Here is a 57671-nt window from a genome sequence, read left to right as displayed (position 1 = left end):
AAATTGCTCCGTTGATTTTGATTGTTTTCATTGAGAATGCGTTCAAGCACAGCCAGTCTGGGCAATCTTCGGACATTGAGATTGATATTTCCGTGAAAATGGACAATTCCGTTCTGGAGTTTTATTGCAAGAACAACTTTGAGGCGGTGCCCAGCCTGGATACGGTCGCAAAGGGTATCGGGCTCCAAAATGTGCAAAAGCGTTTGCAGTTGCTCTATCCCAACAAACATAAGTTGGAAATAAAGGACGAGAATAAAAGTTATGATGTATACTTGAGGCTGGAACTCGAAAAAGTATAAAGTATAGGGTATGAGGTGCATTATTGTTGAAGACCAACCGCCGGCGCAGCGTATTCTTGAAAAGTTCATCAAGGACGTAAGTTCCCTTGAACTGGTGGGAGTATTTTCTGATGGACTGCAGGCCTTGGAGTTTCTAAAATCCGAACCAGTGGATTTGATGTTCTTGGACATCCATTTGCCCAAAATCAATGGGATTGACTTTTTAAAGAGCATCCAAGATCCACCCAACGTGATACTGACCACGGCTTTCTCGGAATATGCCTTGGAAGGATATGATTTGAACGTTGTGGATTATTTGTTGAAACCGTTTTCCTTTCAACGCTTTTTGCAGGCTGTGAACAAACTGGATAACAAAAAGGAACACCCTGACCTGAAAAATAACGGTATCCCCCCCAATCCGATCAACGAGATTTATGTGAAGTCGAGCCATGAGCACATCAAGGTTGCGGTGGACGACATTCTGACCATTTCGTCTGATTCCGATTATACGGAAATCCGTTTGGAACACCGAAAGATATTGTCCAACGAACCGCTGCGGCATTGGGTGACCGTTTTGGGGCCACCCCAGTTTTTTCAGGTGCACAAATCGCATATCATCAACACCAAAAAAATCGATAGGATATCGGGCAACTTGGTGTATTTGACCAATGGGGCGAAAATTCCCATTGGGCGTGCCTACAAGGATAACTTTCTGAACAGTATATTGTAATCAAGAACATCATTACTCTTGAAAATAAAAAGGCCCGGAAATTTCCGGGCCTTTCTTGTTGGATATTTTTTGAACCTTATCCGGTAAAATAAGATAAAATGGCAATCACTATTACGACCAAGAGCACGGAAAGCACCACATCCACAGTGCTGTAGCTTCCTTTGGTGGCGGCCCGGTCCTCTTCAGACAAGGTGCCAAAGGAAAGTCCCTTGATCAATGCGTAATTTGGAGGAGCCGTGGCCAAAGTGACGGCAATACACAGAGCTACCGAAAAAATGAACATGAAAATGGCCATATGGGCAAAATTCACGGTGGCAAATTGAAATAGGAATCCGGGTACTTCTTCACCCGAGGTGATTTGGGGCTGATAATAAATTTCCGAGCCCAAACGGAGTACCAAAAGCACCAGACCCGCCAAAAGTGTGGTGATGGCCGCTTTTGAATTGACCCGTTTCCAGATGATTCCCAATAGGAACACAGTGGTCACTGGGGGGGCAATATAGGATTGTACGTTCTGAAGGTATTGGTACATGACCCCACCCCCGATTTTGTCCATGATGGGAATCCAAACAATACCAAGCACCACAATGATTCCCGTGGCAATTTTACCAATGGTGAGCAATTCCCGTTCAGATTTTTCGGGACGAAGTTTTTTATAGATATCGATGGTGAAAATGGTGGAACAGGAGTTGAACACAGAGGCCAGGGAACTCATCAATGCGGCCATAAGTCCACCAGCCACCAAGCCTTTCAATCCAACGGGCAAAAGAGTCTTTACCAGCATGGGGAAGGCCCTGTCGGCACGTTCCACGTTGAATACTTCAGGGTTTTGAATGGTCAGGGCAAAGGCGATGATGCCGGGAATCAAGAAAATCAGGATGGGCATCAGTTTTAGATAAGCCCCAAAAATGGCTCCACGTCTACCTATTTTAATGTTGTTGGCAGCAAGGGTTCGCTGTACAATATATTGGTCGGTACACCAATACCAGATTCCCACAATGGTTCCCCCGATCAACAGACCGGTCCACGGAAAATCTGGATCGCTCATGGGACGCCACATGTTAAAGTGGTCCGGACTAACGGAGGTCACGGTTTCCCGTAGCTGTCCCCAGCCTCCAACTTCCTGAAGCCCCAAATAGGTGATGATCAAGGAACCTAAGATCAAGATAACGGTTTGTAGGGTTTCCGTGTAGATCACCGCTTTCATTCCACCCACCACGGTATAAATCCCAGTAAAGACAACAACTCCTATGGCCCCATACCAAAACGGAATCCCAAGCAGTTCGGAAACTACAATCCCCCCTGCATAAATGGTCACGGAAACCTTGGTGAGCACGTAGGCCACCAATGAAAATATGGATAGGAACCATCGTGACCGGCTATCAAAACGTTTTTCCAGGAACTCGGGCATGGTAAATGCCCCGCTTCGTATGTAGAACGGGAGGAACAACCATCCCAGCAGTAGAACGATCCAGGCATGAAGCTCATAATGGGCCATGGGTGTGCCCGATTCAAATCCGGTTCCTGCCAAGCCGACTACGTGTTCCGAGCCAATGTTCGATGCAAAAATTGAGGCGCCGATAACGAACCACCCCACATTTCTACCTGCCAAAAAATAGTCCTCGGTGTTTTTATTCTTCTGGGCCACTACCCAAACGGCCACTCCGATCAGGGCCAAGAAGTAAATGCCCAGAACGATCCAGTCCGGCTTTTCTAAAACTGATTCCATAATTAAATTGGTTTGTTTGCTTAGTTAGTTATATGTATTGATTGATTATGTTCTCAAACAATTCCTGTTTTCCACTACGCTTTTTGATCTCAGGGTTTTTGGAAGCGTGTGCATGTAGGTCTAACAAGGAAAGCGTACCGTCTTCAAAGGCTTTTCCGGTGCCGGAATCAAACGAGCTGTATCGGTCCCTCCTCATGCTAATATAATTGGAATTTTCCAATATAGTGTTGGCGGCCAATAAGGCCCTAGCAAAAGCGTCCATTCCGCCTATGTGGGCATGGAAGATGTCCTCCAAGTCGGTCGAGTTTCTCCGAATCTTGGCGTCAAAATTGATTCCACCACCCTGAAAGCCACCGGCTTGCAAGATGACCAGCATGGCTTGGGCCAGCTCATATGCATCTACGGGGAATTGGTCGGTATCCCATCCGTTTTGATAGTCGCCCCGGTTGGCATCGATGCTGCCCAGCATCCCATTGTCTGCTGCAACCTGGAGTTCATGTTCAAAAGTGTGCAGGGCCAAGGTGGCATGATTGACTTCGATATTGAGTTTGAAATCGTCCAAAAGATCATACTTGGTCAGAAAACCGATGACCGTGGCCGCATCAAAATCATACTGGTGTTTGGAAGGTTCCATGGGCTTTGGTTCAATAAAGAACGTTCCCTTGAACCCTTGTTTTCGGGCATAGTCCTTGGCCATGTGCAGGAACCGGGCCATGTGGTCCTGTTCGCGGCCCATATCGGTATTCAATAGGGACATATACCCTTCGCGACCTCCCCAGAACACATAGTTTTCTCCATTCAGTTTGATAGTGGCATCCAAGGCGTTTTTCACTTGTGCTCCGGCATGGGCCACAACATCAAAGTCGGGATTGGTGGCCGCTCCGTTCATGTATTTGGGATTGCTAAAGCAATTTGCGGTTCCCCACAATAGCTTTACCCCAGAAGCCTTCATTTTTTCTTGGGCGTAATCGGTAATGATTTCCAGTCGTTTTTCAGACTCGGCCAACGAATTCCCTTCGGCAATCAGGTCAAAATCGTGGAAACAATAGTAGGGAGCCCCAATTTTGGTGATGAATTCAAAAGCGGCATCCATTTTGTCCTTGGCCTGTTGAATGGGGTCCGTACTGGCCAACCAAGGAAATTCTTGGGTAGGCGCCCCGAAAGGATCGGCCCCTACACCGGTGAAGGTATGCCAATAGGCAATGGCAAACTTAAAATGTTCCTTCATGGTCTTGTTGCCCACCATCCTGTTCTCATCATAATATTTAAAGGCCATGGGATTATGGGATTCCTTTCCTTCAAACTGTATTTTTCCGATTCCTTTGAAAAATTCCTTATCTCCTTTTGTGATCATAGTTTTCTATTGTTCAATGTTCTAGGTATGTTTTTAGTTCTTTTTTCCAGTTGTGATAGGCTTCTTGATAGTTTTCAGTGTTAGCGTCGGGTTCATAGGTCAACTGAACGGCATCCGTGGCCGTAGCTTCGGCGATACTGTCAAAATCCCCGTGGGCATAGGCTGCTGCCCTGGCCGCCCCAACGGCCCCAGTGGTCTCTACAATATCTATGCGACTACTGGTCAGTGAGGCAATGGTCTTGGAAAATATGCTCGCCCTGAAGAGATTGTCATTACCTGCTTTGATCGAGGTGATGTCCACCCCATCGTTTTGTAGGATTTCCATGCCGTACACAAAGGAGAACGCAATGCCCTCCAAGGCGGCCCTAAACATATGGGGTGCTTTGTGTAGGTTAAACCGAAGGTTCAGGATTCGCGAACCTTTCCCAAAATTGTTCAGCATACGTTCGGTGCCGTTCCCAAAGGGAAGAATGCTCAACCCTTGGGCACCAATGGGGATGGATTCCGCCATTTGGTTCATTTGGTGATAGGAAAGACCTTGGGTGAGCTCGTTCCTGATCCAACTGTATTGGATTCCTGTACCGTTGATGCAAAGCAATTTTCCGATCCTTGGGTCTTTGGATGTGTGGTTAACGTGGGCGAAGCTATTGATCCGTGTGTGTTCTTGGGTGGTTTCTTTATCGGATAGGGCATAAACTACTCCTGAAGTACCTCCGGTGGCGGCTATCTGTCCGGGTTCCATGACATTCAAGGAGAGGGCGTTGTTGGGTTGGTCCCCTGATCGGTAAAGAATGGGGATGCCCTCGGGAAGTCCGGATTCCAAAGCACCTTGCTTGCTCACAAAACCCTGTTCCGAAAAAGTGGGACGTATTTCAGAAACCAAGGAAGGGTCAATACCAGCTTCCTCCAATAGCCATGTGGCCACTTCATTGGTTTTGAAATCCCATAAAATTCCTTCGGAAAGCCCAGATGGTGTGGTAACACAGGAGCCGGATAATTTTAGGGCAATATAATCACCGGGCAGCATGAACTTGTGGATGTTCCTAAAAATTTCAGGTTCGTGGTCCTTGACCCATTTTAGTTTGGAAAGCGTGAAATTTCCGGGGGAGTTGAGGAGATGCTCCACACACTTTTCTTTACCGGCCTTGTTGAACAGCTCTTCCCCGGTTTCCACGGCTCTACTATCGCACCAAATTATAGAGGGCCGGATAGGTTTATGGAACTTATCCACCACGACCAAACCGTGCATTTGGTACGATATGCCTATGCCTTTGATGTCTTCTTTGGAAATCCCATTTTTGGAAATCAACTCACGTACCGTAGTACAAAGGTGTTTCCACCAGAGTTCGGGGTCTTGCTCTCCCCAGCCTGGATTTGGGGCCATGATGGGCATTTCCTTTTCGGGCTGCTGTGCAACATCCACCACACTTCCATTCTCTGAATTTACCAAGGCTGCCTTAATGGATGAACTGCCAATATCAAAACCTAACCAATATTTAACCATGTTGTTGTCGAGCGCTTCAAATATTCAATTAAAATAGCATTAAAAATTAAATGTCATCCAAGAATCATGATCAAGAGCAATTTAGGATGGAACAGGAATAATTTTTTGCTAACGATTATTTAAACTAAAAAAGCGGATTGTTTTCCAAAAAAAGTGAGTAATTTGAAACTTTATTTTATTATTTGTAAACATTGTGTCAGCCCAAAACGCCCATAAAAGACGGTCTTCCCTAGTTTTCGTCCTGCACGCCTCCCTAGCGGCCTTTGGCACGTACTTTTGTATGTATGCTTTTCGGAAGCCCTTCACCGTGGCAACGTTCGACGGGCTGGCTTACTTTGGGGTGGATTACAAAATATTGTTGATCATTGCCCAGGTTCTGGGATATGCCCTTTCCAAATTTATTGGCATCAAGGTCATTTCCGAATTGAAACCCAACCGAAGGTTGTTGCTCTTGATTTCCCTGATCTTTTTAGCTGAAATGGCATTGATCGGCTTTGCAACCCTACCGGCTCCCTATAATATCGTTTTTATGTTTTTGAACGGCATTCCCCTAGGAATGGTTTGGGGCATTGTATTTTCTTATGTTGAGGGAAGAAGGTTCACCGATGTGTTGGGCGTGATCTTGTGTGCTAGCTTTATCGTTTCAAGCGGTGTGGTAAAATCCGTTGGGCTTTACGTGATGAATTATTGGGGGGTAAGTGAGCTTTGGATGCCTTCGGTGACCGGGGCGCTTTTTGTTCTTCCATTATTATTGTCCTCCTACTTTTTACAACGGGTGCCCCCGCCCACAGCCTCGGATATGGAGCAGCGTACCGAACGTGTTCCCATGACCAGTGAAGACCGTAAAGCCCTTGTGAAGAAATTCTTTTTTCCACTTTTGTTGGTGGTCATTTTTTATACCTTCTTGACCGCGTTTAGGGATTTCCGAGACAATTTTGCCAGGGAATTGTGGGACAGTATGGGGTATCAAGGAGATATTTCCGTCTTTTCCACATCGGAAATTATCATCGCCATTATTGTGCTCTTGATCATAGGCTCCATTTTTTATGTGAAGGATAACTTTAGGGCATTGTTGACGTATCATTTACTGTTGATATTGGGAACCGTGGTGCTGGGTATTTCCACCCTCATGTTCCAACTGGGTTTGATGAACCCCTTTGTTTGGATGGTCTGTACGGGTTTTGGGCTCTACATCTGTTATGTTCCGTTCAACTGCTTGTTCTTTGATCGTTTCATTGCGGCATTCAAGATAAAGGGCAACTCAGGGTTCTTGATTTATATAGCCGATGCTTTTGGATATGTGGGCAGTGTTTTGGTGCTCCTCTATAAAAACTTTGGTCAGGCCAACCTTTCATGGCTCAACTTCTTTGTATATGGCACATACGCCGTGGCCATTATCGGTATTTGTATATCAGTGGTGCTTTTTGTCCATTTTGGGGCAAGGCATAAATCAGAAAAATTGAACCAGAAATTGGATTATGGACAATAAATATGATGTAGTTGTTGTAGGAGGTGGTATTTTGGGTACGTTTCATGCCTATCATGCCATGGAATTGGGGATGAAGGTCTGTTTGGTTGAAAAGGACAATTATCCCAAGGGCGCCACCACCCAAAACTTTGGACAGGTAGTTCCATCCGGGATGAACACCAAATGGCAAAAGTACGGGCGGGAAAGCCTTCGGATCTATAAAGAGATCCAATCCCAGTTCGATATCAGCATTCGCCAAAATGGAACAGTGTACTTGGCATCCAATGAAGAAGAGGAGCAATTGTTGGTAGAGCTCCGGGCCATCAATAACAATAACGAGTATGGTTCCAAGATGCTCACCAAGAGTGAATGCTTGGAGCGGTATCCCGGCCTACGTAGGGATTATGTAAAGGCTGGACTTTTTTTTCCTGATGAGGTGACCGTTGAGCCTAGGACCATGATCCATAGGCTACAGGAATATCTAGTGGCCCAAAAAGGATTGGAGATCAAGACAGGATTTTTGGTTTCTTCCTGCGAGAGAACGGGGAGCGGGATAGAAGTACAGAGCTCGATGGGTGAAAGTATCTTTGGTAGAAAGGTGATCATTTGCAACGGCAGCGATTTTAAAAATCTTTACCCGGAACTGTTTGCCCAAAGTGACTTGGAAGTTTCCAAGCTTCAGATGATGCAGACCAAACCCCAGGAAAATTATACGTTGAAAGGGTCCATTTTAACCGGATGGTCCATCAGAAGATATGAGGCATTTTACGAATGCCCATCCTATCACGAAATTAAAGCCAAGGAACTACCGGATACCCCGCAGAAAAACTGGGGGGTGCACATTTTGTTCAAACAGGCCTTGGACGGTTCGGTGATCTTGGGAGATTCACATCAATACGCCGATGCGGCCAATATGGATGATTTAGGGTATGATCTTGACATGGATATTGATAACTTTATGGTGGAGGAAGCCAAAAAAATCATTCAATTGCCCAACTACGAAATTCAGCGTAGGTGGTACGGAATGTATTCCCAATGTAAGACCAGTGACATCTTCAAAAAGACCATTGACGAGGATATCCACATTGTTACCGGTATCGGAGGGAAGGGAATGACGGGGAGTGCCGGTTTTTCAAAAAAGAATATTGCCAAAATTTTAAATCGATAAAAATCGCTTATGAAAGATATGAAACTTGTTGTGTTTGATATGGCCGGAACTACGGTGAACGAGGACAATGTAGTCTACAAAACTGTACAAAAGGCGCTGAACAATGCCGGGGTGGATGTTACCTTGGACCAAGTGTTGGAACATGGGGCAGGGAAAGAGAAATATCAAGCCATTCTGGATATCGTTGAGCAAGTAAATGCAACCGTGGATGCCAAGGAAGTGCATAACCGTTTCAAGGAAATGCTCAAACAGGCTTATGCCGAGCTGGAGGTGACCACTTATGAAGGGGTGGAACAGCTTTTTGAAACCTTGCGGTCCCATGGGATCAAAGTGGTGTTGAACACCGGGTACGACTCCAATACCGCACAATCATTGTTGCAAAAATTGGGTTGGATGCCAGGAAATCAAATAGATGCACTGATCACGGCCGATGATGTGGAAGTGGGAAGGCCTTCTTCCGAAATGATCGATAAGGCCATGGCCCTATTCAATATTACCGATCCAGAGCAAGTGCTCAAAGCTGGTGATTCTGAAATAGATATTGAGGAAGGTAAAAATGCCAACTGCGGGATTACTGTTGGGGTCCTTACCGGGGCACAGACCCGGGAACAACTGGAGAAAGCCGAGCCAACCTACATCTTGGAGTCATTAAGTGATTTGAAAGAAATCCTGTTCAAGGATTAGATAAAGAAATAGACCACCAACATCTTTGAAGGAACTTTGCCCCTGTTGATGGGAACATGGGGAATCCTTCCATCGAAAAAGATGGAATCCCCTTCCTTCAAAAGTACTTCCTGGTCTCCAATGACGTAAGCACACTCACCGGTAAGAATGTATTTGAACTCAAAGGCATCGGTGATTACTTTTTCCCGTTCAGAGTTGGGTTGTACCTCTAGGAGCACACTTTCAAAACCAACGGAATTCAATTGTTTGCCAAAGATGTAATTGTAGGTAAATCCAATGGCTTCGTCCTCTTTTTCAATGATGGTCTGTTCTTCTTTCCGCGACACCAAAAAGTTGTGCCCGTTGACCTTGGGCATACCATCGAAGAAATCGATCATCTCGGTTTCCAAAGCCCCTACAATTTTTAAAAATACAGGCAAGGAAGGGATGGTCCTTCCATTTTCTATACGTGAAATCAACCCAGCGGTCACTCCCGCCTGGATCGCAACGTCACTAATGGTCTTTTTGTTGCCTCTCCGTATTTCCTTGATGCGTTTGCCAATGCCTATGAGATAATCATCCATCATAACTTAACCTTGTGTGTTTTAGTATTTATAATATTTTGGAAAAAGGAACAAATCAAACTATGTTTCTTAACCTATTGTTAAACAGTGATATATTAAGGTGTTCACACAGCGCAAGATACCACAAAAATTGAATATTTGTAAATAATGTTTAGCTAACATTATGCCGATTCTTTTAACCTTTCCATATCTTTTTTTTAATCTGTTCAACTGCGTGCCTTAACGCTGGTGTTGGATATTTGTTGATAAATAATTAACCAAATTTTACAAATATTCAACAAATGAAAAAAGCATTCGTAGCGTTTATACTTGCCTTTACCGTAAGTATTGTCGGCTATTCCCAAACCACATTTTCAGGTACGGTTGTGGATGAAAACAGTGTACCGTTGCCTGGGGCATCGGTTGTTGTGAAAGGTAGCACCGTAGGGGTGGCTGCAGATTTTGATGGAAACTTTGAAATTGGAATTCCCCAGGAAGGTGGAATTTTGGTAGTTTCCTATATAGGGTATATAGCCCAAGAATTTGATCCTTCGGGAAAAACAACGGCAACCATTATGCTGCAACCCGATTCGCAGCAATTGGACGAAGTAGTGGTTACGGCTTTGGGTATTAAAAGGGAGACCAAGAAATTGGCCTATGCCGTTCAAAAAGTTTCTGGTGAAGAGATTTCCGAGGCTAAGGAAACCAACGTGGTCAACTCGCTTGCCGGTAAAATGGCAGGGGTTCAGGTCACTGGAGGGAATTCTGGTGTGGGATCTTCCTCGCAGATCATCATCCGTGGCGAGAATTCATTGAATCCTAGTCCCAATGCCAACTCTCCTTTATTTGTGGTGGATGGTATTCCTATCAATAATAATGTGAGCAGCCGTAGTTCCGAAGGTAACATGGAAGTGGATTACGGTAATGGCGCCATGGACATCAACCCAGATGATGTGGAGACCATGACCGTATTGAAAGGTCCCAATGCAACTGCACTTTATGGTTCCAGGGGTGCCAATGGGGTTGTCCTCATTACCACAAAATCAGGAAGAGGTACAAGAGGTATCGGTGTTTCATATACCAATAACACCACTTTTGAGGACTTGTTGACCTTGCCTAAATATCAAAATAGATACGGACAGGGGTCTGGTGGACAATTTGCCTTTAATGATGGAGGTCAGAACCGTTCCTTGACCGGAGGGGTCAATGATCATGTGGATGAAAGCTGGGGTCCTGCCTTGGACGGACAACTGATTCCACAGCATGACAGCCCTACCAGTAGTGGATTGCGTGCCGGGGATGTGCATGTACGACCTAGAAACCCTGATGGTACTTTCGCGGATGAAATCATTGCGACTCCTTTTTCACCGCATTCAAGCAATATTGATGATTTCTTCAGGACTGGCTTTACCATGAGCAACAACATTGCATTGACCGGGGGTAATGAAGATGGAAATTTCAGGGTGTCTTTCACTGATTTGCAGAGCGAGAGCGTTATTCCAAACTCCAACTTTAAAAGACGTTCCTACCAAGTGAACGGAACCTATAACCTGACTGATTGGTTAAAGGTAACTGGGTCCATGAACTATATCAATTCCAATTCAAGGAACCGTCCCAACAACTCGTATGGAACAGAAAACGTAATGTACCTATGGATCTGGTTCGGTCGTCATATAGACATGAACGGGCTAAGGGATTATTGGCAGCCCGGTTTGGAAAATGTACAACAGTACAACTACAACTATAACTACCATGACAACCCGTTCTTTACGGTTTTTGAAAACACAAACGCCTTTAACAAGGACCGTGTGATCACCAACTTGCGGGCCGATTTGAAATTGACCAAGGATTTGAGCTTTATGTTGCGCTCCGGGTTTGATTATTCCAATGAACTGGACATGCGTAAAAGGGCTTTTTCAACCCAGCGATTCCCAAATGGTCAGTATCGTGAGGACTACATTTATGCCTACGAGCAGAACACGGATTTCCTATTGGCCTATAACAAGGAGTTGAACGAGGATTTTGACTTTGGGATCTCCATGGGGGCCAACCATCGTTCGGCAAAGAATAGATATCAGCGTATCAGTGCCAACTCATTGTCCATTCCCGGCATCTACAATTTTGGTAATGCCGCCGAGCCTTTGACGCAGAGTGATTACGACAGCAAGTTTACGGTGAACAGTCTCTATGCCTTTTCAAACGTTTCCTATAAGGACTATGCCTTCTTGGATGTGACGGCCCGTAACGACTGGTCGTCCACTTTGCCTGATGGAAACAATAGCTATTTCTACCCTTCGGTTGGATTGAGTTTCATCCTTTCCGATATGTTTGAAATGCCAAGGGCCATCAGTTTTGCCAAAATCCGAGGAGGATGGGCCAGCGTGGGTAACGATACCGATCCTTACAACTTGGCTGCTACCTATGGTTTTGGAAACACCTTTAATGGATTCTCCAGGGCGTATTCGCCTTCAGAATTGAAACTGGCAGACCTAAAACCGGAAAGGACCAACTCGTTTGAAGTGGGTGCCGATCTGCGATTTTTCCAAAGTCGTCTAGGTTTGGATGTTGCAGCTTATATGTCGGTTACGGATAACCAGATTCTTTCCCTTCCAGTTTCCAACACTTCAGGATATGGATCAAGGATAATCAACGCCGGTGAAGTGGAGAATAAAGGTATTGAGGTGACATTGAGTGCAACTCCTGTCAAGACCAATAGCTTTAGTTGGGATACCAACATCAACTTTACCGCCAACCGTGGAGAGGTTAAAGAACTTACTGATGGACTTACCAGCTATTTGGTAAAAGAGAACTATCTGCAAGTGGTGGCCGAAGTGGGTGAGCGAATGGGAGATCTCTACGGAACCGGATTTGAGCAGGTTACCGATAAGAGTAGTCCCTACTATGGACAGTGGATCATCGATGAGAGTTCTGGCTTGCCCATCCGAAGCAATGAACTACGCAATCTTGGAAACTACAATCCAGATTTTATGGTAGGTTTCCAAAACAGCTTCCAGTACAAAAACTTCAGGTTCGGATTCCTTTTCGATTGGAGACAAGGTGGTGTGTACCACTCAAGGACCGTTGCCATTGGAGGTACAACTGGGATGTTGGATTTTACAGTGCCAGGACGTGAGACTGGTATCGTTGCACAAGGGGTAATTGATAATGGTAATGGAAGCTATACGCCCAATACGCAAAGTGTGGCCGCATCCAACTACTATTCCCATGTGTATAACAGGGGCAATGAGCAAAGCTCAATGTTCGATGCTACCTATGTGAAACTTCGTGAAGTGAAGTTGGGATATACCTTCCCAAGTAAATTGTTGGAAAGAACCCCGATTAGGTCAGCTACCATTTCACTTGTTGGCCGAAACCTTGCTTTGTGGACAGAAAACGACCACGTAGATCCTGAGACCATTTCTTTCTCCGGAGGCAATATTGTGCCCGGTGTAGAAGATATGGCCCTACCCAGTACCAGAAGTTTTGGACTGAACCTTAATGTAGAATTTTAAATAGTCAAGACGAAAAAAAGATGAAGACATCAAACATCATAGCGTCAATATTTCTAGCGGGAACCCTAATGGTGTCCTGTACCGAAAACTTTGAAGAAATCAATATGAACCCCAATGCCCCGGAGCAGGTAAGTGCCAACTTGCTGGTATCCACCGTGACCTCGGAAATTACCAGAACACTTACACAAGAGGGCTACAGCGATGGAAACACCATTACCCAATTGATGGCCAAGAACAACTTTCCTGGGTTTAGCCAATTTGATTGGGGAGATCAAGGTATGTGGAATTTCTTCTACAATTACTTGCCGGAAATCAATGATATTTTGGAAATATCCAGGGCAGAAGGTACCCAAAATGCAACCTATGAAGGGATAGCCCTTACCATGAGGGCCCTTAGTTTTGCCAACCTGACCGACTTGTACGGACATGTTCCTTACTCTGAAGCGATGTCTGGTAAGTCAGATGGAATATTTACTCCGGTATATGATGATCAAGAAACCGTTTATAATGGGGTATTGCAAGATTTGGCCGATGCAGATGCAGCACTGGCAAAAGGAGAGGCAATTGCAGGTTCTTCAGGAGATGTGATCTTCAATGGGGATGCCACCAAATGGAGAAAGTTGGCAAACTCATTGAGACTTCGCTATTTAATGCGGATTTCAAAACGGAGGGACGTTTCCGCCGAAATGCAGTCCATTGTCAATGCAGGAAACTATATCGATTCCAATGCCGACAATGCCGTATTGGTGTACAGTGGAACCTCCAACACAGATTCTTGGCCGCAGAGTACTGGCCGTATTGGTGGATTTGACGAGAAAAGCTTGTGTACCACCTTGTTGGATTATTTTGAACGCTTTAATGATCCACGTTTGGATATTTGGTTCGATAGAAACAGTGATGGTGATTGGGTAGGTATTCCAATTGGACTGAATCAGGACAATGCCCGTGCCTATGATGATGAGTTTAGTCCAAGCAGGTTGGATGTGGAGTTGTTTTACTTTTCTGCCACTCAAGCCGAAGCTTTCATCATGAAAAACTCGGAAGTACAATTTATTTTGGCAGAAGCTGCCGAAAGAGGAATCATTACTGGAAACGCGGAGAACTATTACAATGAAGGAATTAGGGCGAGCCTTTCCTATTGGGGGGTTGATGATGCCGATATCGAAGCCTATTTGTTGGAATCCGAAGTGCAGTATGATGGTACCTTGGAACTTTTGTTGACCCAAAAGACCATTGCCCTTTGGAATGTGGACTATCAAGGTTGGATGGATTACAGAAGAACGGGAATGCCTGCATTGGAAACAGGTCAAGACGATTTGAACGGAGGAAGATATCCCGTTCGTTTCCTTTATCCTTCATCGGAACAAACCCTGAACAAGGCCAATTATGACGGTGCCGTAAGCGCCATGGGCGGAGAAGGAGACAATATAAATACAAAAGGCTGGTGGGAAACCGGAACCCGGTATTAGTAGAAGAATTCATTCATTTCAGCGAGCAAACGGTTGCCTCTTAACGGGGCAGCCTTTGCTATTTAAGACTTATGACCATGATAAAAAAAGCACTTTGTTTGTTTCTGTTGGCCGTCTTGGTTTTTGCCTGTGACAAAACGGATAAAAAAGGATTCACCATAGATCACGTGGTTGTGATTGGAGTGGATGGGATGAGTCCGGATGGTATCAGAAATGCAAATACCCCCATGTTGGACTCCATGGTGCAAAATGGAGCTGCAACCATGCAGGCAAGGTCGGTACTCCCCTCGAGTTCCAGTCCCAACTGGGCCAGTATGATCATGGGTGCCGATACGGAGCAGCATGGGATCACTTCCAACGGATGGGAGAAATTTGACCATCAATTGCCTCCGGTCGTAGCCACCGAGAACGGAACCTTTCCTACCATCTTTACCTTGTTCAAGGACCAACAGCCCGAAGCCCATGTGGGTGCCATTTACGATTGGGACGGTTTTGGACGATTGTTTGAAAAGGACGATGTTGACTTTGAGATCAATGGCGACCACGAAGACGGGACTACCACAGATGCAATAGCCTACATCAAGGAACACACGCCCAAGTTTACGTTTGTGCATCTAGATCACGTGGATCATGCTGGGCATAGTATGGGCCATGGCAGTGCGGAGTACTACACTTCTGTTGCAAAAGCAGATTCCCTGATCATGGAGATTGTAAAGGCGACCAAAGAAGCCGGGATGTTTGAAAAGACCCTTTTCATTGTATCTGCGGATCATGGGGGATTGGGCTATGGACATGGTGGGGAGAGTTTGGCCGAAATGACCATCCCCTTCATCATGTACGGAGCAGGAGTGAAGAAAGGCTATGAAATTGAAGAAACCGTATACCAATACGACAATGCCCCGACTGTGGCCTACGCCATGGGACTGCAAACACCGCAAGCATGGATTGGCAGACCTGTAAAAGGGGCTTTTATAGGAAATAAAAAACCCAAACTGACCTACAAGCGAAAAGAGCAGATTACCCAACCAAAGATTCTCCCTGATGCGGGCCATTATGAGCCTGCCGGAGGAGTTTTTAAAGCCGATTCCGTGGCAGTGGTGATACAAAACCCGAACAATGGTGGGGAAATTCGCTATGTGCTGGGTGGTGAAGTGCCAACGGCGGTCAACAGCTCGGTGTACCAAGACACCTTCTATTTAAAGGAAACGGCTGTGTTGAAAGCTGCTATTTTTCAAAATGGAGCCATGGCAAGCACCATGGCCGAGGCCAATTTTAGGATTGTGCCCAAAACCAAGGAAGACCCCGTAAAGTTTCAGATATTCTATGGGGAAAAAATGGAAAAGCTTCCGGATTTCTCTACCCTAAAACCTGTCAAGGAGGGGTATATTATGGAGTTCTCGCATAAGCAGGCCGTGGGTCCGGATATCCAACAAGATCAGGTGGCCTTGGTGTTGGAAAGCTATTTGGAAATCGAAGAGGAAGGAAAGTATCGCTTCTTTACCAATAGTGATGATGGTAGCAAGCTTTACGTGGATGGAACTTTGGTAGTGGACAATGATGGGGACCATGGCGTTATGGAACGTAGTGGAACCATGGAATTGGCCAAGGGACGTCATGAAGTTCGTGTGGAGTTCTTCAATGGCGGTGGTGGCTACCATTTGGATGTAAAGTATCAAGGGAAAGATGTTCCCAAGCAGATTGTTCCTGCGAATAAATTATACAGAGTCAAGTAATAGATGTTCCTCAACCTTAAAAAATTGGGTTTTTTGATGTTTGCCCTGTCCGTTTGGATTTCACATGGACAGGACACGCAATTACCTAATTGGAAGCCTGGTTTTTTGGATATCCACCACATCAATACGGGTAGGGGAAATGCTGCTTTTATGGTGTTTCCGGATGGGACAACCCTTTTGGTGGATGCTGGCGATATGTCCGAGACCCACCCAAGGACCACATCAAATAGAAATGCAAAACTGGTTCCCAATCGGTCAAAATCTGCTCCCGAATGGATTGTGGATTATATAGATCGATTTGTGCCCAAAAACCAAAATAGGCAGTTGGATTATGCCTTGATCACCCATTACCATGATGACCACTTTGGTGAGGTGGATTCTTTGCGAAAGATAGCACCCGGAGGGTATCAGTTGACTGGAATTATGGAAGTGGGTTCGTTGTTGCCCATCAAAAAACTGATTGATCGGGGATTTGATTTTCCCTTGGATTTAAAGGATACCAAAGTGCAATCCACGGAGCGTTTCTCCAAGGATAAATACGGCATGGTTCCTACTTTGAAGGAATACTGGAAGTTCATCTCCCATCAATCCAAAGAAAACGGATTGGAAAATGAAGCCTTGAGAGTGGGTGCCGTGGACCAAATCGTTTTGAAGCACAATCCAAAGGATTATCCCAACTTTTCCGTTCAAAATATTGCTTCCAATGGAGTAATCTGGACTGGAGAGGACGAAAATACGTTCTCCCTTTTTAAAGCTGGAGAATATCCGGGTGAAAACCCCTTGAGCAATTGCATCAGAATAGATTATGGGAAATTCAACTATTTTACCGGAGGGGATATTGCGGGAATCGATGGGTTGGGACAAACGGACCTCAACGCCCTTGAATCGCATGTGGCACCTGTCATTGGCCCGGTGGATGTGGCCACGTTGAATCATCATGGTAATCGGGATTCCCAAAATGCGTATTATGTCCGCACCATTAGGCCGCGGGTATGGATACAACAAAACTGGACGGCGGACCATCCAGGAGAGGAGGTCCTGCGAAGGATCACCTCAAAACAACTTTATCCTGGTGAGCGTGATATTTTCTCCACCATTATGCTTCAGGGGACCAAGGATGTCATAGGAGGTAGGGTGGATCAATATAAAAGTCAGGAAGGACACATTGTGGTTCGGGTGTATGATAACGGAAACATGTACGATATTTATGTGTTGGACGACGCATCCGAAAAACGTAAAATACGAGCAAAATATGGACCATACAAAGCGAGATAGACACAGCGGGGAATATGTTGTGGAAGGAGATATCAACCTAACCTCGGCAAGAGGCCAATGGATAGAAGGGGATGTGAATGAACTGACCAAGGAACTGTTGGAAAAGGATGCCAAGTACTTTTTGCACCAGTCCATGTCCACGCCCTGTTTGGATGTGTTGAAAAACTGCGAAGGCTCATACATTGAGAGCATTTCAGGTAAAAAATACCTTGACTTCCACGGAAACAATGTACATCAAATTGGGTTTTCCAACCCCAAATTGGTGGGGCGGTTGACCGAACAATTACAAGGATTGACCTTTTCTACCCGAAGGTACACCAATGAGGTGGCCATACAATTTGCTGAAAAGTTGGCCTCGGTCTGCCCAAAAGGGCTCAACAGGGTGTTGCTCACCCCAAATGGGAGCTCGGCCATTGGCATTGCCTTGAAATTGGCACGGGCCGTTACGGGAAAACACAAGGTGGTTTCGTTTTGGGATTCCTTTCATGGGGCATCATTGGATGCCATCAGCGTAGGGGGCGAATCGGTTTTTAGGGAGCATATGGGTCCTTTGATGCCCGGTGTGGAACGCATTCCACCCCCAATTACCTACAGGGGCATTTTTGAAGGAAATGAAGATAAAGCACTGGAATATTTGGAGTACGTACTTTCCAAGGACAACCAGATAGGGGCCTTATTGGCGGAGACTATCAGGAATACCGATGTGCAGATTCCTTCGGAAAAATTTTGGAAAGGGGCCCGCGAACTTTGTACCAAGCATGGAGTATTGTTGATTTTGGATGAAATTCCAATCGCTTTGGGAAGGACCGGGAAAATGTTCGCTTTTGAACACTATGGCATTGAACCCGACATCCTTTGTCTTGGTAAGGGATTGGGAGGAGGAATCATTCCCCAAGCCGCTATTGTTACTCGGGATGAATATAATACTTTCGGGCATATCTCCTTGGGGCATTACACCCACGAGAAAAGTCCGTTGGGGGCCATGGCCGGCTTGACGGTTCTTGATATCATCGAAGAAGAGAACCTTTTGGACAAGGTAAAGACCCACGAAGCCTTTCTAAAAAATGCACTGTACAAATTGCACCGAAAATATTCCTTAATCGGCGATGTGAGGGGCATGGGCTTGCTTTGGGGTATAGAACTGGTCACCAATAGGACCACCAAGAAAAAAGCTGTTGTGGAGGCCGAGGAAATCATGTACGAATGTCTAAAATTGGGGTTGAGCTTTAAGGTTTCCAAAGGAAACGTACTGCAATTATCCCCCCCACTGACCATATCACAAGAAGAACTGGAAAAAGCCTTGGAAATATTGAACGAGGCCTTCCTTAAAACCAACGCAATTGTCTAATGAAAAAGATCAACCAACTTTTATTCTACTTTTTTGTGGGTACGGTCATGGCCGTGGCCCAAGAACAGCCCCAAATTTTGGTGCAGCCCTATTTGCAGGATGCACAACCCAACTCCATCATCATCAAATGGGAGACCAGTAGCGGGGAGGAGAGCATTGTGGAATGGGGAACCACAGAAAAATTGGGAAAAAAGACCCAAGGGATAGCCTATGATGTCAACTTTTCGGATACTAGGATCCATGAGGTAAAGTTGACAGGTCTACAACGGTTTACCGAATACTATTATCGGGTAAGGACGGGCAAGGCAAAATCGGATATTTATCAATTTAAGACCCCACCTTTTGCCAGCGACCAAGAATCGTTCAACATTGTGGCCATGAGCGACATGCAATACGACAGTCAAAACCCCAACAAGTTTTCCGAAATGGTGAATGAAGGGGTGATACAATATTTGGAACAGGAATTTGAAGGCAAATTGCCCGAAAATTTGGCCTTGGTGATGATTCCCGGGGATTTGGTGGCCACAGGAAGCAACTACAGTCAGTGGAAGAACCATTTTTTTGACCCGGCCCAAAAGCTTTTTGCACAGGTTCCCGTATATCCCGTTTTGGGAAATCACGAACGCAACTCCGTATTCTATTTCAAATATTTTAGTCTTCCCGAGAATGGTACCCCTGCCTATGCCGAGCATTGGTGGTATAAGGACTATGGCAACACCCGGGTCATTGGATTGAATTCCAATGAAGGCTATCGGGATTTGAGAGAGCAGTATGAATGGTTGGAAAACGTCTTGGCCGAAACCGAGAAGAATGATGCGATTGACTTTGTTTTTGCCCAATTGCACCATCCCCATAAATCGGAACTTTGGATTCCCGGAGAGGAAGAATCAACCGGAAAAGTGGTGAAGATGTTGGAAGCATTTTCCACCAAGACCGGAAAACCCAGCATCCACTTTTTTGGACATACACACGGCTATTCCCGAGGACAGTCCCGCGACCATAAGCATTTGTGGGTCAATGTGGCCTCGGCAGGTGGCGCCATAGACAACTGGGGCGAGTTTGAAGGTAGGGATTATGACGAGTTTACCGTGACCCAGGACGAATATGGATTTGTAATGGTTGAAGTGGATGGTAACCGGGAAGACCCCAAATTCACCATTAAACGCATCAGTAGGGGAAATGAAGAAGATTTTAGGGATAATGAGCTTCGCGATAGCATTACCATCTGGAGAAAGGAACGGAAGCCAGCTGCACCCATGCCTTTGATCCCAAAAGAAAATGAAGTGGTAAGTATTGAAGGGACCACACTTAAAGCTGGAGCGTTTGAAAGTAGCCATCAGGGAACATTCCATGCGGCATCGCATTGGCAGGTTTCAGAAGCCAAGGACTTTGAAAAGTTGGCCTTTGAGAGCTGGAAGCAGCATGAAAACTGGTACTATAAGGAAAACAGACAAAAAGATGATGATCTTACGGATGAAAAGACCAGGCGTCTAAAACCAAATACCACGTATTTTTGGCGAGTAAGATACCGAGACCAAAACCTGAATTGGAGCGACTGGTCCCAAATAACATCCTTTAAAACCAAATAAAACATGAAGAACAGAATTTTGCTTTTGATTACGGCATTGGTGGCGATGCAAATAGGGAATGCCCAAGACTCGAACAACACCAAGGTAATTTTAATTACGTTGGACGGGTTCCGTTGGCAGGAGCTCTTTACGGGGGCAGATTCCCTTTTGGTGACGAACAAGGAATACGTTCACAATCCGGATATGCTGAAGAATACCTACTGGAGGGATACCCCAAAAGAACGAAGAGAGGCACTTTTACCATTTGTGTGGGGCCAAGTGTCCAAAATGGGCCAATTGCATGGCAACAGGAGCCTGGACAGCAAAGTGAATCTTACCAATACCATGTGGTTCTCTTATCCAGGCTATAACGAGATTCTTACCGGTACTGCCGATGATGCCCGAATCACCAGTAACGATAAGATGAACAACCCCAATACTACCATTTTGGAACGGTACAACAATTCGCCGAAAGGGAAGGGAAAGGTTGCCGCATTTGGAAGTTGGGATGTGTTTCCGTACATCATCAACGAAGAACGATCAGGGGTTCCCGTAAACGCAGGTTTTGAGTCGGCCACCAAAAATTTGAACGAGCGCGAAAAATTCCTTAACCAATTGCAGGAACAGATTCCCAGTCCTTGGGGCAGTGTTCGGTTGGATGCCTTTACCCATCACTATGCCCTGGAGCATATGAAAAAAGAGCATCCCAATCTGGTCTACATTTCCTACGGGGAAACCGATGATTTTGCACATGATGGGGACTATCAGTCTTATTTGAAATCGGCCCACAACACCGATGCCCTGATCAAGGAACTTTGGGAGTTTACCCAAGAAGATGAATTCTATAAGGATCAAACCGTTTTTTTGATCACCACCGATCACGGTAGGGGCACCCAACCCTTGGATACCTGGAGAAGCCATGGAAGTAAGATCAACGGTGCAGGCCAAGTTTGGTTGATTGCCTTTGGAAAGAATATCGAAGCGTTGGGAGAGACAAAAAATGAACAGCTATACTCCAATCAGATAGCCCCCACAGTGCTACAGTTCTTGGATATTCCCGTTGCCAAAGAAATAAAGGGGAGTCCCTTAAAATTATAAATACGTCAGTTTTATTTTCAGTTAATTAGTTTGAGTTAGTTTGTCAGGGCCCGCACTAAAGTGCGGGCCCTTGCTTTTTACGGATTTTCATCTTGTCATGGTCAGGGGTGTTTTTGCCTAAAATGGTTACCTTAGAGGGGTATAACTATCATATGAAAGAAGAACTTTTAGGAATATTCAGTTCCCATTTTGAGCAACCCCTTATTGATGAGATTATTGAAGTAGGCAAGTGCATGGAAGTCCCTGCTGGCGAGACCATCATGGATATCGGAAACTATATTAGAAGTATTCCATTGCTGCTTTCCGGGGCCATTAAAGTATTGCGGGAAGATGATGAGGGCGATGAATTGTTGCTTTATTATTTGGAGCAAGGGGAGACCTGCTCTGTCACCATGGCCTGTTGTATGGGGCACACCCAAAGCGAGATCAGGGCCATCGCCGAGACCGATGCCAAAATTATGATGGTGCCCGTCCAAAAAATGGAAGAATGGATGGCCAAGTACAAAGGATGGCGCAATTATGTGTTCGAAAGCTATCATAACCGATTGAATGAACTGTTGCAGACGGTGGACAGCATTGCTTTCAAGAATTTAGATCAACGTTTGGTGGACTATCTCAAAAAGAAGATTGAGGTGACCAACGATAACCAGATACGAAGTACCCATCAAGAGATTGCCTATGATTTGCATACCTCGAGGGTAGTGATATCACGCTTGTTGAAAAAGCTCGAGAAAATGAAGAAATTGGTCCTTCACAGGAATTACATCCAGATTTTGGATCTATAGGTCTGTGCCTTTGGTTACTGTAAAGCAATACACGGAACCTTATTTTTGTTCAAAACCAATCCTATGCTTAAACGGTTTTTTCCCTTTTTATCGTGGTTGAAGACCTATAATCGTTCACTCCTTTATGGGGACCTTATTGCCGGACTCACCTTGGGGGTTATGTTGGTGCCCCAAGGGATGGCTTATGCCATGATTGCGGGAATGCCCCCTATTTATGGGCTTTACGCGGCATTGGTTCCGCAGATTGTCTATGCATTGACAGGGACATCTCGCCAACTGGCGGTGGGCCCGGTGGCCATGGATTCCTTGTTGGTGGCGGCTGGTATAGGAGCGTTGCAATTGGCCAATATTGAAGACTACATTGCCGCAGTACTTTTACTGACCCTTCTTATTGGTAGTATACAGTTGCTTTTGGGCTTCCTGCGAATGGGTTTTTTCATCAATTTTCTGTCTAAACCCGTTATTAGCGGATTTACTTCCGCAGCAGCCATTCTCATTGGATTGGGGCAACTGAAGCATATTTTTGGGGTCCAAATTTCACAATCCAGTAAAATACACCAGCTATTGGGAAATATTTTTGGCAGTTTGGGGCAAATCAACCTTTATGCGTTGGGATTGGGGATTGTCGCCATTCTCCTTATCCTTTTCATGAACCGCATCAGCAAAAAAATACCCACACCGCTGATCATTGTTATTATAGGGATTTTGGCCGTTTTGTTTTTGCATTTGGAAACCAAAGGAATCCAGGTGGTTGGGGAAATCCCCAAAGGATTGCCCAAATTCCAAAGCCCGGAATTCCAATGGGAAAAAATGGGGCAATTGTTGCCCATTGCCATCACTGTGGCCCTGTTTGGATTCATGGAATCCATTTCCATAGCCAAAACCGTTGAGGAGAAACACCACGAGTATGAGTTGGATGCCAATCAGGAGCTTCGGGCCTTGGGCCTTTCCAATCTTATGGGATCTTTTTTTCAATCGTTCTCCGTATCAGGAAGTTTTTCAAGAACTGCGGTCAACGATCAGGCTGGGGCCAAAACGGGCATGTCGCTTATATTCAGTGCCTTGTTGATTGCCGCGGTGCTCTTGTTTTTGACTCCCTTGTTCCACGATTTGCCCGCTGCGGTATTGGGAGCGATCATTTTGGTATCGGTTTTTGGACTGATAGATTTAAAATATCCCGCAATGCTTTTCAAGAGCAGAAAGGATGAATTCATGTTGTTGGTCGCCACCTTTTTATTGACCCTTTTCATAGGGTTGATCGAAGGAATCCTTTTGGGCGTGTTGCTTTCCTTGTTATTGTTGGTATACCGCATTTCCAATCCCCATATTGCTGTTTTAGGACGGATAAAGGGCACTGATTATTTTAAGAATGTGAACCGGTTTCCAGAGGAAGTGGAGGTAGAAACTGACAAGCTCATCCTCAGGTTTGATGCCCAACTCTATTTTGGCAACAAGGATTACTTCAAAAAACAACTCTATCAACAAATAGCAAAAAAGGGAAGTGGGTTGAAGTATATCATCCTTAATGCCGAGGCCATCAATTATATTGATAGTAGCGCGACGACCCTTTTGGAACGGATTATTTTGGATTTGCGCGAAAGGGGTATCCAATTGCTGATAACAGGCGCTATTGGTCCAACAAGGGACATTTTGTACCACAGTGGACTCATCGATATCATTGGAGAGGAAAACCTTTTCGTTCAGACGTTTGAAGCTGTGGACTACTGTTCCGACCAAAAGGAACGAACAGGAATTCAGAAAAGGATCTCTCTCCAATCCCAGACAAAGAGTTTGTAACTTTGGTAACTGTACGGGTAAAAGTAGTCATGTATTTTTGACAAAAACCAAGAAAAAATGAAAATAGAACAGATATACACCGGATGTTTGGCCCAAGGGGCGTACTACATAGAAAGCGAAGACGAAGTGGCCATTGTGGACCCCCTTCGGGAAGTGAAACCATATATTAAAAGAGCCAAGGAAAGCGGTGCTACCATAAAATATATTTTTGAGACCCATTTCCATGCAGATTTTGTGAGTGGACACGTTACCCTTTCCAAGGAAACCGGGGCCCCCATTGTGTATGGCCCTACGGCAAAACCATCTTTTGATGCCATTATAGCTGAAGATGGACAGGAATTTAAACTGGGCAAAGTCACCATTAAAGTGTTGCACACTCCGGGGCATACCATGGAGAGCACCACCTATTTGTTAAAGGATGAAAACGGAAAGGACCATGCCATTTTTAGCGGGGACACCTTGTTCTTGGGTGATGTAGGCCGTCCGGATTTGGCCCAAAAAGCGGCACATATGACGCAGGAAGAACTGGCCGCTACCTTGTACGAAAGTCTTCGAAATAAAATTATGCCCTTGGCCGATGATGTAATTGTGTACCCGGCACACGGAGCGGGTTCTGCCTGTGGTAAGAATATGATGAAGGAAACCGTGGACACCTTGGGCAATCAGAAAAAAATGAACTATGCCCTACGGGCAGATATGACCAAGGAGGAATTCGTCAAGGAAGTCACCGATGGTCTTTTGCCTCCTCCCCAATATTTTCCGTTGAACGTGAAAATGAACAAGGAAGGGTATGAAGATATCGATACCGTATTGGAACGGGGAACACAGAGTTTGAGTCCGGATGCCTTTGAAGTGGCGGCCAACGAAACCGGGGCCGTGGTATTGGATGTGCGGAATCAAGCTGATTTTGCCAAAGGTCATGTGCCACGATCCATTTTCATTGGATTGGACGGAAGCTTTGCCCCATGGGTGGGTGCTTTGATCGCCGATGTGGAACAGCCCATTCTTTTGGTAGCTCCCGAAGGGCGTGAGGAAGAAACCATAACCCGACTTTCCAGGGTTGGGTTCGATGGTACCTTGGGATATTTGAAAGGCGGATTGAAAGCTTGGGAAGCAGCAGGCAAGGAAGTAGATACCGTAAAAAGTGTTTCTGCCGATGAGTTGAAAGAGGCCATGAAGGAAAACACACCTGTATTCGATGTTAGAAAAGAATCGGAATACAAGGCAGAGCATGCGGAGAATGCTATTTTGACCCCCTTGGATTATATCAATGACCACCTATCCGAGTATCCGGACAAGGAAACCTTCTACATTCACTGTGCGGGAGGGTATAGGAGTATGATTGCGGCTTCTATCCTGAAGAGTAGGGGAATACATAATCTTATTGATGTGGCTGGTGGTTTTGCCGCCATGAAAACCGCGGGGATTCCCGTAACGGATTATGTTTGTCCAACTACTTTAAAATAACAACATGCGAAAAACAATAAAATTCACCCTCTTTACTTTCAGTTTTTTATGGATGATGTCCTGTCTTCCCCAACAAGAGAAAGTGGCAAAAAGAATAGATAAGGCCACCGTCCAGGCTGAAGTGATAGGCAAAGACGTTCAGTTGGTGGATGTAAGGACCCCTATGGAATATCACGAAGGCCACATAGATGATGCGGTCAACTTCGATATAAGCAATGCGGAAACCTTTGCTTTCCAATTGGAAGGACTGGATAAGGACAAACCTGTATATGTCTATTGCAAAAAAGGGGCACGGAGCAACAAGGCCGTGGAGATTCTCAAGACCAAAGGATTCATTCAGATTTATGACTATTCCGGTGGTTATGACGATTGGAAGAAAGAAGACTAGTTACTTTTCTTTGTGTAACCCGCGTTACTGACCATAGCTTTTATCCCCTGTATTTTTGAGGACATAAAATCAGGATAAAATGTCAATATTTAGTTTTTTGTTCCCAAAGGGAAATCAATCCGATGCCATCCAAATTTTGGATAGGGATGCCTATAAAAGTGCCATTTCCAAAGCCAAAGTGCAATTGGTCGATGTGAGAACAGCTGGAGAATTCAGGTCAGGGCATATTAAAGGGGCCCGCAACGTGGACTATTTTCGGTCATCGACATTTGGTGAGGCCTTTTCAAAAATGAAGAAGGACGAACCCGTATACCTCTACTGCCAGTCAGGCAATAGAAGTCAAAAAGCAGCCCGGAAGCTTGTGGGCATGGGCTTCAGCGAGGTCTATGATCTAAGAGGGGGTTATCGTATGTGGTAATTTAAATCGACTAAAATGAAACCAACGGCTATCGTCTTATTTGTTCTTGTAGGGGTGCTTTCCTGTAAACAGGGCCCAAAATCATCGGTTGAAGTAGAATCCCATCAACTGGATTATATGGAAATGGGAAAGGGATATGCCCAAGAAACCCAAAAGGTATTGGGCAAGAATCTTATGCAAACCATCCAGAACGAAGGCGTGGCCCAAGCCGTTGTTTTTTGTAATGAACAGGCCTATCCTTTGACCGATAGTATGGCCACGCGCTACAAGGCCAAGATCAAAAGAGTTTCGGACAAACCCCGTAATCCGGACAACAAGGCCAATCCAACGGAATTGGCCCATATCAACACCTTTAAGGAAAAAGTGGCCCAAGGCGATTCCATTATTCCCATTGTGAAGGAGGAGAATGGAAAGGTTCATTTTTACGCTCCCATTATCACCCAGAGTCTATGTTTAAATTGCCACGGAACCCCCGGAAAGAACATTGCGCCGGATGTTGTGCGGCATCTCTCCGAACTTTACCCCCAAGACCAAGCGATAGGGTATGATGTTGATCAGGTGCGCGGAATTTGGAGTATCGTTTTTGACGCGGAAAAGCGTTCTGAATAAATCAGCCGTTTCTTTTTGATTTGGTAAACCCATGGACCAACTGCCCCCAAAATCCTTTGGGCAAGGTTTCGTCACCCGGGAACCCCAACCGTATCTTTCCACCACTTTCCGGAACGTAACTGGTACGGAACAAATAATCCCATAAGCTAAGGCTTATTCCAAAATTCATCCCATAGGGATGTTCTTTCGGAAGGTCGTAGGCATGATGGTATAAATGCATCACGGGATTGTTCAAAATGTACTTCAACGGTCCCCAGGTCAGTTTTATGTTGGAATGGTTAAAATGCCCAATGGCAATAGCCGCAAAATGTACTAGATAAGCCTGTTCGGGTTCAAATCCGCCAAGGATCATGACCCCCAAGGTCTTTAAGGGTTTATAGAGGATGTTTTCCATCCAATGGTAGCGCAGATGTGCGGCAAACCCCATTTCCTTTACGCTGTGGTGCACCTTGTGAAATTCCCAAAACGCCGGTACCCTGTGTAGGAGCACATGGGTGAACCACTGCACAAAATCGAGCACAATGAAGAAAACCAACAATTGGACCCATTGAGGCCAAAGGGTAACATCCACTAGGGCCAGACTTTTGGAGCTGATTCCCATATCCAAAAAGAGTACCCCGAGCACTTTATACACGCCACTGATGACTATCGCAAAAATGAAAAAGTTGAAGAACATATAAAAAGCGTCCAACCAAAAGTCCTTTCTAAAAATGGATTGTTCTTTCCGCCAAGGAAAAAGGATTTCCAATGCCCATACCAAAAGTGAGATGACAATGAGACCCCAAAAATAGTTGGTGTACCACGGCACTTGGAACAATATGGATTTCCAGGTCCATTGGGCCGTTCCCAAAAATCCGTTCAACAAAGCATCTAGATATTCTCCCATGATCAATTTAATTCATACCATTCGGTGATTTCCAAATTCTGCCGCCTTCCCTTGTCGGTAGGGGCATAGTTTTTGGACAGATAATTTAAAATAAGCTCTTCATTTGCACCCAAATCCCATAGATTTTGGGTCTCTTGCATCCACACAATGGTGGCTTTCCAACCCTCCCGGCTCATTCGGTTTTGGGTGACCAATTTTGCGGAATGACAGCCTATACAGTTTTGTATAGTAGCTTGCATCCCTTCATCATCAATAAAACCAGTGGCCACATGGATGCCGTTCTCCACTTTGTCGAAATCCTCAACGGAATCTTCCACTGGGATTTTCTCAAGATCCGACTTCGGTTTCCTGTTGGCAAAATAGAACAACCCCCCGAACAGGACCAACATCAGCAATAAAAAAGAAGCAAGGGTTTTGGTCAGTGCCTTGATCTGTTTTTGAAAATCGTCCTTCATGCTCAAACAATTTTTACTGCTATTCTATGACAGGCATTGTTGAGGTATCCCTTAGGGTTCCAACCGGGCAGAACCATGGGTTGCGATTTCCCTTGGGAATCCGTGGCTCGGGCCCAAACCTCATAATATCCTTTTTGGGGAAAGGGAATGGCCGCGTTGAAATGTTGCCAAGCCAATCGGTTGGTTGGTTTTTTTAAGCTGCAATGGTGCCATGTGCTGCCAAAATCTATGGAATATTCCATTTTGGAAACTTCGAGCTCCCCTGCCCAGGCATGGCCGTTCACCTGCAAGGTTTGTCCTTTTTTGATGAGGGCACCACTTTTGGGATACGTGATCAAGGACTTTATGGGCATGGATTCGATGATGCACATATTTTCATCATCCACTTTGGTGCCAGGGGCAACCGTTTCGCAAGGCACACGATACGAACTTCCTCCCATTTTTTCACCATCGTGCACTTTGTTTCGTATGCTGATGCGGGTCAGCCATTTCCCCGATGTGGAAGCCGGCCATCCGCCGCACACCAAACGGAGTGGAAAACCGTGCGCCAAAGGAATATCTTCCCCATTCATGGAGAAGGCCAATAGGGTTTCATCTTGTAAGGCCTTTGCCAAGGGGACGCCTCTGGAAATCGGTTCTTTCTTTGGGTCACCGCTCAAATGGGTGTCGGCCGCATGATACCCGATGTATACTGCATCTGGATTTACACCCACGTCTTCAAGAACATCACGGAGCCGTACCCCGGTCCATTCGGCACACGAGACCGCTCCGATGGTCCATTGGTTTCCTTTTGCGGGGGGATTGAACTCACTTCGACCATTCCCTCCACATTCCAAGGTGAGTTGATAGGTGTGCTGTGTGAATTTGCGTTTGAGTTCGTCCAGCGTATACGTTTTTGGATTTTTTACCGATTCTCCATCTAGGGTCAAGGTCCAACTGGAAACATCGATATTCTCGGGGATTTTACCATTGTTGCGGATGAACATATACTTGTTGGGAGTAATGTCGTCATTCAACAAATGGGCCTTGGCCTCCATGTTCCAAGGCTTGTCGTTCAAGACCACCATTTCCTTGTCCTTGTGGAACAATTCAAAGGGGTCAGGGTCTTGTAGGCCCAATGGGAGGTAGTTTTTGGGCATTTTGTGGCCAAAAACAATATCTGTTCCCAAAATACTGGACATGGTGGCCAGTGATAATCGATACGTAAAATCCCTTCTATCCATAAAAAACGAAACTTAAATCTAGCATAAAAATAACTAGAACTGTGTAACCCAAGTTACCGAATGTCCTACTGATTCGGTTTAAATTTGAGAGATGGAGCTGAAATAATGTGAAAATAAGCCTTGGGCCTATGATTACTTAGGTATTTGATAACATAATACAGATTCATATGAAAAAAAACATGGGCGGTCTGGACCGCATAATTAGATTGATAATAGCCTTGGTGGTGGTTGCCCTATATTATTTTGGGGTCATCTCGGGCACGTTGGCCTACGTGCTACTGGCCTTGGCTGCCATATTTGTTTTGACAAGCTTTGTTAGTTTTTGTCCTTTGTATGTACCCTTTGGAATTAAGACATGTAAAGCCAAGGACTAGGTTTTTTCTTGATTGGTTGATGACAAAAACCACCCATTTATGGGTGGTTTTTTTATGGGTTTTGGCGAGGATTTCATAAACAAGGCTTAGGTGTTTTATGGATAATGTAACTTTTGTTACACTTTTTTAAGGATATCCATGATATTTTACGGGATAAAATGAAAATAGTGTAAGGTATGAAATCACATTATCAAGTCTTGATCATTGGGGGAGGCACGGCCGGAATCATGACGGCGGCCCAGCTTTTGGCGAAGGACAAAAAATTGGACGTAGCCATTATAGAACCGTCCGAAACGCATTATTATCAACCTGCATGGACCTTGGTGGGTGCGGGGGCCTACGATTTCAACAAAACGGCAAAGCGTATGGCCGATGTAATGCCCAGTGGAGTGGAATGGGTGAAGGACAAGGCCATGGGATTTGATCCTGGGCAAAATAGTGTATCCACCGAAAGCAATGGGGACATTACTTACGATTTTTTGGTCGTAGCCCCAGGCTTGGTCATGGAACCAGGTATGATCAAGGGCTTGCCAGAGGCCTTGGAACTCGGTGTGGCCTGCAGTAACTATACGGACCCGGAACATACATGGAACACCATTAAAAACTTCAAAGGGGGCAATGCGCTCTTTACGCAGCCCACTACGCCCATCAAATGCGGGGGAGCACCTCAAAAAATTGCCTATTTGGCGGCCGATTATTTCAGGAAAAACGGACTTAAGAACAAGGCCAATGTCATATTTGCCACCCCGGGAACGGTAATATTTGGAGTAAAGGAAATCCGGGAGACCTTAATGAAGGTGATAGATCGTTATGGCATTCATTTTAAACCATTTTATTCCCCAAAAGAAATTGATGTGGAGAACAGAATAGTACACTTTAGCCATACTGCTCCCGAAGAGAACCGCTGTATTATTAACGAGGATAATGAACTGGGAGAGCAAATGGTTGGCGATGTGGATATCAGTGTCCCGTTTGATATGCTACACTTGGCTCCACCCCAAGCTGCCCCAAGATTTGTAAGGGATTCGGTTTTGGCCAATGATGCCGGTTGGTTGGATGTGGACCATCATTCCATGCAGCACAAGACATACCCCAATATTTTTGGACTAGGTGATGTAGCCGCCTTGCCAACGGCCAAAACTGGTGCAGCCGTTAGGAAGCAAGTGCCCGTAGTGGTCGAGAACATCATAAAGTTGATGCACCATAAACTCGCAGACAACCATTCCTATAATGGGTATTCATCCTGCCCTTTGGTAACTGGGTATGGTAAAATGACCTTGGCGGAGTTTGACTATAACAACAACTTCATTCCCGACCCCAAATTAAAGCGCATGTTGGTGTTTAATAGCGACAAGGAGCATTGGAGGTTATGGATGCTCAAAAAATATGGCCTGCCTTATTTGTACTGGAATAAAATGTTGAAAGGCAAGAATGTATAGCTCCATCCAAGGAATATTCCCTTTTATGAGAATTGTCATACTTTATGGTAAATAATGCCATTACATTTGGTCATATTAAATGCATACCTATGAAAACTTTTTTGGCACTTCCCTTGGTTTCTTGGGACAACGGCATAATCATGATCGCTGTATTTGGTGTAGTGGTCTTGGCTTTGGTTCTTGCTGTTCTAATGATGATGAACAGCGGGAAAAAGTAATTTTTCATTCATTTTTTCTTCTTATGGGTCACTTTTCAGAATAGATTTGCTCGTAACAAGTCATGTTTTGAAAAGATGACCTAACTTTTCTCGGACGCAACTCTGTACGTCTATCTTCTTTTCTTTTTCTAACACCCCAGTGACAGAATCATGGTAACCAATGTTACTGTGGGAACAATTCCATCGCTATAATTTTGGCTCAAAATGAACTAAAATGCAGCGAACTTTATTAGTAATGTCATTGGTGCTCACGCAAGTGATTTTTGCCCAAGATCAGGTGAAGATTTCATTGGATGATGTCTTGGCTAGGGTACAAGAATCCAATGCGAGCATTCAGGTTTCCGATCAGGAAGCAAAAATGGCCAAATACGATTATAGATTTTCAAACTCTGTCTTTTTGCCACAGATTTCTGTATCGCATACGGGAATGGCAACCACAAACCCTTTAATGGCATTTGGGTCCAAACTCAACCAAGGGATTCTGACCCAGGCCGATTTTAACCCAGCCTTACTGAACGATCCAGATCAGGTGGAAAACTTCGCCACAGTGGTGTCTGTGGAGCAACCCTTGATCAATATGGATGGTTTTTATCAGCGTAAGGCAGCCAAAACTACCATGGAAGCCAAAGAACTCCAGGCGATGCGAACCCGGGATTATTTGGATTTTGAAGCCCAGAAAGCCTATGGTCAATTGCAATTGGCGTACCGAGCTGTGGCGGTGTTGCAAAAAGCATATGAAGCGGCAAATGCCAACTTGAATATGGCCCAGAACAGCTATGATCAGGGGTTGCTTCAAAAAGCAGATTTGCTGGAAGTGAAAGTACGGGTGACCGAAGTTTCAGGCCAATTAAAAACATCCAAGAGCAATGTCCAAAATGCATCGGACTATTTGGCTTTCTTGATGAACGAACAGGGGAACGTGGTTTATGAACCCTCCGAAGAACTGGTTCCGGATAATCTTGATGAAAACATGGATATTTCCTTGGAAAACAGGGCCGATGTTAAAGCCATGGACTTGGTGTCCGAAGCCTATAAAGCAAATATGAGGGCAGATAATATGACCTTTTTGCCTAGGCTCAATGCATTTGCCAGCTATGAAATGTACGATGACCAGATTTTTCAGGCAGACGCCAAAGGATATATAGTCGGGGCAAGTTTGAGCTGGGACGTGTTCAAAGGTTCCCAACGATTTGCCAAAGCAGGAAAAAGCAAAACAAACTATGAAAAAGCAAAACAAGAATACGAACAGTACGTCGCCAAAAGCACTATGGAGCTACAACGCACCAAACGGATGGTCGAAGATGCGCAAAGCAGGCTCCAGACCTCAAAATTGGCTATGGAGCAATCCGAAGAATCATTGAGAATACGTACAAACCGATTTGGGGAAGGCTTGGAAAAAACAACCGATTTATTAATGGCCGAGGCCACCTATGCCGAAAAGCAATTGGCCTATTATCAAACCATTTTTGAATACAATCAAGCACAATCCTTACTCACATTTTTAACCAAAGAATAATTGCAACATGAAAAACACTACGATATATAAAAGTTTCATTCTAACTGCATCCTTGGGATTGATCATAATGGGCTGTGGAAGTGATAAAAAACAAACTGCGGAGACAACCGTAGCAGTACCGGTAACGGTTGCCGATGTGGATACAGGAGATCGCTCCACCATTTTGGCAGGAAGTGGTCAAATCAAAGCTGTGAACAGTGCCACATTGAGTACCCGAATGATGGGCTATGTGGAATCCCTTCCTGTGAAGATAGGTCAAAAAGTAAACAAGGGAGACTTGCTTATTTCCATAAACAATGGAGATCTAAGAGCTAAAAAAGCACAAGTGGAAGCTTCCATTACTGAAGCAACGGTAGCCTTCAACAATGCGAAAAAGGACTACGAAAGATTTCAAAACCTATTTAAAGAAAGCAGTGCTTCTCAAAAGGAATTGGATGATATGACTGCACGTTACGAAATGGCCAAAGCCAGATTGGAGGCAGCAAATCAAATGAAGAACGAGGTGAATTCCCAGTTCGCCTACGCAGATATCAGAGCACCATTCAGTGGTGTGGTGACCAACACCTACATTGATGAGGGTGATATGGCCAATCCTGGAGTGCCTTTGGTTTCCGTGGAATCCCCAGGAACAGGATTTGAGGTAGAGGCCAAAGTGGCCGAGAACAATATTTCTGCCATTAAAGTAGGCACAATAGCCCAAGTTTTGGTAAAAGCATTGGATACCACCCTCGCAGGTAAGGTTTCCGAATTGAGTGCTTCTGCACAAAATACAGGAGGCCAATATGTAATGAAAGTAAGCTTGGATGAAACAGATGCCAATATTTTGTCAGGTATGTATGCAACCATAAGGCTGGAGACGGAACAAAAAGGTTATGGGAATGACATGGTTGTGGTTCCGTCGAAGGCCCTGGTGCATAAAGGTCAATTGACCGGGGTGTATACCTTGGGACAAGACAATGTGGCCTTGCTTCGTTGGTTGCGATTGGGCGAAAATCATGGAGAGGAAGTAGAAGTATTATCTGGATTGTCCAAAGGAGATCAATACATCGTATCAGCCGAAGGAAAGCTGTACAATGGAGCTAAAGTAAGCATTCAATAACCCAAAAAAGCTAACAATGAAAGACGGACTAGCAGGAAAAATAGCCAAAGGGTTTATCAGCTCCAAACTAACGGTACTCTTAATGATCGTGTTCATGGTCATTGGGGTGTACAGTTCTTTTTTGATCCCAAGGGAAGAGGAGCCACAGATTGATGTGCCCATGGCGGATATTTTTGTGGGATACCCTGGAGCCAGCCCAACAGAGGTGGAATCCAGAATCACAAAACCGCTTGAAAAAATTATATCGAACATCAAAGGCGTAGAATACGTGTACACCACTTCCATGCAGGAGCAGGGGATGGCCATTGTACAATTCTACGTAGGGGAAGATATTGAAAGATCACTGGTACGCTTGTACGATGAGATCAACAAGCACATGGACCAAATGCCAAACGGGGTTACCATGCCCTTGGTAAAAACCCGTGCGATTGACGATGTGCCCATGCTCGCCTTAACGCTTTGGAGCGATGAATACGATGATTTTCAGTTGCGAGAGATTTCTGGAGAGTTAATCAATGAGGTTGAAAAAGTAAACGGGGTTTCCATCACTAAAAAGATTGGTGGAAGAAACCGCCAGCTTCGTGTGGTGGTGGACAAGGATAAAATGGCCGAATCAGGCATTGACATGTTGGCCGTGGCCCAAATGATTCAAGCCAACAACCAACAAATGGATGCTGGGAATTTCCTTTCCAACGACACCGAGTACCACATCAGTACAGGCAACTTTTTGGAAAGTAAGGAAGACCTGGAAAACCTGATAGTGGGCACCAAACAAAATCAACCCATCTATTTAAAACAGGTGGCAACCGTTTTGGATGGTCCTGAATTGCCTAAAAATTATGTTTCCCTTGGATTTGGAGGGGCAAGCGAGAAGTCAGAAACTTTCAAATCTGAATATCCAGCGGTTACCATTTCCATTGCCAAAAGAAAAGGGGCCGATGCCATGAAGATTGCCGATGTGGTGTTGGACAAAGTGGAGCACTTGAAATCAAATTTGATTCCCGATGATGTACATGTTGAGGTAACCCGTAACTACGGTCAAACCGCTTCCCAAAAAGTATCCGAATTGTTGATGCACTTGATTGGGGCAATCATCGCCGTAACCTTTGTGGTGATGTTGGCCATGGGGTGGAGAGGTGGATTGGTGGTGTTCCTTTCCGTACCAATTACATTTGCATTGACACTATTGAGTTATTACATGCTTGATTACACTTTGAACCGAATCACTTTGTTTGCCTTGGTGTTTGTAACGGGTATTGTGGTGGACGACTCCATCATTATCGCGGAGAACATGCACCGCCACTTTAAGATGAAACGTTTGCCATTCAAAGATGCAGCACTTTATGCCATCAATGAGGTAGGTAACCCGACCATTCTGGCCACCTTTACGGTAATTGCATCTGTATTGCCCATGGCATTTGTATCAGGATTGATGGGGCCTTATATGTCCCCAATGCCCATCGGTGCATCCATTGCCATGTTGTTGTCCTTGTTTGTGGCCTTGACTATTACCCCGTATTTGGGATTCATCTTCTTGAGAGAAAAGGATAAAAAGAAAAATAAAAAAGAAAAAGAGGCGGTCGAAATTCAGGACACCTTTATTTATAAAGCCTATGAGCGTTTCGAAAAACCACTGATTGAAAGTAGAAAGAAGCGATGGGTATTTATTGGCATCACTGTGGTGTTGTTATTTGCTTCTGTGGGTATGTTCTTTACCAAATCGGTAGCCGTAAAAATGCTTCCTTTTGATAACAAGAACGAGTTCCAAGTGGTGATTGACCTCCCTGAGGGATCTACTTTGGAACGTACATCAGCAGTTGCTAAAGAAGTGGGGGCTTATTTGTCCACTAGGCCCGAAGTGGTGAACTATCAAACCTATGTGGGGACATCAGCACCTATCACATTTAATGGATTGGTGAGACACTATGACCTACGTGGAGGCAACAACATGGCCGATATTCAGGTGAATCTTACCGATAAGCACGATCGTAGCGAACAAAGTCACGATATCGCCAAATTGTTGCGACCCAAAATCCAAGAATTGGGCAAAAAGTACAATGCGAACATCAAGATAGTTGAAGTGCCACCAGGACCTCCTGTGCTTTCAACTATTGTTGCTGAAGTTTACGGACCCGATTACGACAAGCAAATTGCATTGGCCGAGGATGTAAAAGGCATCTTGAACAATACCACCGACGTTGTGGATGTGGATTGGATGGTAGAGGACGACCAAGTGGAATACGATTTTGTGGTGGACAAAGAGAAAGCGATGCTTTATGGTGTAACGCCACAACAAATTGTTCAAGTGATGGCCATGGCTTTCCGTGAGCAACCCGTTTCCCATATCTATCGCGAAGAAGCATTTGACCAAATCGGAATTGTATTGTCCGTAAGTGAAAAGGACAAATCAAGCTTGGATCAGATCCAACAATTAAAAATAACATCCCAACAAGGGCATATGGTGTCAGTTGGTGATTTGGTTTCCATTAAAGAAGGAACCAAGGCCAAGAGCATCTATAGAAAAAACCAAAAACGAGTGGTGTATGTAATGTCCGATATGGCGGGTGAACTGGAAAGCCCGGTGTATGCCATTTTGGGTATGACAGATAAGTTAAATCAATTGGAGCTACCTCAAGGGTATTCCATTAACGAGCTCTACATGGAGCAACCCCAATATGAAGATGACTATACGGTAAAATGGGATGGGGAATGGCAAATAACCCTTGAGGTGTTCCGTGATTTAGGAATCGCGTTCCTTGGTGTAATTGTGATCATTTATATGTTGATCGTAGGGTGGTTCCAAAACTTTAAAGCGCCCATGGTAATGATGGTGGCCATTCCACTTTCCTTAATCGGAATTGTGTTGGGTCACTGGATGTTGGGCGCATTTTTTACTGCAACCTCCTTTATCGGGATGATTGCCCTAGCGGGAATCATGGTGCGGAACTCGGTATTGCTTATCGACTTCATCAACCTTAGGTTGAATGAGGGAGTTCCCCTTAAGCAAGCCGTAATTGAAGCAGGTGCCGTACGTACCACACCTATTTTGTTAACCGCAGGAACCGTTGTTATCGGAGCTTTTGTGATCTTGTTCGACCCCATTTTCCAAGGGTTGGCCATATCACTCATGGGAGGAACCATAGTGTCTACCGTATTGACGCTCTTGGTGGTACCATTGGTGTATTATATGATTGAACGTAAAAATTACAACTAACATGAAAATGATCATTGTTACCACGGTAGAGGAATACAAAAAGGATGTCCTGAAGATTTTTAAAAAGGCAGGTGTGGAAAGTTTTAGTGGTTCCGATATCGACGGATATAAAGGCGCTGCCCCATTGATGTACACCAGCAGTTGGTTTCCAAGCGAAAAAGGCGGGGCCGCTTCCAATATGTTTTTCTCGTTCACCGAGGAGGAAAAAGTGACCGAACTGTTCAAATTCTTGAAACAGTTCAATGAGGAAAGTGAGACCACCAACCCCATAAAGGCGGTGGAAATCCCTATTGAAAGAACCGTTTAAAATACTTAAAATGAGAAATAGAATTGTAAGAGGAGTAGCCGGAACCTTTATATTGATCAGTTTGATCTTGGCCATTTATGTGAATATCAACTGGCTTTGGTTTACCGCATTTGTCGGGGCCAACTTGTTGCAATCTTCCTTGACCAAATGGTGTTTGTTGGAAGATATCCTGAAGAAGTTCGGGGTATCCGACTCGGACAAGAGTTGCTGTTGAAACAGTAGGTTTGATATTTAAGGCATTTTCTCCACCTTTGTTAAAAATTGGAGAAAATGCTTTATCAACCTTGGCCTTGGTATGTAGCCGGGCCCTTAATTGCCATTTGTATGGCATTGCTCATTTTAATGGGCAAACGCTTCGGAATGTCCTCCAACCTTGAGACGTTTTGTTCCATTGGTGGGGCAGGAAAGTTTTCGGATTACTTCAAAGTAGATATTAAATCCAAACGCTGGAACCTATTGGTGGTTCTGGGTTCCGTTATTGGTGGATTTTTGGGAGCACATTGGTTGTCGCCCAATCCCGGAGTGGATATTTCACCCAAAACCGTTACCAAACTTCAAGAACTGGGATTTGATAGCGCCGGAAAAGCCTATTTGCCTACGGAACTTTTTAGTTTGGAATCGTTGTCCGACCCAAAAGTTTGGATCATCTTATTGATCGCAGGAATTTTGGTGGGCTTCGGAACGCGTTATGCCGGAGGATGTACCTCTGGACATGCCATTTCAGGTCTTAGTAATCTACAGCGACCATCCCTTATTGCGGTCATCGGATTTTTTATTGGTGGATTGATCATGGTTCACTTGTTGTTCCCTTTAATTTTTGGATCATGAAGAATATAATCTACATCATATTGGGCACCTTTTTGGGAATTGTCCTTTACAAATCGGAAGCAGCATCATGGTTCCGAATCTATGAAATGTTCCAATTCGATTCGTTCCACATGTACGGGATTATTGGGTCAGCATTGGCGTTGGGAATTGTGTTGGTGCAATGGATCAAGAAATCAAAGACCAAATCCTTTTTTGGGGTACCGATTAACATTCAGGATAAGGAAAAATCTTTTACGAGATATATTTTGGGCGGAACTCTTTTTGGATTGGGTTGGGCCTTGGCAGGGGCATGCCCTGGACCTATGTATATTTTAGTGGGAGCTGGATATTGGCCTGTCATTATCGTGCTTATCGGTGCCATACTTGGAGCTTTCTTTTATGGCATACTAAAGGATAAATTACCGCATTAGGGTTGATTTAACGGAATATTTGGGCAACACAACGAGTTTGGATGGCATCTCTAGGGTAGGGTTTTAGCTTTGGGGTACCCAAACCTACTTATAGTCCCAAGATGAAGCTTACCGTTTGTATCATAGACGATGATTTAGTGTCCCAGTTTGCGACACGTTACTGCATACAGCAATCCCAAGGAGATTTTGATATTATTACCTGCGCGAGCGGGGAGGAAGGTCTTTCCGTTTTTTTGGATTTGGTGGAGAACAATGGGAAGCTTCCCGATGTGGTCTTTTTGGACTTGGTCATGGAAGGGATGAACGGTTGGACTTTTTTGGAGAACCTTCAGAATCTCTTTAAAGGGCACGAACTTCCCCGGGTCTATGTGTTATCGGCCTTCTCCAATACGTTGGACCGGACCATTGCCAAAGGCAACCAACTTATTTCAGGATATGTAGACAAACCGCTTTCCCGTTCTTTTTTGGATAAAATCCTACAGAAGGAGCAGAAGAGAGGGAATATCTCCTCTTAAAATTGCTTTTTCGTTTTTACAGTTGGACATTATACCGTGTAAAGGCCCATTAGGTAGTGCAAAGTTTTTGAAAAAAACATATTTTTGCAGTCCATTTTCTGGAATGGCCCCGTAGTTCAATGGATAGAATAGAAGTTTCCTAAACTTTAGATGCAAGTTCGATTCTTGCCGGGGCTACTTTTTGACTTCTGAATGATTCAAAGAATCATTAAATAAATGAAAACCAGACATTTAATATTTTTTGATTTTAATTGAATTACTTTGATTTCGGCTTTTAGAGTTCACAAATCGTCAACATTTTTCAAGTTGCTATTTTAATTTAAGTAATTAAAATTCAGTAATTTAGTTGGAACACTCGATTTGATTTGACTTTCGTCTTCGTCAACGTTTAACAAAAAGAAGACAACTATGAGGTCAAATTTCACTTTTTCCGTCCTGTTTTGGCTTTATTCCGGTAGGTCAAAAAATGGAAAAGCCCCTATTTATGCCAGGATTTCTGTCAATGGTAAAAAACTGAACATTAGTTTAAAGCGGAGAATCCAAATCAATCACTGGGACTCCGAAAGGCAGCGGGTAAAAAATTCTACTATTGATGCCAAATCCATCAACCAATATCTTGATGGGTTCTACTCTGGTTTGTTTCATTCATTCCAACAATTACGAATAGAGGGTAAACATATCACTCCTAAGAGTGTAAAGGCCAGGTTTCTGGATGAGGAAGTGGAGAATCAACATTTTACCATGAAGGACTTAGTGTCCTACCATAATTCCAATATGTTTCCCAAGCTCCACGGAAATACCTCGAGACTCTACCTGACAAGCCAGAAGTATATCTTTTTATTCTTGAAAACAAAATTAAAATTGGAAGACATCAGACTTGATGAACTGAATTATAAGTTTATCCTTGACTTTGAAAATTTTCTTCGCAAGCATAAACCTAATCACTATCAGAAGCAAATTGGTAACAATGCTGTAATGAAGCATATTCAAAGACTGAGGAAAATGGTCTCTCTGGCCTATCGACTGGAGTGGATAGATAAAGACCCGTTTAGGCAGTTTAAACAAAGGTTGACCCCTACGAACAGAGAATATTTAGGTTCCGAGGAACTTCAAGCGATTGAAGAATTGGAGCTTCAAACCAAGCGATTAAAAACTGTTAGAGATCTTTTTGTATTCAGTTGCTATACCGGTATATGCTATACTGATTTAATGCTTCTGACCGAAGATAACGTAATAATGGGGTTGGATAAAAAATATTGGATAATCACTAAAAGGCAGAAAACCCATAACCCTGTTAAAATACCACTTTTAAAAAAAGCTATGGATTTGATTGAACGGTATAAACAAGATTCCAGATCAGTAATAAATAATACGCTGTTCCCAAGAATATCAAATCAAAAGATGAACGCCTATTTGAAAGAGATTGCAAGTGAAGCAAAAATTAAAAAGAATCTTACATTTCACATGGCAAGGCATACGTTCGCCACGACAGTTACCCTGACCAATGGTGTACCCATAGAAACCATTTCAAAAATGTTGGGACATCGAAAACTTACCACCACCCAGATTTATGCAAAGGTGTTGGAAAGGAAGGTTGGTGAGGATATGGAGATTTTGAGAAGCAAATTAGAAGTAGCAACCGAATCAGATTTAAAGAAGAAAGCGAACCAAGGGTAACGTAGTGTTGCAAGTCCCAATCTTACCCAGACTTTTGCGCTTGGTTCCTATCGAGTTTTTGTAGTGTTCGGGAAGATAAATTCATTCAACAGCTTCTAATAAACAAAAACCACTGAATTTATTGTTACTCTATACACCAAAGAAAGGTATTTCGGTTTTCACGCTTGCGTGAAAAAAGGAATAGCAAGAGGGTGATGCGCAGATTGCGCCATCATGGTTGTTTTCGGGTCTTCAACAAGTTGAAAACCAGTTGATTGACCTGATTTTGTAATACTTCACAAAGATCGGGGCTACAGTAAACTTTTCCTAAATCTACAGTAAACCCTTTGGGAAGCCCTGTAAGCCCTGGAAATTTTTGACGAAAAAATTGACACAATTTGATGAAAAAACAAAATGGCCTATGGAAGCAGTCTAAAGCTTAAAATAACGGAATGGAGATTGGAACAATATAAAATTGAGGCTAACAGACCGTTGGATTACCTCAAATGATGAGAAGAGTATATCGGATTAATGGATAAAATTACCTCGCTCAGTAGTATTAGTTAAGGGTAAGTTTTGGGACGCTTGCAGCACTTCACTGCGTTACGCTCGCTAAATTTTGATTTTTAATACTAAATGAATCTTGGGTAGCGCAAGCTTTTCATAAAATCAAGTTTTCTAGAACTCATCTGTCAATTGTCCATCACCCCAAATACCTTTTTGTAGTATTTTATGCTCATTGTTATAAAAAATGCCAAGTCCAGTGCGTTTTCCTTGTGAAAAATCACCAAGATAATATTGTCCGCTAGGTCTATAGAATTCTTGACCGTAACCGTTATGCTGTTCATTTACAATTGTTCCGATATGCGCCATTCCAGATTTCCAAGAATAAGCACCTACATGATCTCTTTTACCATTGGTAAAAAATCCAACATAGCTATCTCCATTGTCAAACTTGTAGTACCCAAATCCATTCTGACAGTCACCTACACAGTTTCCCCGTGCAATTTTCTTCTTGTAATCATCGGTAAGGAAATCCTGAACCAACTTTCCTTTTTCGTATTTGCCTGCCTGCAATATTTCACCTCCGTTTTTAATATAGCCATAGCCATTCTGATACCCTTTTGCCCATTGTCCAATGTAATAGTTCTTACTGTCTATCCATGTGTATATGCCAAATCCATCTCTAAATCCATCAACAAAGTTTCCCTGATAGTATCCTGAATTGTCCTTGTAAAATAAAGTTCCTTGCCCATTTGCCTTTCCATTGCTAAAAAAGCCTTCAATAGTGTAGGTCCCAAAATCTGCTTTCCCAAAGCCATTGGAACAGTCACCATTTAAACATGTTGTGGTGACCTCGTTTTTGGTCGCTTCAGCCTTCCCTTGTTTAGTGTCATTTCTGAGCCTGGTAATGTCTTGAAGAAATTTCATGGATTTAGACATTAAAATGGGGTCGCTGAGTTTTGGCAGGTCTTGTAATTTCCCCTGATTGGATGAATAAGCCAATTCTGGAGTTGTTGGTGTACCGTTACCGCTAATGGTGCCGTTAATGTAGGTGATGGTCCTGTATTTTACTTCGTCAATATTCCATTGATACTTACTTCCCGAATAGTTAGATGCTTTGAATTTTGTTCTTTTGATCCAATTGCCATATTCATCATACACATAATCGTATAAAATGCTTTCCCATATATTGGACATCCCCAATTCTTCCTCCAAATGGTTTTGGTCATTGTACCGAAAGTAGCGTATGTCATCTTGGTTATATGATTCATGTAATTTTAATCCATCGTAGGAATAATTGCTCGTATAGAAAACCGTGGCCTTACCATTGCTGGATTCGGCAAGTTCATAAACGATCACATATTTTTGATATTTAAAGATGGCCCCATATTTTAAACCACCCAGAACAATATATTGCCCTTCATCATTTTTTATGGTTTCCGGTAAGTCATCCGAAATTATACCAATGGGTGTTTTGTAGATGTAAAGTGTTTTGTCGAGGCCTTCTTGTTTTCCCGATGAGTTGAACTTCTTCATAATGGCTTTTGAACTATCGGCCAAGTAATTATAGGAGATACGTGTTTCATAATTGTTGTCCAAGTAAAGTTTATCCTCTATCAAATACCCATTGGAGTCGAACAGAAGTTCATTCTTTTCACTATATAAATGGGCTCCAATAACATGATATTTGGTGATGGACATTGCTTTTACCTGTCCATCCTTGATGTCAAAATTGCTAAGGTGCAGGTTTTGAGCAGATCCGTTGTAATGAAAAAAGTGTGCAAGAATTATAAGTACGGCAGTGGAGACTTTTTTGACAATGGTTTTGGAATTCATCTGTTTTGATGGATTGGTTCCCAGCAAAACTACCGGAAACCCCACCTGTAGTGCAATAGGACAATTGCCCTATTGTATGGATTTGTACAGGTTCTAATTTTGGGTTTGTAAAATAACTGACTCATGCCCACTTTAGAAATATTGCCCTTAGAACATGGAGATAAAACTAAGCTTAGGCGTCAGTTATATGGCATGTTGCTATTTCCGGTAGTCGTGATTGGAATATTCTGGTCGTTCCTTTCTATTATGTTCAATTCCAGTTTTGCCAATGATGCCTTTGGCATTTATATGATGATGGCATTCTTGGTTTTATTTTTTGGCGTCATAGCCTATATCATTGCATCTACAGCAATCGATTTAAAAAGAAGGGTTAAAACACGGATTTCTGGAAAGATTACGGATAAGAGGCTGCACAAGTCCACTGTTAGTGATAGACCTGTTCATGGTCATAGAAATAGGACAAAAACCACAAGTTCATATTATATCTATATTGATAATGATGAGTTTGCAGTGGACTACTCTTGTTACTCGAAAGCTAGGGTAGGTACAGAGGTGCAGTTGGACCGTGCCCCCAAATCAGGAATTACATTAGATTTTCAAGTGGTGCGGCAGGCTGATGAAACCAATGGTATTCCAAAAGAAGATGAAGAGGAAAAGCATTTGGAGAAGCACGTACCCCACGCTAGATATACACCAAAAGATCATGAGGTTTTGAATCGTAAATGGAAAGCTGAAATAAAAAATCGTCTGGTCAAATCCAGCCCTTTTCTAGCCATCGGATTTCTATTGATCATAAATGGATTTTGGAGTTTTGTAGTTGTTCTTTTTCCGCTATGGGCCGTACCCCTTTATCAAGGATATAGACTTTACGCAGTTTACCGAAATTATAATAAGAACAAGAATAGGTCATATAAACGTGGCGTGCCCGCGATAGTGGAAGATAAATTTATCCATACCTCTAACCGACATTCAAATAATAATCGGATCGTACTTACAACAGGGTCACTATTGGTAAGTACGGTCTTGTACGATAAACTTTCTGTTCGTGATAAGGTAATTTTATATAAAACCCAATATGGCAATATACCGTTAAGTTTAGTGCTTCCCAATGGTGAAGAAATCCATCTTCTCTAAAAGCTAGTTATGCTCGGCAGTGTGTTGTTATTGATTGCGATGATAGGGCCTATGGTACTCTTGGCAACTTTTCTACATTATCTTTTTCCCGTTGAGAATGTCAATGGATTTGATCAATGGGTTCCGGCAATAGTATCGGCGCTTTCAGCTTGGTCCTTTTTTACAAGTTGGTTATGGTTTTATCTGTTTAACCTCTATTTGAGTTTGCCCGTATTCCTTCTTGCACTTGCACTACATCTTTATACTGTCCGCAAAAATCTGAACCCGAAGTTGATACAAATAAATACCGCCTTGTTAATGGCTACAATATTGATGGGGTTTGTAAGCTTCCTTTATTTTGATATTTAAGATGAAAACTGTCGGTTTTCCTTCATTTTACGACAATTGCCCTATTGAAACCAAGATACTGGGAGACTAGGTTTGTTCAAAACTTTAAACCAATAGTATGAAACGTATCAATTTATCTGTATTTTCTTTTTTATTGATCCTAATGTGTGTCTTGCCAGAGGTCAATGCCCAAAATGTCAAGGATTTTAAAATCAAAATGTTGGGGCCCGCTAATTTGAATTTTAGAAAGAGCCCAAAGAGAATTGTTATTTCCGATTTTCAAGTCAATTTCCAAACAGCACTTCAATTAGAGGACAAGAAAAAAGGCGGAAAACTGTGGAGAGGTGGAATAAAAGGTGATGCCAAGGCATCTTTGACCTTGGTGTTGGATGGGCTCAATATGGACGAGCTGCAGCAACTAACCGATAAGCTCTTTGAACAATATAAGGCAGACCTTGTTTCCAAAGGATTTGAGATAGCTCCCATTGAAGAGTTATGGAACCATAGCACCTATCAAAAAAACCGTGAGAAACGATGGGATTTAAGGTCAGGTCAAGGTGGGGAAAAAGGAGATGAGTTTGGGGCCATCGTGATGCGTCCTACCGGTCAAAAATTTATTGTGAACAAGCAATCCATGGAAAATAAGAAGACCGGTCCCTTGAAAATAGCCAATTATGAAGAGCAAGTCGAAATGAAGGTATCCAACCAAAAAACTGATTTTATATTCAATAAGGTAGTGTTGAACGTACTGGCTTTCGATAATGCATTGAGCGAAACTACACGAGCCTTGAACAGACATGCCGGATATGCACAGGTAAAGGCAGAGACCGATTTTAAGATTGATTCAAAAAGTTACAATAAGTTTAATATAGGCATGATGGTTTCCAATCGTGGTGTAGAGGTAGAAGGGGTTCTTGAAAAGCAAAAGTTTGATGCTTCCCAAGGGGCAGATGTGGACAGAAGAGGAATGGATGCTGGGGTGTTTCACGTCTGGCGTGTAGAGGACAAGGAAGACATAAATGTCTCAGTCGTTAAATGTGACCCAGAAACGTATAAGAAAGGTGCAGAACTGGCCATTACATCTTTTTTGGATGCCACTATCGAGAAGTTGGTGGACAAAGCGAATTAATTTTTCTGCAAAAACTTAAATTATATAATCAATTGGATTAGTTTTAAGCACCAACCATTTTTTTCTCTAATGACCGTTTTTCAGAAGACCCTGATCCCCATTTTCCTTTTCGGCCTAATGTCTTTGCATACTGTTGAGGCGCAGGATATTCAACAAGCCATCAATGTGTTGAAAGATACCTTGGAAGTCAAGGAAGGTGAGGATAGGATTCTAGTATTGAAAGATATCGCAATGAAGTTTCGTTCCATAGATATGGACAGTGCCAGATATTATACAGAATTGGCATTTAATGAAGCAGAAGCTTTGGATGACGATTATTACAGGGCCAGAATATGGATTGTGTACGGGATTCTCTCTTGGGACGAGGGCAGACCCAAAGAAGCATTGAGTTTTCATTTGAAGGCTAAACCTATTTTGGAAAACTCCAAAGATTATTTTGTTTTGGGAAGTCTCTATACCAATTTAGCCAATACGTACGAAGCACTATCTGAGTTTGATAAGGCGGTAGATTTTCAGTTTAAAGCTTTGGAAAGCTTTACGGAAGGAAAGGATACCCTTTGGATAGCAGGATCCTATTTGAATTTGGGGAATAGATATAAGTTGATTCAAGAACCTGGTCTATCCATGGAATATTATCTCAAAGCATTGGATTTGTACGAAAGAATCGGGAACAACTATTTTATGGCGATGTGTTATAACAGTTTGGCCGTGGCCTATTTAGAAAACAAACAGTATAACAAGGCCATTGAATATGCCAAAAAATCGTACGACACCAATAAAGATGTAGGAGCTGTTTTAGAGCTCGCATATCCTTTGACGAATTTGGCCTTAGCCAGTTGGGCACTTGGTAAATATGATGAAGCGGAACTTTATTATAATGAGGCCATAGCCCTTCAGGAAAAAAAGGGAGAGCGTTTGGCCCTGATTTCCCTAAAAAATGACTTGGCCAATATATATCTTAATCAGGGAAAAACGAATCGTGCCGAAAAATTGGCGCTGACCACATATCGAGAAGCAGATTCTATAGATTACCTTCCAGGTATTGATGCACTTTCCAAGACGCTGTCCTTGATTTACGAACAAAAACCCGATTTTAAAAAGGCCTATGTTTATCATCAAAAACATAAGGCAGCAAGAGATAGCTTATACTTTACAGAAAAGGCCAAGGAAATGTTTAACCTAAAGGAAAAGTACGAGTCGGAACAAAAGGAAAATGAGATACTCCGTCAAAAGAACGAACTGGTCGAAGGCGAGCTTGCTCTAAAAAATAGGAACAATATGCTTATGGGCAGTGGGGCTCTTTTGGCCATTCTGCTTATTGTCGGTTTTGTGATTTTTCGTGAGCAAAAGGTTAAGGCGAAGAATTTTGCAAGGGAAACCGCTTTGGAGAAGGCTATGGCCGAGGCTCGGGCACAAGAAAACCTAAAGGAACAACGTTTACGGATTGCCCGCGACCTGCACGATAATATAGGTTCGCAGCTCACATATCTTACCTCCATAACCGATTCCGCTAAAAGGGGCATAGACAAGGGAGAGGTGTTCTTGATGGAAAAGCTCACCCAAATGAAACAGTTTTCACTGGTAACCATATCCGAGCTTCGGGATACCATTTGGGCCATGAACAAGGATGAGATCAGTTTGGAAGATATCAAAGAAAGAACCCAGCAATTGGCCGCGACCGTTCATGAAGCCACGGATGATAAAGTCAGGATGAAGGTTGAAGGGAGGCCGGATCATAAGGTGCTCAATGCCTTTGTAGGGATGAATCTTTTCAGAATTATTCAAGAATCCGTGAACAATGCCGTAAAACATTCCGGGAGTGAACAGATTCAAGTCAGGTTTACCGATATTGATAAAAAAGTACAAATTGAAATAGAGGACTTTGGCCAGGGGTTTGACACATTGCAGTCATCAAATGGCAACGGACTTCAAATTATGAAGAACAGGGCCGAAAAAGCCGGGATTGATTTCAAACAAGAAAGTATAATCGGTAAAAGCACCAAGGTAACATTACAGGTTAAGGCATAATTCTTTCAGCACAAAAAAAATACAAGACCATGAGCAAAATCAAATTGGCCATTGTGGATGACAATACGTTCTTAGCTAGGGCCATCAAAGAAAAATTGGTCGATTTTGAGGAATTGGACATCAAGTACATGGTTTTTAATGGTAGCGAGCTGCTTGCTAAACTGGAAAAAAGCCATAATCTGGATTTGGTGTTAATGGATATAGAAATGCCCATTTTGGATGGGATAGAAACTGTTCGTATCATAAAACAGAAATATCCCCACATTAAAGTGCTCATGCTTACCGTTTTTGACAATGATGAAAATATCTTCAATGCCATCCAGGCCGGTGCCGATGGTTATTTGCTCAAAGAGATTGAAGGGCCAAAGTTGCACAATGCCATTGTTGAGACCATTGGCGGGGGTGCGGCCATGAGCCCTTCGATAGCGGTAAAGACCCTAAAATTATTACGCTATCCCGAAAGACAGGAATCACTGTCCGTGCAAGAGGAAGAAATTTTGCTCAGCGACCGCGAAAAGGAGGTGCTGGAGCAACTGGCCGAGGGGTTAAGCTATACCCTGATTGCCAAAAATCTCTTTCTCTCACCAAGTACGGTTAGAAAACATATCGAGAATATTTATAAGAAGCTTCAGGTCCACAACAAGTTAGAGGCCGTGCAAAAGGCAAGAAGACAAAGTTTAATATAGTACTTCAAAAAGTGTAATTTATATTGCTTTAAGTATATTTGAAATGACGAAAGACAAATCAATCACAAAAGTTCACAAATCGTCAACATTTTGAAATCAAAAATCGAAAACCCTAATAAAACAAGGGGTCCGAGAGAAAAGTTCGATTCTTGCCGGGGCTACAAAGTAGGCGCGCAAACACGCAAAGTGTGTAAAGCGGGGCTTTGGAATCGAAGTTTATGCCGTACCCAGATACGGTGATTCTCGCCGGGGCTACTTTTTGATTTCCGAATCAATTAGGGTCAATAACAATCCATTTTGATCTGACCTTTGTTCTGATAGAAGCTCAAATCCTTTGACAAGTAAGATTTACAAATGGTTTGCAGTTCGTTCATCACTTCACGTTGCATGGCAATGGATCCACAGATCATTACACCTCCCCCTTTTTTTAAAATCTCGGCAACTTTATCCCCATCTTTTTTTATCAAATGTTGCACATAGACTTTTTGGGTTTGGGCACGGGAATAAGCAGGTGTGAAGCTTTTTAGCCTTTTTTTGGCCTGTGCCTCATCAATATAGGGTTGGTAAAGCTTGTATGATTCAGGTGTTCTACCGCCCCAATACAAGTGCATTTTTCGTTGGGGGGTATTGGTGGCCATCATTCCCAAAAATGGGCCAATACCTGTACCCGTTGCTATGAGCACAACATCTTTTGTGTTTTTCGGTAGGTGAAAATGTCTGTTTTTTGCTACTGCTGCACTCAAAACCTGACCTTTATCAAGTTGTCCCAGAAGGTTGGAACAAATCCCGTTGGGATATTTTTTAACACTGATTGCCAATAGATCTTTCCCTAAATGTCCAATGGAATAGAGACGCTCGCGGCCATCTTCTTTTGGTGTTATGGATAGGAGGTCGCCCGAAACGGCCTTTGCCCCATTTTTGTTTTTTAGGGTGAGCAGAAAAGTATCCTCTTTGGTTAGATCCACCCTGTCCATCACCACAAAATCGGAAATCTGGTTTTTGGGAAGGGACGTCCTGGGCTTTTCAAGTTGAAGTGTAATTCCTTGGGATTTGGCCCATTGATTTGTCCAGTTGGAAAAAGCCTCGAAAGATTGATTGTTTATGGTGAAAACTTCACCCAAAGCCGTGGAATCCGTTTGGGTTTTTAGGACTTCGGATACTTCATAGGCGAATTGACAAAAATTAGGATAGGATGTAGAGCCAAATCCAACTACAGAAAAGGAAAATGGCTGTTTTTGCAGATGTTCTTCGGCCAATTGCATAAACCTTGAAGCACTGGCCGGGGCTTCTCCTTGCCCATAGGTTGCGGTTATAAGTGTGAGCTGTTTCATTTTTGGGAAGACATTGTATTCGTTCATCATTCCCAAATAGCTTTTTTTTCCAGTTTTTAGTAATTGTTTGTGGAATTCTTGGGCAAATAATAGGGTGGTGCCTCCTTCTGTACCCACCAATATGATATGGTCGCATTCGTTCTTGGAAAATTTATTTTTGATACGGATTTTGGGCCGCTTAAAATAAACAACAAAGCCGGTGACCATTAAAAAAGGAATGGCAAGGCTGCCCAAACCCAAAATAGTGCTCCAAATGATACTGCCTTCCCCAGTATGCAAGACTGTTGACCACGAGGATATGGTGGTAACGAGGGGTTGTTGCTTTTCAGTGATGATCTCCCCAGTAAATTGGTTGAGCAAAACCTCCCTATTCTTGAGACGGATGGTATAATAATCTTCCACAAACTCAGAAAAAGGGTACTCCAATTCCCGGAGTTCCCCTAATGCTGTCTGCTGGAAAAGCGCAAATTCTTTAATGGGTATGGTTGGTGTTTCCCGTAAGGAATCATAATCCACTTCATGGACAATCTGTTCTTCTGGAATTAGGTTGAAGCGCAGTAATGACAGGTACACCCCGGTCAATGACAATACCAAAATGGGCAATAATGCCATACGTGAATAAACAACATGGTTGAATTGCGAAAAATTTTCACGTACCACTGGGGCAAAAAAATATCGGATTCCTCCTTGGCGTTTGGCGATGAGCACAATGCCTGAAACGACAATTAAAAAAAGCAGGAAGGAAACAAGACCGATCAAGAACCGTCCTGTAGATTTTAAAAACAATGATCGGTGCAGATTTGTACTGAATTGAAAAATCGGTGCCTTTTCAATGAGGGAACCTAACTGTTGCCCAGTAAAAGGGTCTACGTAAAATTGCTTGTTCTCACCTTCTATAATGACCGAGACACTGATGAAGCCGTTGCGGTCACGCGAGATGGAAAGAATCTCATCGTATTTCGCATTAAGGTTCTCCAGTGTCTGGGCCAAGCTAAGCCCATCTGCATCAGCAATGCGATAGGGCTGTACTTTGTTCGATATGGGTTCCACGGCCAATATTACCCCCGTGATTGATGCAACCAATAGAAACAGGGATGATACCAGAGCAAGGATCAAGTGGCTATATCGCCATACCGAAAGCGCCATAATAATTAATTTGGCACCATCCGAATATAACGGATATAGCCTTTTCCATCAACTTTGTTTCTGATTGTGGCCGAATTGAGGTCTATCTCAGCATCAACGGTATAGTACTCCTGGTTTTCAACCGCAGACTCAAAACGGATTTTGTAGCCGCTGTCAACTTGGGATGAATCCACGGACAGCGAAATAATGTTTCTTTCACCATTGCCCACAGTGGCTCCTGTAATGGCATCAATATTCTCATTTATACCATGGCTAAAACCCCACCAATCTTTTAGGTCTGGAAACCACTCTGGGTCATCTCCTTGAACATACAGGGTTTTAACATAATCTCCTTCAGCATTCATCAAAGAGACAACCACATAGGCTTTTTCACCTGTATAGTTGGCCATCTGTATCATACACTTATAGGAAACCGTGGTTGGTGCTTGCATAAAGGATGAGGCAGCAAAAAAAGCGAAAACCAGTGTAAGTAAAATTATAGGGCGATTCAGTATTCTTTTCATATTTTGATTAATTAAGGAAATCCAAATTCACATTGGTTTTACCCAAAAGTTCATTTTCTTGGGCCAATTCGTATGCGGTTTCACCGAACTCAGTGGTTGCATTGGTGTCTGCACCGTTGGCAATTAAATATTTGAGAATGTCAGTGTCGGTGGATTTCATGGCCGCATAATGTAAAACAGTGTTTCCTTGTTTGTCCTTTGCGTTGATATCCGCACCAAAGGCTTGCACTTTTTTAAGTAAGCCCAAGTCATTCTTGTCCATGGCCAAATGCCATACTGTTCTTTGATCGGGTTGTGGCTTTGCAAAGTCAACCCCTGCTTGGCGCAATGCTTTTACCTTATCATCAAAATCACGGGTGTTGCCACGTGCCGCGAATAGGTAATAGGCAAGGTTGTTCCCGTCTTTGTCCACAACAGTTGTATTGGCTCCCTTAGAGATCAAATAATCCACAACTTCAACGGAATTGTCCTGAACGGCCAAAGTCAATGCAGAATATCCTTCATCATTTTTATGGTTGATGTTATCCGTTTTTTCGGCCAGAAACTTGATCACTTCCAACTTGTTGCGCGATGCGGCATTCAACAAGGGGATATTGCCTTCACTGTCCACGGTATTTAGGTCAACTCCCTTTTTTATAAAGTAGTTGTAAAGGGCTAGATTGTCTGAAGAGCGCGATAGGTTGTGCAACGGAGTAATTCCATTTTTGGAGGTAATATTGGCGTTGAGCCCCAAACTTTCCAAATAGTGGAATACCTCTATGCCATTACTGCTTCCCCTTCCACCACGACTGGCAAAAAGAATGGCATTTTCATTGGTGTTGGGATTTTTTTCCGTTGAAACGCCTTTGGCTACCAAGGCTTTTAAAACTTCAATATTTCCACCTTGGGCAGTAATGTTGAATATGCCATTGCCATGGTCATCGGTAGCATTGAGGTCTAGTCCTTTGCTGACAAAATAATCGATTAAATCCAAGTTTTTTGCCCTGGGCGCTGCAACCAAAAGTACATTGCGACCATCGTGGTCTTTTTCATTTTTAAGGTCCGCACCATTTTCAATAAGAAAATCATAGATTTTTGTATCGGTTTGGCCAGTAGCAGCGGTAAATTGGGTCAAGGAATACCCATGGGAATCTTTTACGTCCAATTTGGCCCCTTTTTCAACCAAGTACTTCATGATGTCCAAATCACCTCGTGAGGCAGCCCAAAAAATATAGGTGCGTGAATCGTGCGTCCGTTTGTTCACATCATTGCCATTGTCGATCAGGTGTGCGATCGTAGTTACTGGATTTCCTCCAAAAATAGCAAAGGTGGTAGGGTCAAATCCGCCTCTATTGGCTTCGGTAATTGAATACCCTTGGGCAATTTTGCCATTAATATCGGCAATTGCGGGTTTTGAGGCCCAATAGTCCCTATCCATAAATGGATTATCAGTACCGTCCTGTTGTGCCAAGGTGTTTGAGACGGCAAGTATGGCAACCATACCAAGGAGGAAGGATTTTATAGTCTTTGTTTTCATTTTGGTTCTTATGAGATTTTTTAAATGTAAAATTCCATGCTCTATAAATTTATGGCTTATAAAGATGTCAATGGATCTATATTATGTAATCAGGGTTTCAAAGTTATTGCTTTTGATCTAAGTTTAAATGGAATACAAGTCCATTCCAAAACTGAACAGGATCTTTTTATAAAATTGTTCAAACCTTAAAATTCCGTGGGTTGTTTTTCTCCCACGGAATTCTATTTCACATAATTGCTTCAGAAAGGTTTACCAGGCACCTATAAAATGGCTTCCCGTAGCATTGACCAGTTCTGCACCCTTGGTAACTTCACCAGTTTCGGTATCTACAACATAAATGTTTCCGTTCTTTCCTACCGGGGCTTGGGTTAAATAAATATCATTTCCATCAACGGCATACCCTTGGTATTGGAACAAGTAGAAGTCTGCCTCGTATGGAATGTCATTGATTTGGGTGGCCGTTCTGGCATTTAGATCAACAAGGGCAAAGAAACCTTGCTGACCAGCAACACCTTCTGCCGACCCCTCGTGACGGTAGGCCAAAACTGCTTTTCCGTTGGCAGCAGGTCTCCAGGCCAAGACATAGGCACCGGTTACGCCCAGAGCATCGTCCAAGTTGAAATCGTAGGAGTCATCATACTGGTTGTCAGTACCGATCTTTAGAATATGGGAACCTTCAGGATCGCCTTGGTTGGCTTGGTAAACGGCACCATCGTACTCAAAAGAGTTGATGCTTCGGTATCCGTTGGTGTTACCATGCCCTACGCCAGAAGTGATTATGGTTGGGTTCAACAGAGAGGGATAATCCAATACAATGGTTTTGGAGCCTAAAATTTCATAATCACTATCACTTTCTATTGTTTCGGGATCAATTTTGCTCAAACGGGCACCTATGTATAATTTGTCGCCAGCGGCATTTAAAGTGGGCATATCAATTCTAGAAATGTAGTATCCCAATGCCTCTTCTTCTTCGGACAACCCGATCTCATGTTCTTGGAAATTGTTGATTTGGGAATCAACCAAATTCAAAGTTACTACACCAATGGTCTGGCTTGTACGAATGTAAGTGTCATCGGCCACATTGTCCGGGGTGCCGTTGTCATCAACTTGGTGTTCGGTAGATACGTAAACGGCAGAACCCGTTTTGTCCCCATCAAACAACTTGATCCATCTAGGTGCCGATCCTACATAAGGAGCAATACTGATTTCCGATCCGGTTTGTTCAAAATCATTGCCGCCGTTTACAATGTACTTGGTATAGTTACCGCCGGTATCGCCAGCGTAGCTAATGTTAAAAATGGTGTTGCCATCTTCGGAAGCCTGCAATCTGGCCGTTCTGTTGGAGGGTGCTACAAAACCATTGTTAAATGGATCTATTTGAACGGTTGGGTCTTTGGCCTCTTCACTGGTAACGGAATATATTAGGGTTCCTCCATTTCCATCTCCTGGGTTTTCACCCATTTTGGCTCCTGCAATGGTAATCCATCGGGACTCCTCTACGGGTTCTTCATTAGGACATCCATTGTTGGCTGCTGTTCCTGCCTCCGAAGGGCATTCGTCATTTGTATCTGCAATACCGTCGCCATCGGTGTCAACAACCGAAGGGTTTTCACCGCCATTGTCATCACTGCTACATGCGGTCATCAAACCAAACACCAGCAAAATGACAGCTAAAGTTCTAAAATTTAAAAAGGTACGTTTCATATGAGTTGATTTATTACGATTAAAAATTGTTTACTATGTAGTTTAGTTTTAGATAAAAAGCCCTGCCTGATTTTTGTACCGATAAATTATCATACACGGCTTGGTCAAAAATGTTCTTGACATCGAAGCTTAGGATGAAATTCTTTTTGGGGAATGTATAGCTGAGCCCAAAATCATGGGAAATTTGCTCGGGAATCAGAAATTCCTCTTCGCCTGATGTGTTTCTCCCTGCGGCGAACTTGAAGGCAAATTCGTCGGTATAGTAGGCGTTATAAAATAGATTGATCCGGGAATTTGTTTGAATGAAGTTGTTAAGGGTATACCGTAAACCTGCATTCATGGTAAACAAGGGTACGTTGGGAACATCGCTTTCTACGCCTGAGTTTACCGTGGTCAAGCTCATCCGGGTCATATTAAAATTGAACCCTAGGTTATTGTCGTAGGTGTAGTTGAACTCTGCCTCAATTCCTTTGGATTCTGCCGTGTTCGCTAAGTTGGTATATTGTACAAACTCGTCACTTTCCCTAAGTCCATCGGCATTTGCAGGTAGTCCTATCCTGTTTTCAATATTACGGGCAAAGAAGTTGGTGGACAGGGTAAGCCCATGTTTTTTAATGTAAAATTTGCCAAGACGAAAACCAATATTCAAATTGTCACTGGTTTCAGGTTGAATGGTCAGGTTGGGAAGCAAGTTATCCCCGGCATCACCAAAAACTTCATTTTCACTAGGTAGGCGAATGGCTTTTTCAGCGGATAACAACAAGGTAATTTCTGGAATAACAATATAGGAGGAGGCAAACCCATACCCTGTGTAATCTTTGTTGCTTTCGTAAACCTCATCAATTACTTCGGTATTGTCTTCATTGAACACGGGTTTGGTGTTCAGTACTTTTTGTAAATAATGTTTCCCAAAGGCGTTTAATTTAAATTTATCATCAAATGCGTTCAGCTCATAACTAACGGAAAAGATATTCTTATATATGTCACTGCTTTGTTGGAAGGTGTTTTCCAACAGTGATACCATTTCATCAGTATCTTCTCTGTCAATACCGCTATAAACGTGATTCAATAAAATTCTGTGGTTGTTGTTTATGGCATAAGAAAGACCCGACCGTACCGAAGCTACGTTGCGGAGAATTTTGGCCAGTGTTGGACCATTTTCATTTTGGGACCCCCAGATATAATCAAGGTACTCACCATCAAATCCAACCAATCGCTCTCCTGCCCAAGTATAGGCATGGGCAACGGTATCGTTAATAATGCGATTACGCTTGCCATATACCCCATTGACAGTTAGGTCTAGGTTTTTTATAAAAAGATTCTCTTTTTGGTATGTTAGGTTTCCAAGAAAGGCATCGGACTCTAAAAATCGGCCCTTATAGGGTGATATGGTCACGAAAGTACCATGCTGCACTTCATTGTATTCATCGGATGCTGTAATGCCCACCAAAAATTGATCGGCCCAACCAACATTGGTATATCCAACTTGCACTGTACCACCCGAAGAGCGATAGGCATCATGAAACCTTCTGGCCACAATAGGTGTTTGTACTCCGTTTGGGGCAATATCCACTATGGTTCTTCCTGAAATTTTATAATCGTTGTCCGAATAGTTGTGAAACGCCGAGGCTTTTATGGTAAATCCTGATTTTTCTAATCTATAGGCACCATTCAAATTCGTTTGCAAAGTGTTGAAAGACCCATAGGAAACAGAGGTGTTTAGGTTATTTTTGGCCCCATCATGAAGCTCAATGTTAATGGCGCCACCTACGGCATCGCTGGATAAATGCCCGGGTACCACCCCTTTATAGACCTCAATATTCTTGATCATTGAAGGAGGGATGCTGTTTAAGTTGTAGGAGGAACCGTATACGGAAATTGGAATTCCATCAATAAAAATGCTGACCGATCGGCCAGAAAGGCCATTTAAACTGTATTGCACGCTTGAACCCAGACCGCCATTTTGACGTATTTTAACGCCAACCGTGGTATTCAACAATTCGTTGGTTTGTATGCTTCTAAGTCCGGCTTCCTTGGTTTCTATGGCGTTTACCGCAAAGCCTTTGGTTTCCAAAGCAGTTTTGTTGGATTTTCCACTTACCGTTACCTCATCTAGGGTTTCAGTATTTTCACTCAGCGTAAAATCGAGCTTTATCCTGCGGTTTTCCGGACTTGTCTGAATGGTTTTTGAAGCATTCCCATACCCAATGAAAGATACAGAAACGGTATGCTTACCATAGGGCACGTTGATTTCAAACCTACCCTGTTCGTCGGTCAAAGAGCCGATCTCTGTCCCTTTGATGAGTACCGTGGCGTATGCCAACGGGCTGCCATCCTCAGAAGTTATTTTACCGAAAATAGCACTGTTTTTGGTGCTCTGCGCGTGTGACAGTAAGGCAATAAAGAAGAAGATGGTTAAAAAGTGTTTGCCCATTCTTGTAATTAATAATCGTTATCTTTATTAAGATTTATTCTAAATAAGTTAGATTTGCAAATCTAGAGCAGGAGTAGATTCGGTAATACCGCAAAAGGAAGTTTTAAGTACGCAAATGGAAGAAATGCAGTCTGTCTTAAAAAGTGATTTGTTCGAGAACAGTATTTATCAGAAGAAATACTCTAAAGATTTTTTTACCAGTGAATTGATTGAGAATCGGATTGAAATCAATTCGAAGGGTGTTTCGGGAACAATCCATGAAACCCAATTGGATGGGATTTTCATGGTACATAAGAACATTATTGCTCCAAATGGTTATCACATTGAGG

General features: G+C 43.4%; 48 protein-coding genes and 1 tRNA gene (2 of these 49 running past the window's edge). 36 read left to right on the top strand and 13 right to left on the bottom strand.

The genetic code is table 11. The features are described 5' to 3' along the window. Both ACPD8L_RS09565 and ACPD8L_RS09560 read left to right on the top strand, forming a co-directional pair. A protein-coding gene (locus tag ACPD8L_RS09565) for a sensor histidine kinase (protein ID WP_116217633.1) crosses the window boundary here: on the top strand, positions 1-299 show its end. It extends 700 nt beyond the left edge of the window; only the last 299 of its 999 coding nucleotides appear in the window; its start codon lies beyond the left edge, outside the window; its stop codon occupies positions 297-299. Positions 300-309: 10 nt separating this feature from the next. Then, the gene (locus tag ACPD8L_RS09560) at positions 310-1008 is read left to right on the top strand and encodes a LytR/AlgR family response regulator transcription factor (RefSeq protein WP_423943125.1); all 699 of its coding nucleotides are present in this window, start codon (positions 310-312) and stop codon (positions 1006-1008) included. Positions 1009-1084: 76 nt separating this feature from the next. Here ACPD8L_RS09560 and ACPD8L_RS09555 read toward each other — a convergent pair whose 3' ends face one another. The 3 genes from ACPD8L_RS09555 to ACPD8L_RS09545 are packed head-to-tail and all read right to left on the bottom strand — an operon-like array spanning position 1085 to position 5595. Further along, positions 1085-2737 (bottom strand): sodium:solute symporter, encoded by a 1653-nt coding sequence (locus tag ACPD8L_RS09555; RefSeq protein ID WP_293303477.1) that lies wholly within the window; start codon positions 2735-2737, stop codon positions 1085-1087. Positions 2738-2765: 28 nt separating this feature from the next. Next, complete coding sequence (gene xylA / locus ACPD8L_RS09550; protein ID WP_423943123.1) at positions 2766-4091, bottom strand: xylose isomerase; 1326 nt, start codon at positions 4089-4091, stop codon at positions 2766-2768. Positions 4092-4104: 13 nt separating this feature from the next. After that, on the bottom strand, positions 4105-5595 hold the full coding sequence (locus tag ACPD8L_RS09545; RefSeq protein WP_423943121.1) for a xylulokinase: 1491 nt from the start codon (positions 5593-5595) through the stop codon (positions 4105-4107). A gap of 280 nt (positions 5596-5875) precedes the next feature. On the opposite strand from ACPD8L_RS09545, the gene ACPD8L_RS09540 reads away from it, so the two are divergent. From ACPD8L_RS09540 to ACPD8L_RS09530, 3 genes are read left to right on the top strand one after another with little or no spacing between them, the layout of a single operon-like run. Beyond that, positions 5876-7084: a DUF5690 family protein gene (locus ACPD8L_RS09540; protein ID WP_423943855.1), complete on the top strand. Its 1209-nt coding sequence runs from the start codon at positions 5876-5878 to the stop codon at positions 7082-7084. Next, positions 7074-8231: a TIGR03364 family FAD-dependent oxidoreductase gene (locus tag ACPD8L_RS09535; protein WP_423943120.1), complete on the top strand. Its 1158-nt coding sequence runs from the start codon at positions 7074-7076 to the stop codon at positions 8229-8231. Before ACPD8L_RS09540 ends, ACPD8L_RS09535 begins: the two co-directional genes overlap by 11 nt. Before the next feature lie 9 nt (positions 8232-8240). Next, entirely contained in the window at positions 8241-8915 is a 675-nt protein-coding gene (locus tag ACPD8L_RS09530; protein ID WP_293303473.1) for a phosphonatase-like hydrolase, read from the top strand. Here the strand turns inward: ACPD8L_RS09530 and ACPD8L_RS09525 are convergent. Beyond that, positions 8912-9478: a helix-turn-helix domain-containing protein gene (locus ACPD8L_RS09525; protein WP_129655114.1), complete on the bottom strand. Its 567-nt coding sequence runs from the start codon at positions 9476-9478 to the stop codon at positions 8912-8914. The two genes, ACPD8L_RS09530 and ACPD8L_RS09525, sit on opposite strands and share 4 nt — an antisense overlap. Positions 9479-9759: 281 nt before the next feature. Between ACPD8L_RS09525 and ACPD8L_RS09520 the strand changes: the two genes are divergently transcribed. From ACPD8L_RS09520 to ACPD8L_RS09460, 13 genes are all read left to right on the top strand, one after another. Then, on the top strand, positions 9760-12969 hold the full coding sequence (locus tag ACPD8L_RS09520) for a SusC/RagA family TonB-linked outer membrane protein (protein ID WP_423943119.1): 3210 nt from the start codon (positions 9760-9762) through the stop codon (positions 12967-12969). Positions 12970-12989: 20 nt separating this feature from the next. Beyond that, positions 12990-14438 carry a SusD/RagB family nutrient-binding outer membrane lipoprotein gene (locus ACPD8L_RS09515; RefSeq protein WP_116216905.1) on the top strand — a complete coding sequence of 483 codons (1449 nt, stop codon included), beginning with the start codon at positions 12990-12992 and terminating at the stop codon, positions 14436-14438. Positions 14439-14515: 77 nt separating this feature from the next. Next, positions 14516-16171: an alkaline phosphatase family protein gene (locus ACPD8L_RS09510; protein ID WP_423943116.1), complete on the top strand. Its 1656-nt coding sequence runs from the start codon at positions 14516-14518 to the stop codon at positions 16169-16171. 36 nt (positions 16172-16207) lie between these two features. Further along, the gene (locus ACPD8L_RS09505; RefSeq protein WP_423943853.1) at positions 16208-17446 is read left to right on the top strand and encodes an MBL fold metallo-hydrolase; all 1239 of its coding nucleotides are present in this window, start codon (positions 16208-16210) and stop codon (positions 17444-17446) included. Then, positions 17424-18794: a (R)-1-hydroxy-2-aminoethylphosphonate ammonia-lyase gene (gene pbfA, locus ACPD8L_RS09500; protein WP_423943114.1), complete on the top strand. Its 1371-nt coding sequence runs from the start codon at positions 17424-17426 to the stop codon at positions 18792-18794. Before ACPD8L_RS09505 ends, pbfA begins: the two co-directional genes overlap by 23 nt. Continuing rightward, positions 18794-20383, top strand: coding sequence for a fibronectin type III domain-containing protein (locus ACPD8L_RS09495; RefSeq protein ID WP_423943112.1), 1590 nt, complete (start codon positions 18794-18796; stop codon positions 20381-20383). Before pbfA ends, ACPD8L_RS09495 begins: the two co-directional genes overlap by 1 nt. Positions 20384-20386: 3 nt before the next feature. After that, positions 20387-21460, top strand: a complete 1074-nt coding sequence (locus ACPD8L_RS09490) for a sulfatase-like hydrolase/transferase (RefSeq protein WP_423943111.1) — start codon at positions 20387-20389, stop codon at positions 21458-21460. Positions 21461-21612: 152 nt separating this feature from the next. After that, positions 21613-22245: a Crp/Fnr family transcriptional regulator gene (locus tag ACPD8L_RS09485; protein ID WP_116216910.1), complete on the top strand. Its 633-nt coding sequence runs from the start codon at positions 21613-21615 to the stop codon at positions 22243-22245. Between the two features lie 63 nt (positions 22246-22308). Next, a complete protein-coding gene (locus tag ACPD8L_RS09480; protein ID WP_423943109.1) occupies positions 22309-24042 on the top strand; it encodes a SulP family inorganic anion transporter in 1734 nt (577 codons plus the stop codon). Positions 24043-24099: 57 nt separating this feature from the next. Then, positions 24100-25509: an MBL fold metallo-hydrolase gene (locus ACPD8L_RS09475; RefSeq protein WP_293303465.1), complete on the top strand. Its 1410-nt coding sequence runs from the start codon at positions 24100-24102 to the stop codon at positions 25507-25509. 4 nt (positions 25510-25513) lie between these two features. Further along, positions 25514-25897: a rhodanese-like domain-containing protein gene (locus tag ACPD8L_RS09470; protein ID WP_421810579.1), complete on the top strand. Its 384-nt coding sequence runs from the start codon at positions 25514-25516 to the stop codon at positions 25895-25897. A gap of 79 nt (positions 25898-25976) precedes the next feature. After that, the gene (locus tag ACPD8L_RS09465; protein WP_421810580.1) at positions 25977-26315 is read left to right on the top strand and encodes a rhodanese-like domain-containing protein; all 339 of its coding nucleotides are present in this window, start codon (positions 25977-25979) and stop codon (positions 26313-26315) included. Between the two features lie 15 nt (positions 26316-26330). Then, complete coding sequence (locus ACPD8L_RS09460; protein ID WP_423943107.1) at positions 26331-26924, top strand: Tll0287-like domain-containing protein; 594 nt, start codon at positions 26331-26333, stop codon at positions 26922-26924. Between the two features lies 1 nt (position 26925). Here the strand turns inward: ACPD8L_RS09460 and ACPD8L_RS09455 are convergent, their stop codons facing one another. Genes ACPD8L_RS09455 through ACPD8L_RS09445 form a run of 3 tightly spaced genes read right to left on the bottom strand, consistent with a single transcriptional unit; the run spans position 26926 to position 29488 of the window. After that, positions 26926-27810 (bottom strand): sterol desaturase family protein, encoded by an 885-nt coding sequence (locus ACPD8L_RS09455; protein ID WP_116216916.1) that lies wholly within the window; start codon positions 27808-27810, stop codon positions 26926-26928. Positions 27811-27812: 2 nt separating this feature from the next. Beyond that, entirely contained in the window at positions 27813-28265 is a 453-nt protein-coding gene (locus ACPD8L_RS09450) for a monoheme cytochrome C (protein ID WP_421810582.1), read from the bottom strand. A 2-nt stretch (positions 28266-28267) separates the two neighbouring features. Beyond that, positions 28268-29488, bottom strand: a complete 1221-nt coding sequence (locus ACPD8L_RS09445) for a sulfite oxidase (protein WP_423943104.1) — start codon at positions 29486-29488, stop codon at positions 28268-28270. Positions 29489-29655: 167 nt separating this feature from the next. Between ACPD8L_RS09445 and ACPD8L_RS09440 the strand changes: the two genes are divergently transcribed. From ACPD8L_RS09440 to ACPD8L_RS09380, 13 genes are all read left to right on the top strand, one after another. Beyond that, the gene (locus ACPD8L_RS09440; protein WP_293303458.1) at positions 29656-29862 is read left to right on the top strand and encodes a YgaP family membrane protein; all 207 of its coding nucleotides are present in this window, start codon (positions 29656-29658) and stop codon (positions 29860-29862) included. A 176-nt stretch (positions 29863-30038) separates the two neighbouring features. After that, positions 30039-31301 carry an NAD(P)/FAD-dependent oxidoreductase gene (locus tag ACPD8L_RS09435; RefSeq protein ID WP_423943102.1) on the top strand — a complete coding sequence of 421 codons (1263 nt, stop codon included), beginning with the start codon at positions 30039-30041 and terminating at the stop codon, positions 31299-31301. Between the two features lie 89 nt (positions 31302-31390). Further along, positions 31391-31519, top strand: coding sequence for a hypothetical protein (locus ACPD8L_RS09430; protein ID WP_423943101.1), 129 nt, complete (start codon positions 31391-31393; stop codon positions 31517-31519). A 214-nt stretch (positions 31520-31733) separates the two neighbouring features. Then, positions 31734-33035, top strand: a complete 1302-nt coding sequence (locus tag ACPD8L_RS09425) for a TolC family protein (RefSeq protein WP_423943099.1) — start codon at positions 31734-31736, stop codon at positions 33033-33035. Positions 33036-33042: 7 nt separating this feature from the next. After that, the gene (locus tag ACPD8L_RS09420; RefSeq protein WP_423943098.1) at positions 33043-34134 is read left to right on the top strand and encodes an efflux RND transporter periplasmic adaptor subunit; all 1092 of its coding nucleotides are present in this window, start codon (positions 33043-33045) and stop codon (positions 34132-34134) included. Between the two features lie 16 nt (positions 34135-34150). Then, the gene (locus ACPD8L_RS09415; protein ID WP_423943096.1) at positions 34151-37348 is read left to right on the top strand and encodes an efflux RND transporter permease subunit; all 3198 of its coding nucleotides are present in this window, start codon (positions 34151-34153) and stop codon (positions 37346-37348) included. Position 37349: 1 nt separating this feature from the next. Further along, complete coding sequence (locus tag ACPD8L_RS09410) at positions 37350-37655, top strand: hypothetical protein (protein ID WP_116216924.1); 306 nt, start codon at positions 37350-37352, stop codon at positions 37653-37655. Positions 37656-37665: 10 nt separating this feature from the next. After that, a complete protein-coding gene (locus tag ACPD8L_RS09405) occupies positions 37666-37869 on the top strand; it encodes a YgaP family membrane protein (protein WP_116216925.1) in 204 nt (67 codons plus the stop codon). Between the two features lie 56 nt (positions 37870-37925). Next, a complete protein-coding gene (locus tag ACPD8L_RS09400; RefSeq protein ID WP_423943094.1) occupies positions 37926-38483 on the top strand; it encodes a YeeE/YedE family protein in 558 nt (185 codons plus the stop codon). Further along, the gene (locus tag ACPD8L_RS09395) at positions 38480-38893 is read left to right on the top strand and encodes a DUF6691 family protein (protein WP_423943092.1); all 414 of its coding nucleotides are present in this window, start codon (positions 38480-38482) and stop codon (positions 38891-38893) included. Before ACPD8L_RS09400 ends, ACPD8L_RS09395 begins: the two co-directional genes overlap by 4 nt. 101 nt (positions 38894-38994) lie before the next feature. Further along, on the top strand, positions 38995-39408 hold the full coding sequence (locus ACPD8L_RS09390; RefSeq protein WP_421810592.1) for a response regulator: 414 nt from the start codon (positions 38995-38997) through the stop codon (positions 39406-39408). Between the two features lie 105 nt (positions 39409-39513). After that, positions 39514-39585: transfer RNA gene (locus ACPD8L_RS09385), tRNA-Arg, on the top strand. A 231-nt stretch (positions 39586-39816) separates the two neighbouring features. Then, entirely contained in the window at positions 39817-41085 is a 1269-nt protein-coding gene (locus ACPD8L_RS09380; protein WP_423943090.1) for a site-specific integrase, read from the top strand. A gap of 657 nt (positions 41086-41742) precedes the next feature. Here ACPD8L_RS09380 and ACPD8L_RS09375 read toward each other — a convergent pair. Continuing rightward, a complete protein-coding gene (locus ACPD8L_RS09375) occupies positions 41743-43404 on the bottom strand; it encodes an MORN repeat-containing protein (protein WP_136564781.1) in 1662 nt (553 codons plus the stop codon). 123 nt (positions 43405-43527) lie between these two features. On the opposite strand from ACPD8L_RS09375, the gene ACPD8L_RS09370 reads away from it, so the two are divergent. The 4 genes from ACPD8L_RS09370 to ACPD8L_RS09355 all read left to right on the top strand — a co-directional run bounded on the left by ACPD8L_RS09370 (position 43528) and on the right by ACPD8L_RS09355 (position 48708). Then, positions 43528-44538, top strand: a complete 1011-nt coding sequence (locus ACPD8L_RS09370) for a hypothetical protein (protein WP_136564780.1) — start codon at positions 43528-43530, stop codon at positions 44536-44538. Between the two features lie 445 nt (positions 44539-44983). Continuing rightward, the gene (locus ACPD8L_RS09365; protein WP_136564778.1) at positions 44984-45994 is read left to right on the top strand and encodes a hypothetical protein; all 1011 of its coding nucleotides are present in this window, start codon (positions 44984-44986) and stop codon (positions 45992-45994) included. A 69-nt stretch (positions 45995-46063) separates the two neighbouring features. Further along, entirely contained in the window at positions 46064-48022 is a 1959-nt protein-coding gene (locus ACPD8L_RS09360) for a tetratricopeptide repeat-containing sensor histidine kinase (protein ID WP_136564777.1), read from the top strand. A gap of 29 nt (positions 48023-48051) precedes the next feature. Continuing rightward, a complete protein-coding gene (locus ACPD8L_RS09355) occupies positions 48052-48708 on the top strand; it encodes a response regulator (protein WP_136564776.1) in 657 nt (218 codons plus the stop codon). Between the two features lie 281 nt (positions 48709-48989). On the opposite strand, the gene ACPD8L_RS09350 is transcribed toward ACPD8L_RS09355, so the two are convergent. From ACPD8L_RS09350 to ACPD8L_RS09330, 5 genes are all read right to left on the bottom strand, one after another. Continuing rightward, complete coding sequence (locus ACPD8L_RS09350) at positions 48990-51185, bottom strand: PepSY domain-containing protein (RefSeq protein WP_423943088.1); 2196 nt, start codon at positions 51183-51185, stop codon at positions 48990-48992. Positions 51186-51190: 5 nt separating this feature from the next. After that, positions 51191-51688, bottom strand: a complete 498-nt coding sequence (locus ACPD8L_RS09345) for a DUF2271 domain-containing protein (RefSeq protein ID WP_293303451.1) — start codon at positions 51686-51688, stop codon at positions 51191-51193. Between the two features lie 7 nt (positions 51689-51695). After that, on the bottom strand, positions 51696-53204 hold the full coding sequence (locus ACPD8L_RS09340) for an ankyrin repeat domain-containing protein (protein WP_423943087.1): 1509 nt from the start codon (positions 53202-53204) through the stop codon (positions 51696-51698). A gap of 249 nt (positions 53205-53453) precedes the next feature. Then, positions 53454-54908, bottom strand: a complete 1455-nt coding sequence (locus ACPD8L_RS09335; protein WP_423943085.1) for a hypothetical protein — start codon at positions 54906-54908, stop codon at positions 53454-53456. Positions 54909-54927: 19 nt separating this feature from the next. Continuing rightward, positions 54928-57342: a TonB-dependent receptor gene (locus ACPD8L_RS09330; protein ID WP_423943084.1), complete on the bottom strand. Its 2415-nt coding sequence runs from the start codon at positions 57340-57342 to the stop codon at positions 54928-54930. A gap of 124 nt (positions 57343-57466) precedes the next feature. Here ACPD8L_RS09330 and ACPD8L_RS09325 point away from each other — a divergent pair, with 124 nt between their 5' ends. Next, on the top strand, positions 57467-57671 hold the beginning of the coding sequence (locus tag ACPD8L_RS09325; RefSeq protein WP_293303447.1) for a helix-turn-helix domain-containing protein. It continues 782 nt past the right edge of the window; only the first 205 of its 987 coding nucleotides appear in the window; it begins with the start codon at positions 57467-57469; the stop codon falls past the right edge of the window.

Origin of the sequence: Flagellimonas algicida (assembly GCF_049629585.1) — a bacterium.
Taxonomy (GTDB): Bacteria; Bacteroidota; Bacteroidia; order Flavobacteriales; family Flavobacteriaceae; genus Flagellimonas.
This window is presented reverse-complemented; position numbering and strand designations above follow the sequence as displayed.

Excerpts from the sequence above, each read along its gene's own strand:
- ACPD8L_RS09560 (WP_423943125.1), top strand. The coding sequence starts at position 310 with ATGAGGTGCATTATTGTTGAAGACCAACCGCCGGCGCAGCGTATTCTT.
- ACPD8L_RS09555 (WP_293303477.1), bottom strand. The coding sequence starts at position 2,737 with ATGGAATCAGTTTTAGAAAAGCCGGACTGGATCGTTCTGGGCATTTAC.
- xylA (WP_423943123.1), bottom strand. The coding sequence starts at position 4,091 with ATGATCACAAAAGGAGATAAGGAATTTTTCAAAGGAATCGGAAAAATA.
- ACPD8L_RS09545 (WP_423943121.1), bottom strand. The coding sequence starts at position 5,595 with ATGGTTAAATATTGGTTAGGTTTTGATATTGGCAGTTCATCCATTAAG.
- ACPD8L_RS09540 (WP_423943855.1), top strand. The coding sequence starts at position 5,876 with ATGTATGCTTTTCGGAAGCCCTTCACCGTGGCAACGTTCGACGGGCTG.
- ACPD8L_RS09535 (WP_423943120.1), top strand. The coding sequence starts at position 7,074 with ATGGACAATAAATATGATGTAGTTGTTGTAGGAGGTGGTATTTTGGGT.
- ACPD8L_RS09530 (WP_293303473.1), top strand. The coding sequence starts at position 8,241 with ATGAAAGATATGAAACTTGTTGTGTTTGATATGGCCGGAACTACGGTG.
- ACPD8L_RS09525 (WP_129655114.1), bottom strand. The coding sequence starts at position 9,478 with ATGGATGATTATCTCATAGGCATTGGCAAACGCATCAAGGAAATACGG.
- ACPD8L_RS09520 (WP_423943119.1), top strand. The coding sequence starts at position 9,760 with ATGAAAAAAGCATTCGTAGCGTTTATACTTGCCTTTACCGTAAGTATT.
- ACPD8L_RS09515 (WP_116216905.1), top strand. The coding sequence starts at position 12,990 with ATGAAGACATCAAACATCATAGCGTCAATATTTCTAGCGGGAACCCTA.
- ACPD8L_RS09510 (WP_423943116.1), top strand. The coding sequence starts at position 14,516 with ATGATAAAAAAAGCACTTTGTTTGTTTCTGTTGGCCGTCTTGGTTTTT.
- ACPD8L_RS09505 (WP_423943853.1), top strand. The coding sequence starts at position 16,208 with ATGTTTGCCCTGTCCGTTTGGATTTCACATGGACAGGACACGCAATTA.
- pbfA (WP_423943114.1), top strand. The coding sequence starts at position 17,424 with ATGGACCATACAAAGCGAGATAGACACAGCGGGGAATATGTTGTGGAA.
- ACPD8L_RS09495 (WP_423943112.1), top strand. The coding sequence starts at position 18,794 with ATGAAAAAGATCAACCAACTTTTATTCTACTTTTTTGTGGGTACGGTC.
- ACPD8L_RS09490 (WP_423943111.1), top strand. The coding sequence starts at position 20,387 with ATGAAGAACAGAATTTTGCTTTTGATTACGGCATTGGTGGCGATGCAA.
- ACPD8L_RS09485 (WP_116216910.1), top strand. The coding sequence starts at position 21,613 with ATGAAAGAAGAACTTTTAGGAATATTCAGTTCCCATTTTGAGCAACCC.
- ACPD8L_RS09480 (WP_423943109.1), top strand. The coding sequence starts at position 22,309 with ATGCTTAAACGGTTTTTTCCCTTTTTATCGTGGTTGAAGACCTATAAT.
- ACPD8L_RS09475 (WP_293303465.1), top strand. The coding sequence starts at position 24,100 with ATGAAAATAGAACAGATATACACCGGATGTTTGGCCCAAGGGGCGTAC.
- ACPD8L_RS09470 (WP_421810579.1), top strand. The coding sequence starts at position 25,514 with ATGCGAAAAACAATAAAATTCACCCTCTTTACTTTCAGTTTTTTATGG.
- ACPD8L_RS09465 (WP_421810580.1), top strand. The coding sequence starts at position 25,977 with ATGTCAATATTTAGTTTTTTGTTCCCAAAGGGAAATCAATCCGATGCC.
- ACPD8L_RS09460 (WP_423943107.1), top strand. The coding sequence starts at position 26,331 with ATGAAACCAACGGCTATCGTCTTATTTGTTCTTGTAGGGGTGCTTTCC.
- ACPD8L_RS09455 (WP_116216916.1), bottom strand. The coding sequence starts at position 27,810 with ATGGGAGAATATCTAGATGCTTTGTTGAACGGATTTTTGGGAACGGCC.
- ACPD8L_RS09450 (WP_421810582.1), bottom strand. The coding sequence starts at position 28,265 with ATGAAGGACGATTTTCAAAAACAGATCAAGGCACTGACCAAAACCCTT.
- ACPD8L_RS09445 (WP_423943104.1), bottom strand. The coding sequence starts at position 29,488 with ATGGATAGAAGGGATTTTACGTATCGATTATCACTGGCCACCATGTCC.
- ACPD8L_RS09440 (WP_293303458.1), top strand. The coding sequence starts at position 29,656 with ATGAAAAAAAACATGGGCGGTCTGGACCGCATAATTAGATTGATAATA.
- ACPD8L_RS09435 (WP_423943102.1), top strand. The coding sequence starts at position 30,039 with ATGAAATCACATTATCAAGTCTTGATCATTGGGGGAGGCACGGCCGGA.
- ACPD8L_RS09430 (WP_423943101.1), top strand. The coding sequence starts at position 31,391 with ATGAAAACTTTTTTGGCACTTCCCTTGGTTTCTTGGGACAACGGCATA.
- ACPD8L_RS09425 (WP_423943099.1), top strand. The coding sequence starts at position 31,734 with ATGCAGCGAACTTTATTAGTAATGTCATTGGTGCTCACGCAAGTGATT.
- ACPD8L_RS09420 (WP_423943098.1), top strand. The coding sequence starts at position 33,043 with ATGAAAAACACTACGATATATAAAAGTTTCATTCTAACTGCATCCTTG.
- ACPD8L_RS09415 (WP_423943096.1), top strand. The coding sequence starts at position 34,151 with ATGAAAGACGGACTAGCAGGAAAAATAGCCAAAGGGTTTATCAGCTCC.
- ACPD8L_RS09410 (WP_116216924.1), top strand. The coding sequence starts at position 37,350 with ATGAAAATGATCATTGTTACCACGGTAGAGGAATACAAAAAGGATGTC.
- ACPD8L_RS09405 (WP_116216925.1), top strand. The coding sequence starts at position 37,666 with ATGAGAAATAGAATTGTAAGAGGAGTAGCCGGAACCTTTATATTGATC.
- ACPD8L_RS09400 (WP_423943094.1), top strand. The coding sequence starts at position 37,926 with ATGCTTTATCAACCTTGGCCTTGGTATGTAGCCGGGCCCTTAATTGCC.
- ACPD8L_RS09395 (WP_423943092.1), top strand. The coding sequence starts at position 38,480 with ATGAAGAATATAATCTACATCATATTGGGCACCTTTTTGGGAATTGTC.
- ACPD8L_RS09390 (WP_421810592.1), top strand. The coding sequence starts at position 38,995 with ATGAAGCTTACCGTTTGTATCATAGACGATGATTTAGTGTCCCAGTTT.
- ACPD8L_RS09380 (WP_423943090.1), top strand. The coding sequence starts at position 39,817 with ATGAGGTCAAATTTCACTTTTTCCGTCCTGTTTTGGCTTTATTCCGGT.
- ACPD8L_RS09375 (WP_136564781.1), bottom strand. The coding sequence starts at position 43,404 with ATGAATTCCAAAACCATTGTCAAAAAAGTCTCCACTGCCGTACTTATA.
- ACPD8L_RS09370 (WP_136564780.1), top strand. The coding sequence starts at position 43,528 with ATGCCCACTTTAGAAATATTGCCCTTAGAACATGGAGATAAAACTAAG.
- ACPD8L_RS09365 (WP_136564778.1), top strand. The coding sequence starts at position 44,984 with ATGAAACGTATCAATTTATCTGTATTTTCTTTTTTATTGATCCTAATG.
- ACPD8L_RS09360 (WP_136564777.1), top strand. The coding sequence starts at position 46,064 with ATGACCGTTTTTCAGAAGACCCTGATCCCCATTTTCCTTTTCGGCCTA.
- ACPD8L_RS09355 (WP_136564776.1), top strand. The coding sequence starts at position 48,052 with ATGAGCAAAATCAAATTGGCCATTGTGGATGACAATACGTTCTTAGCT.
- ACPD8L_RS09350 (WP_423943088.1), bottom strand. The coding sequence starts at position 51,185 with ATGGCGCTTTCGGTATGGCGATATAGCCACTTGATCCTTGCTCTGGTA.
- ACPD8L_RS09345 (WP_293303451.1), bottom strand. The coding sequence starts at position 51,688 with ATGAAAAGAATACTGAATCGCCCTATAATTTTACTTACACTGGTTTTC.
- ACPD8L_RS09340 (WP_423943087.1), bottom strand. The coding sequence starts at position 53,204 with ATGAAAACAAAGACTATAAAATCCTTCCTCCTTGGTATGGTTGCCATA.
- ACPD8L_RS09335 (WP_423943085.1), bottom strand. The coding sequence starts at position 54,908 with ATGAAACGTACCTTTTTAAATTTTAGAACTTTAGCTGTCATTTTGCTG.
- ACPD8L_RS09330 (WP_423943084.1), bottom strand. The coding sequence starts at position 57,342 with ATGGGCAAACACTTTTTAACCATCTTCTTCTTTATTGCCTTACTGTCA.